This is a genomic window from Methylomicrobium lacus LW14, assembly GCF_000527095.1.
GTDB lineage: Bacteria > Pseudomonadota > Gammaproteobacteria > Methylococcales > Methylomonadaceae > Methylomicrobium > Methylomicrobium lacus.
Genome location: NZ_AZUN01000001.1, coordinates 403,083 through 460,753, shown reverse-complemented (window position 1 = coordinate 460,753; position 57,671 = coordinate 403,083). Strand labels below are relative to the sequence as shown.

Below are 57,671 nucleotides of genomic sequence, written 5' to 3'. Positions count from 1 at the left end.
GCGGCGTCACGCGCAAGACGGTCACGATCGCGGTCTCGACATTGCTCTTATAGGCGATCTGCCAGCGATGATGGTGGCGGGTCGCGCCCATCTGCTTTTTGATCTCGGCAGCGGTGACTTCGAAGATCACGCCATCCACATCGTAATCGACCTTGGCCGGCACCGCATCGATGATGGCCTCGAAGCGCTCCAGAATCTCCTGGGCCGAACCCTGCCAATCCGGCAGTTGCGCGAACGGGAAGAACACCGCGGCCTGGTTTTGTATCGCCGCCAGCGCGTGCTCTTCGAGTTCTTTTTCCTTGATGATGCTGGCCTGGAAATTACGCGCGTTTTCGAAAAAGTCGGCCAGATGCGTATTGAAATAGCGTTGGCTGACCACGATCTCGCCGGCACCCTGCCCGCGCTTGCCGTCGCCGCCGACGACCAGGCCGCGCTCGAACACCCGGCTGATATCGGTGCCCTTGCGGCCGTCGCCGCGGGTGTAGAGCGCGAGTCCGTCGTCATAGGCCGCGTAGCCGTCGAGTTTCGGCGTCGCGCGAAAGATCAGCTTGGAAAATTCCAGGTCCAGTTCCTCGGCCGCTTTTTCGATCCGCTGCAGCCATTTTTCGATGCCGTCTTTCGAATAAGTCTTTTCGGTCGACAGCATCATCTCGGGCAGCGCGACCGTCTTGCCGGTAAACGCTTTTTCGGGCTCGACCGTTTCCAGATAGGGATGATGTGGATGGCGTTTCTTGAGTTCCGCGAGAAACACGAAATCGTACTGAGCATCCGAAATGATCGGCTCGCCGCGCCGGTAAAAGTCGTTGCAGACCGTTAAAAACTCGAGCAATTCGTCGTCGGACAGTTTGGCGGGCTCAGCCTCTTCGGCGATTTTGGCGATGGCGGCGGGAGGGGATTTTTTCGTAATCAAGGCTTACAAACTCTGGCGAATCAACGCTACGGTCCTTTCGCTCAATGGCTTGTGTTCATGATCGAGCACGGTGCCGTCGAGTTCGGTCGCCATGAACACGACCGTCTGCACGAAATCATCGAACACCGATACCGGATCATCCAGTTCGCCGGGCTGCATGAAAAACACGATGCCGGGACAATAATAGGTCTCCAGATCGTGTTCCGGAAAGGTTCCGGGCCGCACCATGCTCGCGACGCCGAAATCGACCAGGCGTTTCGCATCGAGCCGCTCGTAGATTTTCAGGTTGCCATATTCGAGGCCGACGATGTCGAATGCATGCGCAAGATCGAGCCCGTTGAAGCCTTCATCCTGATTCGCGACCAGCGAGAACTGGATGATGCTCGGCGCGACAAAGCGCGGTTCCGGTTCGAAATCCTCATCATCGTCATCTTTATACTCGCTATCCGAGACTTGATAGCGTCCCGCTTTACCGGCCTCGTCCCCATGCGCCGCAGCGGGGGCGAAGTCATCCGAGTAGTCCTCGTCCTCGCCGAACGCAGGGAGAAAATCATCCTCGTCAATCAGCGCTTTCGCGTGGCGGTCGGAGGTCGGCTGGATTTCGTCATCGAAATCCTCCAGACTGCGCCGGTGCTTGGTGTTTCTGACGAACGCCCACGCCAGCATGCCGGTAATGATGATCAGACCGGTTGCAATGATCACAATTCTTAATAATTCTTTATCCATCAGGTTTCCGCCAGGCTGACTGCTTCTTCTAAATCGACCGCGACCATCCGGGACACGCCCGGCTCTTTCATCGTGACGCCGGCCAGTTGGTGCGCGATTTCCATTGTGGCCTTGTTATGCGAAATATATAAAAACTGCACTGCGGACGACATTTCCTCGACCATTTTCGAAAAGCGGCCGACATTCGCATCATCGAGCGGCGCATCGACCTCGTCGAGCAAACAGAAAGGCGCCGGATTCAGATCGAAAATCGAAAACACCAGCGCGACCGCGGTCAGCGCCTTTTCACCGCCGGACAGCAAATGAATCGAGCTGTTGCGCTTGCCGGGCGGGCGCGCGATGATGTTCACTCCCGATTCGAGCAAATCCTGGTCGCTGAGTTCCAGGTAGGCCTGGCCGCCGCCGAACAACTTCGGAAATTTTTCCTGCAAGCCGCCGTTTATTTTATCGAAAGTTTCCTTAAAGCGCAGCCGGCTTTCCTTGTCTATTTTACTGATTGCAAGCTCCAGTGTCTCTAGCGCTTCAATCAGATCGGCATGCTGCGCATTCAGGAAGCTCATCCGTTCGGTCTGCGTCTTGAACTCCTCGATCGCGGTCAGATTGATCGCGCCGAGGCGCTCGATCTGCTGGGTCAGCTCATCGACTTTTTTCTTCCAGACCGGTTCTTCCGCGGCTTCCGGCAAATTTTTCAGCACCTCGGCCGCATCGGCTTCGATCTCGCTCAACTGTTCGTTGACGGTCTGCTGACGCACCCGGCTTTCCTGCAATTCGTAACGAATCTTGTCGAGCATTTCCTTGCGTTTTTCGAGCGCGTGTTGCAGGCGAACTTGCTCCTGTGACGCCCTGGAGATGTCCGCTTCGATCTGCTCCTGCAATTCGCGCTGCGCTTTCAATTGTCTGTCGAGGCGCTCGCGGTCGAGCGTCAACTCCTGCAATTGCAGCTTTTCTTCGTCGAGCGGCTGCAAGGTCTCCTGCTGTTTTTTCTCCAGCTCGGCCTTGCGTTCGAGCAATTGCCGGTATTGCAGTTCCAGGCGCTCGATCTGTTTCGCCGTATGGTTTTCGGAAGCCAGCAACGACTCAATCTGGGATTTGAGCGTAAAGACTTTCTGCCGCGCGTCATGCACCGCCTGTTCGGTGGTCTTTTGCTGGCTGTGCAGATCCTGATTGACGCTTTCGAGACTCTGCTTTTGCTGCGCCTTTTGTTCGAGAATCTGCTCGGCTTCCTGCACCAACTGCGCGGATTCGGCGATCTGCTCCGCATTTTCGCCGATATGCGCGTCGATATCGCCCAATTCACGGCCGAGTTGCTCGATCCGGCGCAGCTGCTGCTCGAAGCGTGCGCTTTTCGCGCTATGTTCGGCGCTGCGCATCGACAGCCGGCTCTGCAAGGTTTTATCTTCCTGCTGCTGGGTGTCGCGGCTGCGTTCGGCCGATTTCAGATCGTCCTCGGCGGCTTCGAGACGCTCCTCGAAGGCGGCGATCTCGGTCTGCAACGCGTCCTGGCGCTGTTTTAACTGGCGCAACTCGCGCTCGCGCTGCAACACCCCGGTCTTGCTGTCTTGCGCGCGGATGATCCTTATCCAGCCCGGCCCGAACCAGGCGCCGTCCGGCGTGATCACCGATTCATAGGGCTTGAGTGAGGATGCCAGATGCCTGGCTTCGGCCAGATCGTCGGCACAGTAAATGCCGGCAAGCATCGCGCTCAAATTCCAGGGCGCCGAGACTTTATTCAGCAAAGGCTCGCCGCTCTGCATCGCCGCAAACGGCGAATTGAAACCGGTCTCGAACAGCGCGAGCGAGTCGCCCTGCAAACGCGGCAACTCCGCCACCACCGCATCGGCATCCTCGACGCAAATCGCATCCAGATAGCCGCCCAGCACCGTTTCGACCGCGGTTTCCCAGCCCGGCTGCACGTCCAGCCCTTCGGCCAGACGCTGACGTCCGCCGAGATGCACCGAGTTCAGCCAGTCGTTCAGCTTCTTGTTGTCCTTGCCCATCGCATGCTGCTGCAGCAATTCGAGTGAGGTAATCTTGCCCCGGACACTGTGCAGTTCCGCGCGCTGTTTGTGCAGGTCGCCGTGAAGGCTTTTGATCTCGTCCCGCCGTTCGCGAATCCTCTGCTGCGCCGCCTCGATCTTTTCCTGCAATTCGGCGCGCTCCGCTTCGAGCAGATCGATCTCTTCGGCCAAGGCTTCGATTTCGTCTTCGAGCTCGCTCTCGGACAATTCCTCGCGCTCGATCTGCAATTGCTCGCGCCGGGCTTGCAGTTGCCGGCTCTGATTTTCCATTTGCCGGGATTTGGCCCGCTCGACTTCGGCCTGCTCCTGGTAGCGCGCGCTTTCGGTCCGGTAGACCTCCCACTCCGCCTGCCAGTCGCGCTGTTGCTGCTGCACGCCTTGCTGCAATTGCAGGCTTTCTTCCAACTGCTGCTCGGCGACAGCCAAAGCCTCCTCGGCCATCAACTCCGCCTGTTTCAGCGTTTCCAGCTGCTGCCGGTCGGCATCGATTTCTTCCTGCGCCTGGTCGGCCTGGCGGCGGGTGCGCTCGATTTCGACCTGGGTTTCCTGGTGCGACTGCTCGTTATGCCGAATCGCCTGCTCGAGGCTGCCGACCTCGGCGACCACGCCGTAATACTCGCCCTGGGTCTTGTTCAAAGCCTGTTGCTGGTTCTTATGGTCGCCGCGTTTATTCTCGAGCGCGCCGTCCAGTTCGCGCAATTCGACAAAGACCCGATTATGCTCACTGGCCGCTTCCTGCATCTGCGTCTCGAGCGCGGCCGCGGCAACCTGATGCGACTGCCAGCGCATCGCCAGCAACTCCAGCTTGAACTGGCGCTCCTGCTTTTTCAGCTCGGTGTATTTCTCGGCTTTTTCGGCCTGCTTTTGCAAATGCTTCAGCTGCTTTTCGACTTCATCGCGCAGATCCTGCAAGCGCTCCAGATTCTCGCGGGTATTCTGCATCCGCGACTCGGTTTCCTGGCGTCTTTCCTTGTATTTGGAAATGCCGGCCGCTTCCTCGATATGCAGGCGCAAATCGTCCGGCTTCGCCTCCACAATTCGTGAAATGGTGCCCTGTTCGATGATCGCATAACTGCGCGCGCCGAGACCGGTGCCCAAAAAGATGTCGGTAATGTCCTTGCGCCGGCACTTCGAACCGTTCAGCAAAAACTGCGACTGGCCGTCGCGGCTGACCTGACGCTTGATCGCAATGGTCGAATAATTCGCGTATTCGCCGCCCAGTTTGCCTTCGCTGTTGTCGAACACCAGTTCGACCGAGGCGGTGCTGATCGGCTTCCGGGTCGAGGAGCCGTTGAAAATCACGTCGGCCATGTTGCCGCCGCGCAGATGCTTGGCCGAACTTTCGCCCATCACCCAGCGCACCGCGTCGATGATGTTCGATTTACCGCAGCCGTTCGGGCCGACGATCGCGGTCAGATTACCGTGGATCGGAATGGTTGTCGGGTCGACGAACGATTTGAAACCCGACAGCTTGATTTTTTCCAGTTTCATTACGGAAATAAGAAGTCTAACGCTTGGCGAAAAAAGCGCTTATTATCGGTGATTATGCCGCGGGCCGCGACTGTTTTCGGCGCAGCCGGACCCGGCAGGCTAAAATCCGGCGGCTTTGTCGCGCGCCGCTTGCGCGCCGTCAAAATCTTTTTGCATTTCGCGCGCATGCGCAATCAACAACCAGCTGTGTTTTTTCAGATGCCTATCGCCTTGGGCCAACAGCGCGGCTTTTTTCGCCAGTTCCTCGGCCAGTTTCGGTTTGCCCTGTTTTATACGCAACAACGCCAGCTTGTAATAGAGGCCGGCATTGTTCGGCTCGATGCTGCGGGCGCGTTCAATCGTCGCGATCGCCGAATCCAGATTGCCCGCTTGACTGTTCTGATTAGCAGCCGTCACTAGGGCGCCGACAGCCGGCGAAGATGAAGCGGAGGGCTCTATCGGCTGAAAGGGAGGCGGCGTAAACGTTTCCGGTGCGGAGACAGGCAATGTCGCCCCTGGAACCACCGGCGTCGGAGCGGCAACCGACGCCTCGGCATCCGGCAACAAAGCCAGGGAATCGCCCGTTTCTCCGGGCATCGGCGCCGGAGCCGGAGCAATCGGCACCACCTGCTGGTTGAATTCTGGGATCGGCGTCGTTTTGACCGTGGGCTCCGGAATCTGAACCGGCGGCGGCAGCGGCACCTGCACCGGCCGCTGCCTGTAAACCGGAGCAGGACCGCCATAAACCGGCGCGGGGGATTGTTGCTCGTAAAGACCCGCGCAGCCCGGCAAAACCACCGGCAGCACACAGAGTAAAATAAAACGTTTTTGCATCATTAATTTCTCATTGGGCGCACAAGGCAGAAAAGCACCGCCTTTCCACATAATTCAGGCCGTCAGGCAAACGGCACGGTCAGGAAACTTTTTCACCATAATAATTGATCTTCCGCAACCGATTCAAATGTGCGCATTGATCTACGAGTTTCAGCCGCTTAAAAATTTCCTGAATGTCCATTGCCCTGATTTCTTCCAGGGTACCGAATCTTATCTTAAACAGGTTGTTTTTCCTACCCTCTGGAAAAAAGCCCATGATTCGTTCGATTTCATCATCGATAATCCGCCGCGCCTGCTGCAATTCGCGCACGACGCCGGCAGGCAGATCCAACGCATGATCCGATTCGGCGACAGATGCGACCTGATGTTCCTGTACGTCGGCGTTTTTGCCTTGCAACATCGCACGCAAACGCCGGCTCTTGCCGGGATCGACAAGCACTTGGCATTCGCTGACTTCCGCCTGGCAGGATACTGGCGTCTTTCGATCTGGGAATCGGGTCATGATTTTCGGCAAAAAGGGTTTCAACTCAGGAACGGACTTTAACCGGACTCGTCAAAACATGACAAGTCTTCCGCTGAAGCCATCGATGACATGGCAGGCAATCGGGCCAAACTGGACTTTTGCGCGGCGCCGTTCAGGCCAAACATGATTTTTTAAAAGACTTACCTTAGGCGAGAAAGCCGCCTGAAGCAAATTTTGAATGGGGGGAGAGGAAAAACTTCGGAAAAAATAATAGGCCGCTCCTGATCGTTAAATGACTTAAGATCAGCGAAGCGGCCTACATACTTAAATTAAGCGGATCGAGACAGAACTTTATTGCTCGTCGTCTGGGTGTGGAGCGAAAACCCATTTTACCAGTGCCAAGACAGCACCGATTACAACCAACAAACCAACGATACCCGCTGGTGTTTTCAATGTCTCAGTCAAATCTAAGATGAACCCCATATTAGTCCTACCTATTATGTTAATATTTTTTTAGAAATTGCCAGGTTAGTAGCAAATGGAAGCTACATGATACTTTAGGCTTCACTAAAGTCAAGGGTTATTGACGGATAAACAGGCGGGCGCCGGCGCGCGGGATTCTTTTTGCGGTACTCGCATGACCTTGGATGGCGAGTGTGGTATAGTTGGAATTCTGTGTATTTGATTTGGACTGAGGGGTAAATTCATGCGCCACTATTTAGTATCATCGGTAGCGTTGTTGGCGTCATTTACGGCAAATGCTGATGTCGAGTTAAAGGATGCCAGCGATGTCATCGGTAAATGGACCGTGTATGCGGAAGCGGCAAAACTCGACGGCGAAAAGAAAGATGTCAATATCGTCTGGGACTTTGGGGATGGCGGCATCCTGCACACGATCGCGACCGACTCGCTCGGCCGTACCAACGAGATGAAAATCGAAGTAAAATATATGGTCGAGGATGGAGTGTTGAAAAAAGAAGTGTCGCCCGGACGCGGCAAGTTTGAATCATGCAAGGCCGTCGAAAAAACTGCCGACCGCATGACGCTCAAATGCTCTTTTAATTACTTTTTCCTAAAAAAATAATAACTAAGAAAATAACGAAGGTGTAACTATGATTGGTGGAATTTTAATGGTGCTTGCCGTAGTCTGGGTCTATCAGTCGGCAATCAAAGCAAAAATCAACAACCCATTGCTGTGGGTCGCTATCGCGGCCGGCGTCTTTTTTGCAGTGCAGACTCTGCTGGTGCAGGGCAACGTCTATATCCTCGAAGCGATCAGAGGCAGCAGCGGCGGCGCTGACTATGAAAGAGACCTGCTCAGCGTCGGCGACAGAAAAAATGAAGGCGGTTTCCAAGGCGCCGGCGGCTATTTATTGTCGGTATTTTTAGAACTGATGCCACCGCTTGCGGGCGTACTCGCAGTTGCCTTTGTGCGGCTGAAATTCGTCACGAAGGAAACTTTTTCCGTCGGCAATCTGTTCAGCGGCATCAAGGAAATGTTTACCAGCATTGGACAAAGCTTCAAGTCTCCGGAATAAGCGCCGCACGGCGTCCGTCTGATTAAAAAGCTCAAGCCTGGCTTGAGCTTTTTAGTTTACGGCATCGGCTCCCGGCCAATGCCTTGAGAAAGCCCCGTTAACCGACGACCATCCGCACCAGGGCGACGATCACGGACACAAAAATGATCGTAAAGATCAGCCCCGCAATCAGGTACATCGGCAGCGAACCCTGCGTAAAATCTTTTTGCCGGTTTTTTTCGCTTTGCACCCCTAGAACTGCGGACAAAACACTTTTTATCACATCGACTATCGACGGCTTGGACATAGACATACCTCCTCTGAAAAATTCCAAATAATATAGATCGAACCCGTCTACCGCAATTTTTCGATGCTCCAGCCCGACCTTTTATCTTCGCCCATGGACAAAATCAGCGTGTTAAAACAGCTCCTCTCCCAGAAAATTTTATTCCTCGACGGCGCGATGGGCACAATGATCCAGAGCTACAAGCTGGAGGAAAAAGATTACCGCGGCACGCGTTTCGCCGACTGGGTTATCGACCTGAAGGGCAATAACGACCTGTTGTCATTGACCCAGCCCGCGATCATCAAGGCGATTCACGGCGCCTATCTCGAAGTCGGCTGCGACATCATCGAGACCAATACCTTCAACTCGACGCGCGTCGCGATGGCCGATTATCGGATGGAGTCCTTGGTTTATGAAATCAATGTCGAATCGGCGCGCCTCGCACGCCAGGCCGCGGATGACTATACACTGAAAACGCCGGGCAAACCCCGTTTCGTCGCGGGCGTATTAGGGCCGACCAACCGGACCGCCTCGATGTCGCCGGACGTGAACGACCCGGGTTTCCGCAATATTTCGTTCGACGCCCTGGTCGACGCCTACACAGAGGCGACCCAAGGCCTGATCGACGGCGGCGCCGACATCATCCTGATCGAAACGGTATTCGACACGCTGAACGCGAAGGCAGCGGCCTTCGCGGTCGACGCCTATTTCGAAAAGATCGGCTACAAGCTGCCGGTGATGATTTCCGGCACGATCACCGACGCCTCCGGCAGAACGCTGTCCGGCCAGACCGTCGCCGCATTCTGGCATTCCCTGAAGCATGTCGAGCCGATCTCGTTCGGTTTCAACTGCGCGCTCGGCGCGAAAGAACTGCGCCAATACATCGACGAACTGTCGACGATCGCGGACACCCATGTCTCCGCGCATCCGAATGCGGGCCTGCCGAACGAATTCGGCCAGTATGACGAATCCCCCGAGGCGATGGCGAAAGAAATCGCCGACTGGGCGCGGCAGGGTTATCTGAACATCATCGGCGGCTGCTGCGGCACCACGCCGGCGCACATCAAGGCGATCATCGAGGCGGTGGCGCCCTTCCCGCCGAGAATCATCCCCGACATCCCGAAAGCCTGCCGACTGTCCGGCCTCGAACCGATGACGATCGGCCCTGACAGCCTGTTCGTGAACGTCGGCGAGCGCACCAATGTGACCGGATCGGCCGCCTTCAAACGACTGATCGTCGCCGGCGATTACGAAGCCGCGCTCGAGGTGGCGCGCCATCAGGTCGAAAACGGTGCGCAGGTGATCGACATCAACATGGACGAAGGCATGCTCGAATCGAAGGATGCGATGGTGCGCTTTCTGATGCTGCTGGCGGCGGAGCCGGACATCGCGAAAGTGCCGATCATGCTCGATTCGTCCAAATGGGAAATCCTCGAAGCCGGCCTCAAATGCATCCAGGGCAAGGGCATCGTCAATTCGATCTCACTGAAGGAAGGCGAGGCGCTCTTTATCGAACACGCGAAAAAGGTCCGGCGCTACGGCGCGGCAGTGATCGTGATGGCCTTCGACGAAGCCGGCCAGGCCGACACCAAGGCCCGCAAGGTCGAAATCTGTACCCGCGCCTATCACATCCTGACCGAACAGCTCGGCTTTCCGCCCGAAGACATCATCTTCGATCCGAATATCTTCGCGATCGCGACCGGCATCGACGAGCATAACAACTATGGCATGGACTTCATCGAAGCGACGCGCGAAATCAAGGAATCCTTGCCGCATGCGTTGATCTCCGGCGGCGTCTCGAACGTATCGTTCTCGTTCCGCGGCAACAATCCGGTCCGCGAGGCGATTCACGCGGTATTTTTGTACCATGCGATCCAGGCCGGCATGGACATGGGCATCGTGAATGCGGGCCAATTGGCGATCTATGAGGACATCCCGGCCGAGTTGCGCGCTGCGGTCGAGGATGTGGTCCTGAATCTGCATCCCGGCGCGACCGAAAAGCTGCTCGAAATCGCCGAACGCTACCGCGGCGACGGCTCGACAGGCGCGGTTAAACCGGAGGAACTGGAATGGCGCAGCTGGCCGGTCAACAAGCGCCTCGAACATGCGCTGGTCAAAGGCATCGCGGACTTTATCGACGAAGACACCGAACAGGCGCGACTGGAAGCCGAAAAACCGCTGCACGTCATCGAAGGCCCGTTGATGGACGGCATGAACGTGGTCGGCGATCTGTTCGGCGCCGGCAAGATGTTCCTGCCGCAGGTCGTCAAGTCGGCGCGGGTGATGAAAAAAGCGGTCGCCTATCTGATGCCGTTCATGGAAGCCGCACAGGCCGGCGAGCGCCAAACCAACGGCAAGATTCTGATGGCGACGGTCAAGGGCGACGTGCATGACATCGGCAAGAACATCGTCGGGGTCGTACTGCAATGCAACAACTATGAAGTGATCGACCTCGGCGTGATGGTGCCGGCCGAGACGATCCTGCAAACCGCACGCAAGGAAAACGTCGACATCATCGGCCTCAGCGGCCTGATCACGCCGTCGCTCGACGAAATGGTGCATATCGCGAAAGAAATGCAGCGCCAGGGCTTTACGATTCCGCTGCTGATCGGCGGCGCAACCACCTCGCGCGCGCATACCGCGGTCAAGATCGAGCCGAATTACGCAGGCGCGACGGTCTATGTGCCGGACGCCTCGCGCGGCGTCGGCGTCGCGGGCAACCTGCTCAGCGCCGATTTTCAGACCGATTATATCGCGGCGGTGCATGCCGAATACCTTGAGGTCCGCGAGCGCCACAAAGGCAAGGAAGCGAAGACCCCACAGCATCCGCTCGCAGACGCGCGCCGCAACAAGCCGGCCTGGGACGGACATGTGCCGGTCAAGCCGTCCTTCCTCGGCGTCCGGGTGATCGACCGCTTCCCGCTCGACACCCTGGTCTGGTACATCGACTGGTCGCCGTTCTTTCAAACTTGGGAACTGGCCGGACGCTATCCGAAAATTCTGGACGACAGCGTGGTCGGCGTGGAGGCGCGCAAACTGTTCGACGATGCGCAGGTGATGCTGCACAAGATCATCAGCGAGGAATGGCTGACCGCGCGCGCGGTGATCGGCTTTTTCCCGGCCAACAGCGACGGCGACGATGTGATCGTCTATCAGGACGAAACCCGCACCGAGGTTCGCGAGGTGCTGCATCATCTGCGCCAGCAGAACGTGAAGGCGCCGGGCCGGCCGAATTATTGCCTGTCCGACTTCATCGCGCCTAAAGACCAGGGCATTGCCGATTATGTCGGCGCCTTCGCGGTCACGACCGGCATCGGCATCGAACGGAAGCTGGCCGAATTCGTAAGCGATCACGACGACTACAGCGCGATCATGCTGAAAGCCCTGGCCGACCGCTTGGCCGAGGCGCTGGCCGAATACATGCATCAGGCGGTCAGAACCGATTATTGGGGCTACGCCAAGGACGAAAAACTCGGCAGCGAGCAGTTGATCGAGGAAGCCTACCAGGGCATCCGCCCTGCCCCCGGCTACCCGGCCTGCCCGGACCATACCGAAAAAGCCAAGCTGTTCGAGTTGCTGAACGCGACCGAAAACGCCGGCATCGTACTGACCGAAAGCTATGCGATGTATCCTGCCTCCGCGGTCAGCGGCTGGTATTTCGCGCATCCGGAGGCGCAATACTTCAACGTCGGCAAGATCGGCAAGGACCAGTTGCAGGACTATGCCAAACGCAAGGGCATTGCCGAAGAAGTCGCCGAACGCTGGCTGTCCGCGCATCTGAATCATTGATAAAAAATTCAGCGTTCAGGGCGCACCATTCAAAACGCCCTGAACTCTGAATCGAATCCTGCCCCTAAACCAACCCCATGCCATTGAAAGAAAAAATCGAACACAACCTCGAACGCGTCATGTATGCCAGCCGGTGGATTCTGGCGCCGGTCTATGTCGGCATGAGTCTGGCCGTCGTCGCGCTGTTTATCAAATTCTTCCAGGAACTCTATCACTTCCTGCCGCATATCCTGGAGATGAACGAATCGGACCTGGTGCTGAAACTGTTGACCTTGATCGACCTGACCATGGTCGGCAGCCTGATCGTGATCGTGATGTTCAGCGGCTACGAAAACTTCGTCTCGCGTCTCGATATCGACGAAACGACCGAAAAACTCGACTGGCTCGGCACGCACGACTACGGCTCCTTGAAAACCAAGGTCGCCTCCTCGATCGTCGCGATCTCGTCGATCCATTTATTGAAAGTGTTCATGAATATCCAGGCGACCGCCAACGACAAGCTCTTATGGTATGTCGTCGTGCATCTGACCCTGGTCGTGTCGGCGCTGCTCCTCAGCATCCAGGATAAAATGAGCAAACATTGATGCGCCTGTTATTGCTCGGCACCGAAGGCTGCCACCTGTGCGAAGAGGCGCAGGAAATCGTCGCGGCGTGCGTTAACGAAATCGCTCCGGAGACCCAGATTGAATTGATTGACATTGCCGAACAGCCGGAATGGCAGCCGGACTATGCAATCAAAATTCCGGTCCTCTTGGAGCCCGAAAGCCGCCGCGAACTCGGCTGGCCGTTTGATTACGCCCAAGCCGCTAGTTTTCTACAACAGTTCGACTAATTAGTCTCGCCCGGGGAGTCGACTAGCCGATTCCACCGATCTCGCCGATTCAAGAGACCGAGCGTTCAGACGATGTCGGCTTACCTGCAATGTTTGGGTAACCTGACCAAGATTATTTTATTTGGCTTAAAAATATTAAGCTATACTTACGGAGTAGCCTGCCTACTGAAATACCTTTCTTATTCAACCTCGGCCAAGCCATCTCACGCAGACCCAATCTATGACCATCAACTTAGTTATAGTAGACGGCTACCCGATCGTATTAAAAGGTTTGCAACTGCTATTCTCGGGCGAACCGGACCTGCATGTGCAGTCTTGCTGCAGCGATGGCGAAATGGCGCTCGAAGCCGTTGCGCGCTGGCAACCGGACATTCTGTTGCTCGATCTGAAAATACCGAAAATGGACGGCCTGCAGGTGCTGCGCGAATTGCGCAAACGCGATCCGCGCCCCAAGGTCGTCATTCTGACCGCCGCGCTGGAGGTCGATGAGGTGCTCGAAGCGATTCAACTCGGTGTTCGCGGCGTGGTGCTGAAGGAAATGCCGCCTGAGCTCCTAATCCAGTGCATCAAAAAGGTTTTTGCCGGCGGCGAATGGATCGAAAAAAACTCGGTCAGCCGCGCCCTCGAAAAACTTCTGCAACGCGAAAGCGCGAGACAGAATTTACAGAAGCTGCCGACTCAACTGACTCCGCGCGAAGTCGACCTAATCCGACTGGTCGCAGGCGGCCACAGCAACAAACAGATCGCCGAGCAGCGCCACATCAGCGAAGGCACGGTCAAGGTGCATCTGCACAACATCTTCGACAAACTGCAAATCAAAAGCCGCGTCGCGTTGACTTTGTATGCACAGGATAATCGACTGATCTAAAGCAGAAAAAATTGCCGGCGGATTCGTCGAAGGCAATCCAAGGTTCGAAGCCCTATCCATCCCTACCCCGAAATCTCCAGGCGAGAATTCTGTTCGCGATTCATTTAAGCCGCATCTTGGCCGCAGGCCTTGCGATTTGCACGGATTTGTCTCCTGTATTGACTGCGAAGCAAGCTGTTTATCACTTTAGATATAGAAAAAATATATCTATGCGATATAGAAAAATATAGCTTTCGCCAAGTCGCTTAAATTTATCTTATCCACAATAATTTAGCCATGGAAATACGTTATAGCCATCAACTCATTGAAAAACGCGCGGCCTCCCGCTATTCAGCCGCGTTATTAGTCGAGTTCGAGCATGGCGGAGGATGGACCCACGATATCAGCATCACAGGCGTCTGTATCGAGACCGACCAACAGTTAGCTTGCGGTTTTGCAATCCGGTTTTTTCTGCATCAACCGGATCCTCAGGGGTGGGGTATAAGAGTGCAGTGCCGCGGCTTGGTGGTCAGAGCAGAGCAAACCCTGGATGGTTGGCGGGTTGGGGTGATGATGGAGGGGATCAGGTTTGAGGGATGAGGTTAATTCAATGTTTATAAATAAGGTTCCTTTCTAATGTGTCTGATTTACAATGCCTAATAGGATTTGATCTATGAAAACCAATTATCAAAAACGAATTTTCTGCCTGCTATCAGCAGCAATATTGGACGCCACTGCTACGTCAACATACGCAGTACCTTCTTGTAATGTACATGCAACCATCACTCCAGGAAACCAATCTGTAGCTGCTATTACCGGAGGTGCTGCTACGGTGGTAACCTTAGATGGCTCAGGTTCAAAAATAACCCCAGGTAACGTCGATCCTACATCATGCGCTTGGGCACAAATCTCAGGTAGTCCAACAGTCACTCTTACAAATGCCAATACATGCACTGCTTCCTTTCCGGCGCCAAATGTGCCGTCGGGTGTGTCATTAGGTTTTAGATTAACCGTTACCGGTACTGGTTGCATCCCTGTAACTGTTACTAATGACACCACTATCGGCATTAGTTATGTCGACGTCAACCAAGCGCCAGAGGCCAAGATCAGTGTGTCGTCGGCTCCCATTCATCAAGATGGTTTTATTCATCAAGATGATTTGGTCACCTTGGATGGCAAGGGGTCTTCCGATCCAGATGGAGATACAATCACCTCCTACTCATGGGAGCAAATCAAAATTAATCCTACAGATCCTGACGTAACTCTTAATGGCGCGAATACTGATACAGCAGCTTTTACGGCCCCAAACCCTTATCCCGCTAATGGTGTTACCCTCAAATTCAAATTAACCGTTTCCGATGGTTCTCTTGCCGGCACAGCGGAAAAAGAGGTCAACGTAGTGTGGGAAAACGAGCCGCCTGTCGCCGCCGCATCATGTCCTTCTTCTGTCGATGAGGGAGCAACTTTCACGTTGGACGGAACCGGATCAACCGATCCGGATGACGGTATTGCCAGTTATCTCTGGAGTCAGACGTCGGGTGGACCTGTACCAACCGACTGGCCAATTGATCCATCGACTGAATCGCTAACCTTAACAGCGCCTTCCTTGACTTCGCCCCTTGATACGATGAGTTTCAAATTGGAAGTAACGGATATTGGGGGGCTAATGAGTTCGGACGAATGTGACGTAAAAGTCAACGATATTACCCCGCCGACAGCGGCGCCCTCACAATCACCGGTTGCCAATGGCGAGGGCTGGAACAACACCGATGTGGTTGTCGACTGGAACTGGATCGATGCTGGGGTAGGCATTGACAACGCTAATTGCATCACAACCACCAATTCATCAATTGTGCCTCCTGGCGAAGGTGCACTGACATTGAATGCAACCTGCAAGGATCTGGCGGGCAACAATGGTTCGGCTTCTAAGGACCTCAAAATCGACAAAACCCAACCGACCATCAGTGCCGCGGCGACATCTGCTCCCAATGTTGCGGGATGGTACAAAAGCAACGTTACAGTGCATTTCACATGTGATGATGCTATTTCTGGTATAGCAGGAAGCTGTCCTGATGATCAAATCTTGAGTAGCGAAGGCGCAGCAGTCGCTTCGACCGCGCAAACAGTTGCTGACAAGGCTGGCAACACTAGCGATCCAAGCAACGTGGTTACCGTCAAAATTGACAAGACCGCACCGGGAATAACTTGGAATGGCGGCATCAGTGATGGGGGTATTTACTACTTTGGATCTGTACCGTCTACGCCGACCTGTGATGCAACCGATACCCTTTCCGGATCAAAAGATTGCGGTGTGACTGGATACAGCGCAGCCCTTGGAACCCACACCTTGAAAGCTACCGCCCACGACTTTGCTGACAATCAAACAGTGGAAACGAGTACTTACACTGTTAATGCTTGGACGCTCAACGGATTCTACCAGCCGGTGGATATGGGTGGCGTCTGGAACACCGTCAAAGGGGGATCGACTGTTCCTCTGAAGTTTGAGGTCTTCGCAGGTACTACCGAACTCACCGATGTCGCAGTGGTGGATTCATTCATCATTAAGGGAGTAACTTGCCCAGGTGGATCCGAACCAACCGCAGATATCGAGTTGACGACTACAGGCGGCACTTCGCTACGCTACGACTCAGTAGCCGGCCAATTCATCCAGAACTGGCAGACACCGAAAAAATCAGGTGCCTGTTATGAAGTTACTATGAAGACCGATGATAGTTCACACATCTCTGCATTATTCAAGTTAAAGTAATCTACGAACGAATACGGCCGTACGGCGGATCAACTGATTGGGCGGAGGTAACGGGATTGCGCCCGTTACCCCTCCCACACCACCGGACGTGCGGTTTTCCGCATCCGGCGGTTGGAATCAACGGTTTTCACCGTTCAGGGTTTTGCTCCCTGTCGATACAGCTTACGTTCGGACGCCCCAACACTCAGCTTGCCATTTGCAGCCTTGGCTTCGACCCGTATCCACCAGGCGTATCCAATCACCACTCGTCGGGAAGCGACCGCAGTTGCCGCTCCTTTCGATTTCAAATGACTACTCGCTTCGTTTGAGAGCCTTGCCGTCGTATCTCGATTCCTTCGGCCCTTCGCTCCAACTTGTTTCCAAGCCTTCTTCGCTACTACGGCCTCTGCTGACTTCTCCCAAACTCTCATACGGGAGACCTCCCCGGGTAAGGTGCTAAAACTTTTCGCCCGTGCCGCCAAGCTCTACCTGATGCGTCTTTCGGTAACGGTTGGATTTCGTGTTCCCTACCACACTCATCGCCCGCACCCGGCCTCACTGCTTGTTCGTGTTCCTACGGTCGTGCTTTTGCTACGCGCTTCTTTCAGGCTGGCCTCACGGCTTCCCCTTTGCGTTTCGCTACGGTTGTCGTTACTACTTCCGGTTATCTCATTTCAGATAACAAGTTTTAGCCCATGCCGGGCACACTAAGGCGGATTCGCCGCTAGGCAATCCGCCATCGTCGGAGCCAACCAAACCTTCCCTCGACCGGAACTTTCCGGTCGAGGGTTTTTCTTTTTCTGATTTTTTTCGCATAATTTCGGTGGAGCGTTCGGCCATAACGGCTTAGCGCGCGAAACCGTAACCCTGATTTTTTCAGTAAATCGTTGAATGATAAAAACACCGACGCATCTTTTGTGTATAATTCCCCACCTTATACGTCATTTAATCACGAAATCTCTTTTTGCAATGTGGACACCGGATGTGCCTCATTTCAATCATTCGCTAACCCATTCAAGTTTAATCAATGGATATCAATAAGTTAAGAAACGTCGCGATCATCGCGCACGTTGACCACGGCAAAACTACGCTGGTCGATAAGTTACTGCAACAATCCGGCACGTTTGCCGCGCACACGAAAGTCACCGAGCGAGTCATGGACTCGAACGACCTCGAAAAAGAACGCGGCATCACGATCCTGGCGAAGAACACCGCGCTGGACTGGAACGGTTATCATATCAATATCGTCGACACCCCGGGCCACGCCGATTTCGGCGGCGAGGTCGAGCGGGTGCTGTCGATGGTCGACTCGGTATTGTTGCTGGTCGACGCGGTGGACGGACCGATGCCGCAGACTCGCTTTGTAACCCAGAAAGCCTTTGCTTTGGGCCTGAAACCGATCGTCGTGATCAACAAGATCGACCGCCCCGGCGCGCGCCCGGACTGGGTCGTCGATCAAACTTTCGATCTGTTCGACCGCCTCGGCGCGACCGACGAACAGCTGGATTTTCCTATCGTTTATGCCTCGGCCTTGAACGGTTTTGCCGGCCTGGAATCGTCGGTCACCGGCGGCGACATGACGCCTTTGTTCGAAACGATCGTCAAACATGTCAGCCCGCCGGCGGTCGATCGGGACGGGCCATTCCAGATGCAGGTATCGAGCCTCGACTACAACACCTATGTCGGCGTGATCGGCATCGGTCGGATTCAGCGCGGTACGGTCAAGACCAACATGCAACTGACCATCGTCAGCCGCGAAGGCGTGGAGCGCAAGGGACGCATTTTGCAGGTCTTCGGTTTTAACGGACTAGAGCGGGTCGAAGTGCCGGAAGCGAACGCCGGCGACATCATCGCGTTCACCGGGATCGAAAAACTCGAAATTTCGGATACGCTTTGCCATCCCGATGCGGTCGAAGCGATGACGCCTCTGACCGTCGACGAACCGACCGTTACGATGACCTTCCAGGTCAATAATTCGCCGTTTGCTGGCAAGGAAGGCAAATTCCTGACTTCGCGGCAAATCCGCGAACGCCTGGAAAAGGAATTGCAGCATAACGTCGCTCTGCGCGTCGAAGACACCGGCGACCCGGACAAATTCAAGGTTTCGGGCCGCGGCGAATTGCATTTGTCGGTCCTGATCGAAAACATGCGCCGGGAAGGCTTCGAACTCGGCGTTTCGCGTCCGGAAGTGATCCTGAAGGAAGTCGACGGCGAAAAGCACGAACCGTTCGAAATGGTCACGATCGAAGTCGAGGAAATTCACCAGGGCACGGTGATGGAAAAACTCGGCGAGCGCAAGGGCGATCTGTTGAACATGGTGCCGGACGGCAAAGGCCGGGTGCGTCTGGAATACATGGTGCCGTCGCGCGGCCTGATCGGCTTCCAGACCGAATTCATGACCTCGACTTCCGGTTCCGGCCTGTTCTATCATGTCTTCGATCATTACGGCCCGATGAAAAAAGGCGAACTGGGCGTCAGAAAACGCGGCGTGCTGGTGTCGATGACGCAAGGTAAGGCGCTGGCCTATGCGCTGTTCGCATTGCAGGAACGCGGCGAGTTGTTTCTGGTGCATGCCGATGAAGTCTATGAAGGCATGTTGGTCGGCATCCATTCGCGTGCGAACGATCTGACCGTGAACCCTTGCAAGGCCAAACAGTTGACCAACATCCGCGCAGCCGGCACCGACGAAAACCTGATTCTGACGCCGATTCAGAAGATGACACTGGAACAAGCGCTCGAATTCATCGACGAGGACGAACTGGTCGAAGTCACGCCGAAATCGATCCGTTTGCGCAAGAGGCTGCTCTTGGAACACGAGCGCAAACGCGCTTCAAAAGGCTAACAACGGTCGACAAAGCAGGCACCGAAATCGAAGGCGACGCCTTCGATTGCATCGTTCCCACGCCCCGGCGTGGGAATGCAGCCGGTGGCGCTGCAGCGTCACACAGCGCAGAAGCTGTGCAAACCCATTTATGCCCTACGGGTACGCCGGAGTTTTTTCCACCCAATTCCCTAATGTCAGGCAGCTAACGCCATGACACGCATGCTACACGCCTTCCATCCTGTCGTTGCGCGTTGGTTTTTAGACCAATTCCAGGCACCGACGGACGTTCAAACTCAGGCCTGGCCGGCGATCCAGGCAGGCCAGGCGACGCTGATCGCCGCACCAACCGGTTCCGGCAAAACGCTGGCGGCTTTTCTCGCGGTGATCGATCAACTGGTCAAACAAGGCGTCGAGGGCTTTCTGCCCGATCAGACCCTGGTATTGTATATTTCCCCGCTGAAAGCGCTGTCGAACGACATCCACAAGAATCTCGAACTGCCGTTGTCCGGCATCGGCATGGCGCTGCTCGAAGCCGCCCTGCCCGGCGTCGTGATCCGCGCCCAGACCCGCACCGGCGATACCCCACAGGCCGAGCGCACCCAGATGAAACGCACCCCGCCGCATATTCTGGTCACCACGCCGGAGTCGCTGTACATCCTCTTGACCTCCGAATCGGGCCGCGAGATGCTGAAAACGGTGCACAGCGTGATCGTCGACGAAATTCATGCCTTGGCCGGCAACAAGCGCGGCGCGCACCTGATGCTGTCGCTGGAACGGCTGACGCAGTTGACCGAGAAGCCGCCGGTGCGTATCGGTTTGTCCGCGACACAAAAGCCTTTGACCACGATCGCGCGCTTCCTGACCGGCGACCGGGGCGACAACTGCACGATCATCGACACCGGCCATGTCCGGCAGCGCGATTTAAAGATCGAGGTGACCGGTTCGCCGCTCGAAGCGGTGATGGCGGCCGAGGTCTGGAGCGAAATCTACGACCGCCTCGTCGAACTGATCAACGATCATCACACCACGCTGATTTTCGTGAATACCCGGCGTCTGGCCGAACGCGCCTCGGCCGCTTTGGCCGAGCGTCTCGGCGAAGAATTCGTGACCGCGCACCACGGCAGTCTGGCTAAGGAACACCGACTCGATGCGGAAACCCGGCTCAAGCAAGGCAGCCTGAAGGCGCTGGTCGCGACCGCCTCGCTCGAACTCGGCATCGACATCGGCGATGTGGACCTGGTCTGCCAGCTCGGCTCGCCGCACGGCATCGCGGCGTTCCTGCAAAGGGTCGGCCGTTCCGGGCATAGGCTCGGCGCGATTCCGAAAGGCCGCCTGTTTCCGCTCTCGCGCGACGATCTGGTCGAGTGCACCGCGCTTTTGCATGCGGTCGCGAGCGATCAGCTCGACACGATTATTATCCCCGATCACCCGCTCGATGTGCTCGCCCAGCAAATCGTCGCCGAAGTCGCCTGCCGCGAATGGCCGGAGCGCGATCTGTACGACGCCCTGCGCAAAGCCTGGCCGTACCGGACGCTAACTACCGATCAATACACCGCAGTCGTCAAGATGCTCGCGGACGGCTACCACACAAGGCGCGGCCGGCGCGGCGCCTATCTGCACCGCGATGTCGTGCACGGCATGCTGCGGCCGCGCAAGGGCGCGCGGCTGACCGCGATCATGAACGGCGGCGCGATTCCGGATCAGTTCGATTACGATGTGATCATGCAGCCGGAAGGGCTTTTCGTCGGCACCCTGAACGAGGATTTCGCGTTCGAAAGTATTCCGGGCGACATCTTCCAGCTCGGCAACAATTCCTACCGGATGCTGACGATCGAGCAAGGCAAGGTCTATGTCGAGGACGCGCACGGCCAGCCGCCGAACATTCCGTTCTGGTTCGGCGAAGCGCCGGGGCGCAGTCGCGAACTGTCCGAGGCGGTGTCCGATTTGTCCGAAACGATCGACCAACTGCTCGAACAAGGCGGCGATGCCGCGCACGACTTTATTTTCAATCGCCTCGGCCTGCCCACGGCCGCCGCCGAACAGCTGCAGCATTATCTTGCGACCGCGAAAGCCGCGCTGACCGTGCTGCCGTCGTTCAAGACCATCATCTTCGAACGCTTTTTCGACGAGACCGGCGACATGCATTTCGTGGTGCATTCGCGCTACGGCTCTCGGGTCAACAAGGCCTGGGGCCTCGCGCTCAGGAAACGTTTTTGCCGACGCTTCAATTTCGAACTGCAGGCGGCCGCGACCGAGGACAATATCGTGCTGTCTCTCGGGCCGACGCACAGTTTTCCCTTAATCGAGCCGGCCGGTTATCTGAAGGCCGCCTCGGTCAAGGACGTGCTAATCCAGGCGCTGATGGCCGCACCGATGTTCCCGACGCGCTGGCGCTGGGTCGCCAATACCGCACTCGCCGTGCCGCGCAACCGCGGCGGCAAGAAAGTGCCGGCGCCGTTCCAGCGCAACGACGCGGAAGATTTGATCGCGGTGATCTTTCCGGACCAGCTCGCCTGTTTCGAGAATATCGCCGGCGAGCGCGAGATTCCCGATCACCCCTTGGTCGATCAAACCCTGTGGGACTGCCTGCACGAACTGATGGACATCGACGGCCTGGAGGCCTTGCTGCAAGGCATCGAAAGCGGCGCGATTCAGATCATCGCCCGCGACCTGACCTCGCCTTCGCCGCTGGCACTGGAAATCATCAATGCCCGCCCTTATGCCTTTCTCGACGACGCGCCGGCCGAAGAGCGCCGCACCTTGGCGATCCAGCAGCGCCGCTTCGGCAGCCCCGAGGATGCGGCCGAGATCGGCCGGCTCAACCCGGAGGCGATAGCCGGCGTGCGGAGCGAAGCCTGGCCGGAAGCGCGCGATCCGGACGAACTGCACGATGCCTTGAACATCCTCGGCTTCATGACCGAACAAGAAGGCTTGCAAAACGATTGGCCCGAACTGTTCGCGGCCTTGCAGCAAAGCCGGCGCGCGACCGTGATGAATCTGCCGCAGAGGCAAAGGCTTTGGGTCGCGGCCGAACGCCTGTCCGAATTGCAGGCGCTGTTTCCGAAGGCCGATCTGGCGCCGGACATCCCGGCGGTACCGCTTGATCGGGAGCTAACCGAAGAGGACATCTTGCGCGATCTGGTCCGCAGCCGCCTCGAAGGACTGGGCCCCGTTACCGTCGAACAACTGGCCCATCCGCTCGGGCTACCGATAGCGCCAATCGATCAAGCGCTGACCGCCCTGGAGCAACAGGGCGTCGTGCTGCAAGGCCGCTTTACGCCCGGAGCCGCGACGACCGAGTGGTGCGAACGCGGCCTGCTCGCGCGCATCCACCGCTATACCCTGAAGCAATTGCGCAAGGAAATCGAGCCGGTCGCGCCGAGCGTCTACATGCGCTTCCTGTTTCACTGGCATGGTCTTAATGAACCGGGCAGCGGCGAAGCCGCGCTCGCGAAAACGTTGCAGCAACTCGAAGGCTGCAATCTGCCCGCCTTCGGCTGGGAACATGACATCCTGACCCGGCGCATCAAACCCTATTTCGCTTCCGAACTGGATCAACTTTGCACCTCGGGCAAGTTCATCTGGCTGCGCCTGAAAGCCCTCGGCGACAGCAGCCCGAAAGCCGCCGGTAAAAACACGCCGGTCGCCTTGGTCGCGCGCGAGCATCTGGATTCCTGGCGCGCCTTCGCGGCACTTCCTGACATCGAAGCGCTCGAACTCTCCGGCAATGCGCTGAAGGTGCATGCCAAGATCAAGGAATGGGGCGCGAGTTTCTTTCAGGAATTGGTCAGCGAAACCGGGCTGTTGAAGACGCAACTGGAGGAAGCGCTCGGCGAACTGGCCGCCGCGGGCCTGATCACCTCGGACAGTTTCCAGGGCCTCCGCACCCTGGTCACGCCGCAAAAGATCCTGCACCGGCGCGGCAAGCGCTATCCGATTTACGATCCTTTCGCCGCGGCCGGACGCTGGTCGCTGCTGCGCCCGTTGCGGGCACCAAAGGCCGAGAATTTTCCGGCCGTCGAGCATATCGCCCGCGTGCTGCTCAAACGCTACGGCGTGGTGTTTCGGAAGGTGCTGGAGCGGGAAGAAAACCTGCCGAGCTGGCGCGAGCTGCTCTATGTTTACCGCCGCCTGGAAGCGCGCGGCGAACTGCGCGGCGGCCGCTTCGTGCAAGGCTTCGCGGGCGAGCAGTTTGCCTTACCCGAAGCGGTCGGCCTGCTCAGGGACATGCGCAAGCCACCGCTGATCCCGGAACTGACCGTGATCAATGCGGCCGACCCTCTGAATCTGACCGGCATCATCACGCCCGGCGACCGGATTCCATCGCTCCACAGCCAGCGCCTCGTTTACCGCGACGGCGTACCGGTAGCCCACGGCACCGGCAAAAACGTGCACACGCTGCAACCGTTCGATGCAGAGCATCAATGGCAGCTGCAGTGGGCATTGCTGAACAAGTAAGCAAGTAAGATTTGCGGAATCGAGGATCCAGGCTTCGACAGTCCTCGATTTCGCTATGCTGCATCGAGGCTACATGAAGCCGGATAGATGCGCCGGGCTGCCCATGGCTGCCCGGCAATTTTTCTTGCGGGATTGTTAGGAAGCCGACGGAACGCCTTTGTAAGAACGCCCCAGGCTTTTGAATTGGAAATTGCAACTATTGGCGCCACCGTATCCCGCAGCCGACGCATTAAAAGTGAAACCGAGACTTTCGGCTACTTTGATTTTACTGCCTTTACCATTGATTGTGCCTGAAACCGTCAGCTTAGTGACATTAAACGCGTCCGTATGGGCGCTGACTCCGTCTTGCGAAAAGTCGAATCCTCCAGGAACCTGTGCAAATGCAAACGCCAATGCTCCCAACGGGGAGTCGTACCAATGATCAAACGACAGTTCCAATTTTCCCTTGTTTTGTTCCCAATGGCCGGTGACTTGTTTTTGTGGAAAATACTCATCCGTCCAGATGAAAGTTCCTTCAGTGTCTCCAGGAATCTCAGCATCATCCTCGAAAGCGATCGTGGCGGGAAGAACCACCTTCTTTGGTGACTTTATAGGCACGGAGAAAGAGGGGCCGACTTGACATTTCACGCCGACTTTACCCTTGAAACTCCCGGCCAGCGTCCAAGTAGTGCCGGCGACGGAAGGAGGTGCGGCCTCGGCCAGTGGCGCGGCCAGGGCATAGCTCAGCCCGGTCAATAAAAGCATTTTCTTTGTTAACGCCATAATCAAAATCTCCAGTTAATGGTAAAAATACAGATGCTGTGTACGCAAAGATATTTTTGCCGTACAAGCGCATAAGGATAGCCTAAAAACTGTCGATTCGCTCTCAGTTCCGGTCAGCGTCCTGCAAATATTCATCCTTCAAATGCATATAATGCGCGGCGGAATATTCGAGAAACTCTTTTTCGGCATCGGTCAACGGACGTTTTTTCTGGGCGGGCGCGCCGACATAGAGATGGCCGCTCTCAAGCCGCTTGCCGGGCGGCACCAGAGCGCCGGCGCCGAGCATCACATAGTCTTCCAGCACCGCATCGTCCATGATGATCGCGCCGATGCCGACCAGGCAATAATTGCCGATCGTGCAGGCATGCGCGACCGCCCGATGCCCGATCGTGACTCCCTTGCCTATCGTCAACGGATAGCCCTGAGACGTGAACTTGCCGTAATGCGTCACATGCAAGACCGAGCCGTCCTGCACATTGGTGCCGTCGCCGATTTTGATGCTTTCGACATCGCCCCGAATCACGACCGCAGGCCAGATCGAAACGTCGTCGCCGATCGTCACATCGCCGATCACGGTCGCATTGTCGTCGATATAGACGCGCTCGCCGATCGCCGGCTGTTTACCTTTAAATCTTCTGACTGTCACCCTGGCTCCTTGATATGATTGTCCCCATTGCTGCGCTTGGGGATACGCTGATAACGTTAGCTGTTTATATTAACCCGTCCCGAAGGTTAAAACCAAATTTGCGGGAGAATTCAACCGGCCGAGAAAAATCCACCAGCAGAAGCGGCGAGGCTTGGCCAAAAAAATACGCCTTAATGTATGGAATATGCAATAATCACGCCCTTTAGTATTCAGGCAGGCAACCCGCAAAGCGTTTCCCCGCCATATTTGGCGGCTGCTTCACGGCTTGTCCGAACTTGACTCTATCTCTGAAATTCAGAGCATTTTTATTGGATTGACTGCCGCGTTCCCCTATACGCTATTCAATACCCGAAGATTCCATATTCCGTGATTGAGCCCTTGTTAACCCAAATCATCGCAATTGCCAAAGCCGCCGGCCAAGGCATCATGACCATCTACAACCAGCCTGCCGGCAAAGTGGTTTTAAAGCCCGATCAATCGCCATTAACCGAAGCCGACCTGCTTTCGAATCAAATCATCGTCAGCGCATTGGCCCGGCTGACGCCGGACATTCCGGTCCTATCAGAAGAGTCCGTGGCAATTCCGTATGAACAGCGCGCCGGCTGGCAACGTTTTTGGCTGGTCGACCCGCTCGACGGCACCAAAGAGTTCATCAAACATAACGATGAATTCACCGTCAACATTGCGCTGATCGAACACGGCCAGCCGGTGCTGGGCGTCGTGCACGCGCCCGCCTTGGACGTTTGCTATGCAGGCGCCGTCGGCCAGGGCGCGTTTGTCGAACGCAAACAGAATCCCGCAGAGCAGATCCACATCAGCCCTCGCAATGCACAAGAACGCTTGAAAATCGTCGCCAGCCGCTCGCATCGCGATGGACGCACGAGCGCCCTGCTTGACCATTTGGGGCCGCACGAATGCATCAGCATGGGCAGTTCGTTAAAATTTTGCCTGGTTGCCGAAAGCAGTGCGCATTTCTATCCGCGCCTCGGCCCGACGATGGAATGGGACACTGCTGCCGCGCATGCGGTCGTCAATGCGGCCGGCGGCAAGGTCTGCGAGTTGTCCGGCGAAGCGCTGCGTTACAATAAAGCCGATTTGCACAATCCGGAGTTTTTCGTGATGGGCAGTTCCGACCATGCCCTGCTCAGCGCCGTCCAGCGCTGCCTATGAATCCTTGAGTCTGTGCGCAACAAATTTTGAGGGCTTGCAGTCCCATCGCCTTATCCGAGCAGCCATTCCCCTTTCACCCATGATCAAATTTACCAATCAATTCATCCTGATCGGCTACAAGGGCGTGCGCCTGTTTATCCGCTGCTATCGCCTGTTCCTGCGCGTATTACGCCGGCTTGACTTGATGCTGGGTAAGTTTTCGCCGTTGGCGCCCGTTCTGGACCGGCTCCCGATACCGCGCGGGATGGGATATTTTCTGCCTGAAAAATTGAGCCTTGCGGATTTTTTCGGCATGCTGGAGCAAAGGAACGTGCGCTATGTCGTCTTGCGATGGCACGAGAAGCTTCCCGAAAATCCGCAGGATGGCGATATTGACCTGCTGATTCACGACGACGATGTGAATCTGCTGCAAGGCCTGTTTACCGCTCGCATCACCGCAGTCGCATTCGACATTTATACGGCCTCGGCCCAATACGGCTTCACCTACAAAAATTTACCGTATTATCCGCCGCATTTGGCCTACGAAGTGTTAGCCAAACGGCAGCGTTCGCAAGCCGGCATCTTCGTGCCCTCCCCGAGGCATTATTTTTTGAGCCTCGCTTACCATACCCTGTATCACAAAATGGATGCGGCCTTGTTTACGGAGCGCAACGACCCGCGCCACGAAAACTCGAAGTATGTCGCTAAGCTCAAGGAACTGGCCGCCGCGGCGGGTTTTAACGGCGAAATCAATTTCACTGCGCTGGATGGCTTTTTGTTCACAAACGGTTGGCGGCCGCCGTTCGATACGCTGCGGAAGCTGTTAGCCGAAAATCCTCAGGCCGGCATCGAGGCGCCTTGCCTGAAGCAAGCCATCGCGCCCGACCTGCTGGTGTTTGTGGTCCGGGAAGCGGCGGCGCAGCGCGGACAAATCGAGGCGATACTCGAAAAAATCAAGCGCTTGCCGCTGGAAATATTCACGGTCGCCGAAATCGGCGAAGCCGACCGGCAACTGATCAAGGAGTCGATTCGAGGCGGCGAATGGGGCAGCGAAGACTTTCCTTACAACTACCCCGGCGGCCTGCCGGTCATGCTGATCGTCGCGGTTGACCATGCGCCGGCGCCGGTTTCCGAGACATATAAAAAACGCTACCCTTTCGTGAACAATGCGCACACCTTGTTGAAGCATCAGATCCGGCAGGATCTGAATGACGACAAGCGCTGCGGACATTGGGCGAATGCGGTGCACTGCAGCGACGATGTGTATGAAGCGCTGGATTACCTCGCCATCGCCTGCCCAGCTCAGGTGCCGGAACTGCTGCACCAACATCCAGAATTCACTCCTTATTGGCAGGCGTTGCAGGCGTTTGGCGGCTCGGTCTCCGGTCCGGAACCCGTACTTGCCGCCAGCGAACTCCGCTAGGAAGCCGATGTCGCTCATCGTATTTGCCGTATCGGAAGAAGGCCTCAATTTGCTGCCGCCGGGATTTTTGACCGCGCTGATGGAGCAATACGGCCTGCATCCGGAATTTGAAAGAGTCCCCGCCCCGCATGAAGCGGAAGAATTGGCGAAGCATCTGGCTCCGGGACTGTGGAACAGCGCATTCTGCACCGATAAGCGCGCCCGCATCGGCCTGATTATCGGCGCCTATGATTTGGCGCTCAACTCGCCGGACTTCACCCAGCGGCATCTATATCCCGGCATCGACAATGCCCGGCTGCTGTTATTTGCCTATCATGGCCAAAGAGCGATCCGCACCATGTTTCCCGGCCGCAAATTAGGCGACATGCTGTGCTCAACCGCGAACGCAAAGGCTGCGCGCCTCTGCCTCGAAAAACTCTGGCCGGAAGCACTGGCAGGGATCGAAAAGCGGATCGCGGAAGGCGAACGTGAAGTGAGCAGCCGGCATACCGTGTTGCAAGAGCTGACCCGGACCGGCATTTACGCGAAGGTTTATCTGATCGATTACCATGGCATTCCCGCCGTCGAAAAAATTTACCGCCCCCGCTATCGCGACAGACTGGAGCGGGAAAAAGTCGCGTACAGCCAACTGGCGGAGACGGTCGATGCGATCCCCAAGGCGCTGTCGATCGACGGCAATTCCCTGATCCTGCCTTTCATCCGGCAAGCGGCGCACTACGATCCGACCGGCTGGAAACTGGTGCCGGTCAAAAAAATCCGGCAGATCATTGCGGCGCTAAGGCAATTGTACGACTCGGGTTATGCGGTGATCGACGCGCATGCGGGCAACTGTATTTTCGATGCCGACGGTAAATTATGGATGATCGATTTTGAATTTCTCCATCGCTATGCCGAGCGTCCCGAAAGTTTTTGGCAAAGCTTTGATATCGCAGGCATTCCGCCTAATTTTGCAGGTGCAACGCCGCCCGGCTCGCCGCCTTATTTAACGCGGCCCTGGCTGGAGAGTTTCGGCTTCCCCCCGCAGGCAATTGACAATGACACGGCCGTCTCGATCCATCTGCGCCGGCTTGTGTACTGGGCCGGGCGCAAAATGCCCGCCTATGGCTACCGCAAAGCCAGAACCGGCGTACGCTTCGCATTGGCTGTCGTTTGTCTGCTGCTAAGGCATTTCTCGCCGTCCTCGGCGAGACCGATCCGGATTGAAATGCGGCCGTGAAAACCAGCGGAATTTTAAAAGCCGGCGGCGTTTACTCGATCGTCGGCATCGCTCAGTCACTGATTTGGGTTATTTTGCTGCCGGTGCATACCCATTTTCTTTCGGCCGCCGATTACGGCTTGATTTCCTTATGTACCGCGATGGTGACGGGATCGGCAACCGTGCTGGAATTTGGTTTTAGCCGGGCGGTCGTACAGTCCATTTTCAGCCACAGAACGCAGGAGCAACCCTGGCAAATCGAGCTGCTGACGCCGATCAAATTTATCCTGATCATTGCGCTGGCAATCATGTCCGCGACCGGCATCCTGGCCTGGCGCGGTTTTTTCGAATTCGATCGGCCGCTGGCGATCGTCATCACGCTGACCGTCGGCGCCGCAGTCACCCTGCCGGTCATCCGCGTGTATGGCGAGGCATTAAAAATGCAGTCGCGACTGTCCGAGTATGCCAAATTGATGTCGGTGGTGCTGGCGGTGACCCTGTTTGGAAATCTAGGCTTCGTCGTCGGCTTAAAACTGGGCATCGTCGGCGTGCTGCTCGCCCTGGCGGCGGCAAACTGGCTGGGCGCGATGTGGGCGGTGTTTGCGTTAACGCGAAAATTTTCCCACCGGCTGGATAAGACCGAGCTCAAACAGGCATTGGCTTACGGACTGCCGCTGGTTCCGCATTTTTCGATCGGCGCGTTTTTACCGGCCATTGAACGCAGCCTCCTGGCTTATTTCGCCGGCATACAGACCACCGGCCTGTATGCGGTCGCCTCTTCGATTGCGAATCTGTTGACGATCATCACGACGTCGTTCACGACCGCATTGCGCCCCCGCATGTTCGCGATGCTCGAAACAGCGCAGGCAAAAGACTTTTCGCTGCTGCGCAAGAAGATGTATTTAGTCACCGCGGCGTTCATGGTCATTGCGGTGATCGGTTCCTTACTGGCCGAACCGGTCATCACTCTGTTTGCGGGCAAAAATTTTTATGACGCCTGGCCGATCGTGCCTCTGCTACTGACGCGTCAGGCCATTTACGGCGTCTACCAGTATGTCGCCACGGTTTATTATTTCATCAAATCCGGCACCAAAAGGCTTTTGTCCGTTTCCTTTCTGGCCGTGCTGACCCTCTTGATCGTCAGCCCATGGGTTGTCCCGCGCTACGGCGTCTTCGGCATGGCTGCCGTCTCCGTGCTTTCCGCCTGCGTGTATTTGTTGTGCGCCTCCGCGATGGCCAAACGTTTACATCCGATGCGCTGGCCGGTGTGGCGGTCATTCCTGATTATCCTGCTCGGCGCCGCAGCGCTCGCGGGAGCCTATCTGCCATGGTACATGCAGGAAACAGCGCTGATCCTGCCGATTAAAGCCGGCGAAATCGCGGTCCTTTTGGCCGTGCTGTTCGCAATTTTGAAAACTTTTCACCGCCTGGATAAACACGGCTGAGCGCATTTTGGGAGATTGAGACGTCATGTACAAGTCACTGCAAGCAGGACGAGCGATCGCAGCCCTATTCGTCGTGCTCTTCCATCTGGGCCCCGCGATCGCAAGCGCTAAATATTTCAGCATCGCCGCCTTCTCGATCCCCTTTGCATTTGGCAAAGCCGGCGTCGAATTCTTTTTCGTGTTGAGCGGATTCATTATCTTTTATGCGCACAGGAACGACATATCGCGGCCCCGGCAATTGCTCGGCTATGTTCGAAAACGCTTTGTGCGCATCTACCCGGCTTACTGGATCATTTTTATCTCGGTATTCTGTCTCGCGCTGGCCTCCGCATCGCTTCGCAACACGGTTCCGCATGATCCGTTACTGCTGCTCAAAGCGCTGCTGTTGATTCCGCTGGACAACGATGTGTCGGGCATCAATGGCGCTCCCGTCCTCAACGTCGCCTGGACGCTGCAGTACGAAATGTTGTTTTATGCGTCATTTGCCTTAGTGATCATTCACAGATTCTTCGGGGTGGCCTTGATCCTTGCCTTTGCGTCTCTGTATTTTTTTTACAGAGACTCCCAGGATCTTGCATTCCCCTTGTCATTCCTGCTGTCGGACTACATGTGGCTGTTCATCATGGGCATGGCGGTGTCGCTAGCGTGCGCTGTCTACAAGATTTCGCTGCCGAAGGCGCTGATCTGCGCCGGCATCGGCGCGGCGTTGTTTGTCTTTGTAGCCGCGCATCACGTGATGGGCAGTGTCTGGCTAACCGATAGGGAAATCTTGCCTTATGGGGCGGCTTGCAGCCTGATCGTTTTCGGGCTCGTGCAGGCGGAAGACAAGGGCTGGACCCTGCTCGGCAACAAGTGGGTGCAATTGCTCGGCAGCGCGTCCTACGCGCTTTATTTGATTCATTACCCCCTCATCAGCGTGTTGTGCAAAGTTGCAGTCTTGCTTAAACTGCCAAAGCTTGGCTTGACCGGGGCGCTGCTGACTTATGTAGCGATCTTGCTTGCGTGCCTTGCCGCCTCGGCGGCGCTTCATGTCTGGATCGAAAAGCCTCTGACCTTGCGCCTCAGGAACCGGCGCACAAGCCGTCTGCCGCCGCGCCAAAGCCGGGCATAATGCATCGAGCTATCATGATATAATCTGCCGCCCGAAGATGTCCGATCCTGTCGAGAGCACGAACTCTCGGCCTACAAAGCCGCAGCAACTTTACTGAGCCCATGCCTTCCGGAAGATTAATCATTCATGCCATCAATGTACACCAAGGAGGAGGACTCACCTTATTATTGCCCTTGCTCGAAGCCTTGCCGGAAGATTTGGAAGTCGTCGCTGCGCTTGACAGCCGTTTGCAGGAACGCAAGCTGGTTCCAGGCAACATCAACACCCGTTGGGTCAAACCGACAATCCAGGAGCGTTTGAAAGCCGAATGGTGGCTGGCGAGAAATGCACGGGCAGACGACCGGGTGCTGTGTTTCGGCAACTTGCCGCCGATCTTTCGCGTGCCGGGAAGCGTGCAGGTGTTTTTGCAAAACCGCTACCTGATAGAACCCTTCAGCCTTGCCGATTTTTCCTGCAAAACACGGCTGAAAATCGGCCTGGAAAGGCTGTGGCTGGCGTCCCGAGCGGAACAAGTGACAGCCTTTATCGTGCAGACGCCATCGATGCAGCGATCCTTGCGCTCATCGGGCATCGCGAAAAATAAACCCATTCGTATCTTCCCCTTCGTGAGCGAGAGCGAAGGTTATCGCCGCACCGGCAAAGATTCGCATCCGCACGCAACGAATCGCTTCGATTTTCTGTATGTCGCTTCGGGAGAGCCGCACAAAAACCACAAGACGCTCGTTCAGGCATGGAGTTTACTGGCTTCGGAAGGGCTATTCCCGACGCTGTGCCTGACTCTGGATGAAAAGACGACGCTGCCGTTAATCCATTGGATCAATCAACAAAAAAGCGCCCATAAATTGCGCATCGAGAACCAGGGCAGCCTGCCCCATCAAGGCGTCAAACGACTTTACCGGGAGACGCAAGCGCTGATCTATCCCTCCTCGTTCGAGTCCCTCGGCTTGCCCCTGATCGAAGCCAGACAGGCCGGCCTGCCGGTGCTGGCCCCGGAATTGGACTATGTGCGCGACGTGCTCGATCCGGAGCAGACGTTCGACCCGCATTCGCCCACCTCGATCGCACGCGCCGTGAAGCGGTTTTTAGGAATCGAGGAAAACCCCTTGCCGCTGCAAAACGCCCGGGAATTCATCCATCGCGCTCTAGTTCAGGCACAATAATAGCCATGACTGAAGCGATGCCCAAGAGCGGCGACCAGCATATGATTTTAAATGGAAACGATTCTTATCCGGCTAAGCCATGAAAATCCTGATTGTTAGTCAGTATTTCGCCCCCGAATCATTTATCATCAACGATCTGGCGCGGCACCTCCATGCCTTGGGCCATCACGTGACCGTGCTGACCGGCAAGCCCAATTATCCGCAGGGCGCGATATACGAAGGTTATCGCTGGTCTGGCATTCAGCGCGAACGCTACGCCGACGCGATCGAGGTGATCCGCATGCCGCTGCTGCCGCGCGGCAAAGGCGGCGGCCTGCGCCTCGCGGCCAATTATCTGTCGTTCGTGTTGTCCGGGATGATTTATGCGCCCTGGCTCCTGCGCGGCAAGTCCTTCGATGCGATCCTGGTGTTTGCGATTTCGCCGATCACCCAGGCGATTCCGGCGCTCGTGTTGAAATGGCTCAAACGCGCGCACTTGGCCATCTGGGTACAGGATCTATGGCCGGAGAGCGTCAGCGCCACCGGCTTTATCCGGAATCCCTTGTTGCTGAAGCTGATCGGCTGGATGGTCAAAGGCATTTATGCGGGCTCGGACACTCTCCTGGTGCAGTCGCGCGCTTTCATCAAAGCGGTCGCGCATTATGCACGAGAAGACAAAATCGTTTATTATCCGAATTCGTTTGAAGATAAAAACGCAACGCCCGGCGACGCCGCGCTTGTGCCTCAAAGCCTGCTCGATACGCTCGATGCGCATTTTTGCCTGGTCTTCGCGGGCAACCTCGGCACCGCGCAGGCGCTCGATACGCTGGCCGGAGCCGCGGAACGGTTACGGCATCTTCCGGACGTGAAGCTGATCGTGGTCGGCAGCGGCAGCATGCAATCCTGGCTGGAACGGCAAAAAGCCGAGAAAGCGCTGGATAATTTGCTGCTGGCGGGCCGCTTCCCGCCGAAAGCGATGCCGCCGATTTTCAGCCGCGCCCAAGGCTTACTGGTGACGCTGAAGCGCGAGGAGATTTTTGCTTTCGTGATCCCGAGCAAGATTCAGGCTTATCTCGCAGCCGGCAAGCCGATCATTGCGTCCCTCGACGGCGAAGGCGCGAAGGTCATCGAGGAAGCCGGCGCCGGGCTCTGCTCCCCGGCCGAAGATGCGGAGGCCTTGGCCGCTTGCATCGAAAAGCTCTATACAATGAGCAAAGCCGAACGTGATGTAATGGGCCGTAAAGGACGCGCCTATTTTCTTGAACATTTCGAAATGACCGCACAAACACAGCGATTGATCGATATTTTGACCGCCAGAATAGGAGAAACCGCAAAATGAGCCTGAAAGTCCTGGTGCTCGGCGCAACCGGCATGCTCGGCAACGCGGTTTTCCGCTACTTGTCGGACGCCCCCGAATTGCAGGTCTGGGGAACTGTGCAGAATGCCGGCGGCAAACGTTTTTTTGCGGACGCATTGCAGCCAAACCTGATCGCCCATATCAATGTGCTCGATTTCGATACGCTGGTCGGCGCCTTTGAAAAAGTCCGCCCCGACGTCGTGATCAACTGCATCGGCCTGATCAAGCAGCTTACGGATGCACAGGACCCGCTGGCGGCGCTGCCGATCAATGCGATGCTGCCGCACCGGCTGGCGAAGCTGTGCGCCTTATCCGGCGCGCGCCTGATTCACGTCAGCACCGACTGCGTCTTCTCCGGCAGCAAGGGGATGTATCTGGAAACCGACCCTTCCGATGCGGAAGACCTGTACGGCAAATCCAAATACATCGGCGAAATCCACGGTGCGCCGAATGCGGTAACCCTGCGCACGTCGATCATCGGCCACGAGTTGTCAAGCCAGGTTGGTCTGGTCGACTGGTTTCTGTCGCAAGAAGGCAGCGTGAAGGGCTATCAAAAAGCCATCTTTTCCGGCTTGCCGACCGTCGAGCTGGCCCGGATAATACGCGCCTTTGTGCTGCCGAATCCGGAGCTTTCGGGCCTGTATCATGTTTCGGCCGCGCCGATCGACAAATGCTCGCTGCTGAAACTCGTTGCCGAAGCCTATCAAAAAACGATAGCGATTATTCCGGACGAACAGGTTGCTATCGACCGTTCGCTGGACTCGACGCGTTTCCGCCAAGCCACCGGCTATGCGCCGCCCTCGTGGCCGGAATTGATTTTGATGATGAAAAATTTTAAATGAAGGAGTTTGCCGAGCGCGCCGATGTTTGATGATAAAGTATTAATGATTACCGGCGGCACCGGCTCGTTCGGGCATACGGTGTTGAAGCGTTTTCTGGACACCGCTGTCCGGGAGATCCGCATATTCAGCCGCGATGAAAAAAAACAGGAAGACATGCGTATCGCGCTGGCGAACGACAAGGTCAAGTTTTACATCGGCGATGTCCGCGACTATGCCAGCGTTTCCGAGGCTATGACCGGCGTCGATTATATTTTTCACGCGGCGGCGCTGAAACAGGTGCCGTCCTGCGAGTTTTATCCGATGGAAGCGGTCAAGACCAACGTGATCGGCACCGAGAACGTGTTGAACGCGGCGATCGCGAACGGCGTGCGCCGGGTGGTCGTGCTGAGCACCGACAAGGCGGTGTATCCGATCAACGCGATGGGCATCTCGAAGGCGATGGCCGAGAAGATCATGGTCGCGCGCTCCAGGATGATTCCAGAAACCGGCACGGTCGTCTGCGCGACCCGCTACGGCAACGTGATGGCCTCGCGCGGCTCGGTGATCCCGCTGTTCATCAGCCAGATCAAAAAAAATGAGCCGATCACCGTGACCGACCCGAACATGACCCGTTTCCTGATGTCGCTGGAAGACTCGGTCGATCTGGTCCTGCATGCGTTCGAGCATGCTGAGCAGGGCGACATTTTCGTACAGAAAGCGCCGGCATCGACCGTCGCGGATTTGGCCGAGGCCCTGAAAGAACTGTTCAACAGTTCCTCGCCGGTCAAGGTGATCGGCACCCGCCACGGCGAAAAACTGTACGAATCGCTGATCTCGCGCGAGGAAATGGCCAAGGCCGAGGACATGGAGCGCTACTATCGCATTCCGGCGGACAACCGCGACCTGAACTACAACAAATATTTCGTCGAAGGCGAGACGCATATCTCGGAGGTGGACGACTATACCTCGCACAATACCCATCGTCTTAACGTCGCCCAGATCAAAAACCTGCTGTTGACGCTCGATTACATCAGGAACGAACTCCATGCTTAAAGTGATGACCCTGATCGGCACGCGCCCGGAGCTGATCAAGATGAGCCGGGTGATTGCCGAACTCGACCTCTACACGCAGCATATCCTGGTGCATTCCGGGCAGAATTACGACTATGAGTTGAATCAGGTGTTTTTCGACGACCTCGAAATTCGGAAGCCCGATTATTTCCTCGGCGTTACCGGCGAAACCGCTGCGCAAGCGATCGCCGACGTGATCGCGAAGGCCGATGAGGTGTTCGCGAAGGAAATGCCCGACGCCCTGTTGCTGTACGGCGACACCAACACCTGCCTGGCCGTGATCGCGGCGAAACGGCGCAAGATACCGGTCTTCCACATGGAAGCGGGCAACCGCTGCTTCGATCAGCGCGTACCGGAGGAACTGAACCGCAAGGTACTCGATCATCTGAGCGACATCAATATGGTATTGACCGAGCATGCCCGCCGCTATCTGATCGCCGAGGGCATCCGTCCCGAGACGATCATCAAGACCGGCTCGCACATGCAGGAAGTGCTGGATTATTACCAGCCGAAGATACTCGCATCCGACGTGCTGGCCAGGGAGCACTTGCAGGAAGGCCGCTTCTTCATCGTCAGCGCGCACCGGGAAGAAAACGTCGACAGCCCGGAAAATTTACGCGACCTTCTGGAAACCCTGCGCGCCTTGGCCGAGCAGTATCAATTTCCGGTGATCGTCTCGACACATCCGCGTACCCGGAAACGCCTCGAAGCGCTCGGCGAATCCCTCTCGCATCCGTTGATCCGCTATCTGAAGCCGTTCGGCTTTCTAGACTACATCCGTCTGCAAATGGCCGCATTTTGCGTGGTGTCCGACAGCGGCACGATCACCGAGGAAGCATCCTTGCTGAATCTGCCCGCGGTCACGATACGTCATACCCATGAACGGCCGGAAGGCATGGATGTCGGCACGCTGGTGATGTGCGGCCTGAAGCAGGATAACGTGCTGGATGCGGTCCGTGTCGTGACCGGCCAGCATGACAGGACGCGCCGAGTGATTCCGGAGATTCCCGACTATCAGGCCGGCGAAGTCTCCAAGCAAATTGTCCGGGTCGTGCTGAGCTACACCGGCTATGTCAATCGCACGGTCTGGTCGAAGGCATGAGCTTGTCCGATAACCGCCACTTGAATATTCTGGTCACCGGCGCCAACGGCTTCGTCGGCAGCGCCTTGGTCGAGCGTTTAAAGGCCGAACAAAAATTTTCCGTCCGCGCCGCGGTGCGGCGTTTGGCGGGACTCGGCCGGCCGCAAGGCGCCGACTGGATCGAAACCGGCGATCTTGCCGCGCTTGCCGACTGGAGCACCGCCTTGCAGGGCATCGACGCGGTCGTGCATCTCGCCGCGCGGGTTCATGTGATGCAGGACACCGCGGCCGACCCGCTCGCCGAATTCCGCAAGGCCAATGTCGAAGGCTCGCTGAATCTGGCCAGGCAGGCGCTAGAGGCCGGCGTCAAACGCTTCATTTTTATCAGCTCGATCAAGGTGAACGGCGAGGCGACAGCCCCCGGACGGCCTTACCGCGCAGACGACACACCTGTCCCCGAAGACGCCTACGGCATTTCCAAACGCGAAGCCGAAGACGGCTTGCGCGAACTCTGTTTGAATTCCACGATGGAATTTGTGATCATCCGCCCTCCCCTGGTTTACGGCCCTGGAGTGAAAGGCAATTTTTTCAGCATGATGCGCTGGCTCGACAAAGGCATTCCGCTGCCCTTGGCTTCGATTCAAAACCGGCGCAGCCTGGTCGCGGTCGATAACCTGGTCGACCTGATCCTCGCCTGCATCGATCACCCCGGCGCCGCGAATCAGACTTTTCTGGCCAGCGATGGCGAGGACCTCTCGACGCCTGAACTCTTGAGCAAAACCGCGGCCGCGCTCGGCAAACGTGCGCGTCTTTTGCCGGTGCCGCCGGGCGTATTGAATTTCGCCGCGCGCTGCCTCGGCAAAACCGCGGCGATCCAAAAGCTTTGCGGTTCATTGCAGGTGGATATTGGCAAAACTCGTGAGCGGCTTGCCTGGCAGCCTCCGGTCGGTGTCGATCAGGCCTTGCGCAGAGCCGCTCAATATTATTTGGAAACCCGAAAGTGATGCAGACTGGCGGTTTACTCCTGGCGGCTTTGGCGGCCGCGTGCCTGTTCACCGGCCTGATCCGCCGTTATGCGCTGATCTCGAATATGATCGACGTACCGAACCAGCGCAGTTCGCATACGCTGCCAACCCCGCGCGGCGGCGGCATGGCGATCGTGGTAGTGTTCTTGGTCAGCCTGGGGGCGCTGTTCGCGCTCGGCTTGTTGACGCCAAAACAGGGTTTGGCGCTGTTCGGCGCCGGCGCCTGGGTCGCCGTGGTCGGCTTCCTGGACGATCACCGCCATATCCCCGCCGGCTGGCGGCTATTGGCGCATTTCATCGGCGCCGGCTGGGGCCTGTATTGGCTCGGCGGCTTTCCGCCCCTGCCCCTGTTCGGCCAGGCCGTCGATCTCGGCTGGATCGGCCATATTTTCGGCCTCTTCTATCTGGTCTGGCTGCTGAATCTTTATAACTTCATGGACGGCATCGACGGCATCGCCGGCATCGAAGCGATCACGACTTGTCTGGGCGGCGTTCTATTGTTCCTGTTGTTCGGCAATGAGAGTGTATGGTTGGAGCCGGCATTGCTCGCGGCCGCCGTCGCCGGCTTTTTGATCTGGAACTTTCCGCCCGCGAAGATTTTCATGGGCGATGCGGGTAGCGGTTTTTTGGGGATCATTTTAGGCTTGATCTCGATCCAGGCCGCCTGGCTTAACCCGAATCTGTTCTGGAGCTGGCTATGCCTGCTCGGCGTGTTCATCGTCGATGCGACCTTGACTTTGCTGCAACGCTTTCGGCGCGGCGAAAAACTGCACGAAGCGCACCGGAGCCATGCCTACCAGTTCGCCGCGCGCCGTTTCGGTTCGCACAGGCCGGTGACGCTGTTCGTCGGCGCGGTCAATCTGTTCTGGCTGTTGCCGCTGGCGGTCTCGATCGGCCTCGGCTTGCTGAACGGCATCCTGGGCCTCGCCCTGGCCTATCTGCCGCTGCTTTTGACCGCGATCAAGTTCAACGCGGGCGGCACGGAAGATCGCGCATGAAACCACGGCTGGCGCGTTGGTTTATCGGGCAGTCCAGGCCCCGAAAAGCCCTGATTCTAATCGGGGCGGACATCGTATTTACGATGCTCGCCTTATGGTCCGCCTTCTCGCTGCGCTGGGGCGCCCTGTTCGTGCCGAGGAACATCGAATGGGCCTTGATCGCGGTCGCGCCGGCCCTGGCCGTGCCGATTTTCATCCGCCTAGGCCTGTACCGGGCCATCATCCGCTATATCGAAATCAAGGCGTTATGGACGATCATGCAGGCGGTCACGCTCTATGCCTGTGCGTTTGCGGTGATTTATTTTCTGCCCTTTATTTTTTATGAGAGCGGCATCCGTAATCTGCCGCGCACCGTACCGTTCCTGAACTGGCTGATCATGATGCTGCTGGTCGGCGGCAGCCGTTTTTTTGCGCGTTGGTGGCTCGGCGACACGTATATCCGGCTCAGCGGCGGCCACAATCCTGCCACGCATCCGAAGAAAAAAGTGCTCATTTACGGCGCCGGCAGCGGCGGCGTGCAATTGGCCTCGGCCTTGGCGCTCGGCCGCGAGTTTCAGCCGGTCGCTTTCATCGATGACGATCCTGCGCTGAACAAACACAAGATCAACGGCCTCAGGATCTATCCGTTTTCGTCCCTGAGTTATCTGATCGATCGCTATGAGGTTGCGAGTGTCCTGCTGGCGATCCCGTCCGCCAAGCACGCGCGCAAAAGCGAGCTGATCCGCTTGCTCGAGCCTTATGCGGTACAGGTATTGTCGATGCCGAACCTTTCCGAAATCGCCGGAGGCAAGATCACTTTCGACACGCTCCGGGAAGTCGAGATTGAAGACCTGCTGGGCCGCGATCCGGTCGCGCCCGATCCGGCCCTGCTGCATGCGAATATCACCGGCAAGGCGGTGATGGTGACCGGCGCGGGCGGCTCGATCGGCTCCGAATTGTGCCGGCAGATCGTCGCTTTGAGGCCGTCCGCGCTGGTCCTGTTCGAATTGAGCGAATATGCCTTGTATGCGATCGAACAGGAATTGCAGTTATGGGCCTCCCGTTTGCCTTCGGCGGAAAAACCGGCGATTTACGCGATTCTAGGTTCGGTGACCGACGCGCCGCGTCTACGCAAAGTCTGCGAGACCTTCAAGGTGCAGACGATCTACCATGCGGCGGCCTACAAGCATGTGCCGATCGTCGAACACAATCCGGTCGCGGCGATCCGCAACAATGTGTTCGGCACCCTGCGCACTGCGGAAGCCGCCATCCAGGCCGAAGTCGAAACCTTCGTGCTGATATCGACCGACAAGGCCGTCCGCCCGACCAACACGATGGGCGCCAGCAAACGCTTTGCGGAGCTGATCCTGCAGGCCTTCAGCGCCATACCTGAACACCGGCGCCGCACCCGTTTCACGATGGTGCGCTTCGGCAATGTGCTCGGCTCGTCCGGTTCGGTCGTGCCGTTGTTCAGGGAACAGATCAAACGCGGCGGTCCGGTCACGGTGACCGATCCGAATATCATCCGCTATTTCATGACCATTCCGGAAGCCGCGCAACTGGTGATCCAAGCCGGCGCGATGGGCAGCGGCGGCGATGTCTTCGTGCTGGATATGGGCGATCCGGTCCGCATCCTCGACCTGGCCAAACGGATGATTCATCTGAGCGGCCTCGAAATCCAGGACCCGGAACATCCTGACGGCGAAATCGAAATCCGTTTTAGCGGCCTCAGGCCCGGCGAGAAGCTTTACGAAGAATTGCTGATCGGCGATCATGTGAGCGAAACCAGTCACCCCCGCATCATGCGCGCCGAGGAACACGTGATTCCGTGGCCCGATTTATCCCTGCGCCTGGAACGCCTGGACCAGGCGGCGCAGCTTGACGATCCCGAACACATCCGGGAGATTTTGCTCGGCACGGTCTCGGGCTTTGCGCCCCAGTGCGGGATCGAGGACTTGCTCTGGAAACAGGCCCAGGCCGAAAACACGGCGCCGGATTCGGTCTAGCAGGCAAAAAAAACCCCTCCCCGACTCTATTATGTCGGGGAGGGGTTCAAAGATCGGGCAGCGAATAAATTTGAGGAGGCACTGCCCAATGAAACAGAGAAAAAATCTGTGACGGTGCTACTATAGTAGGCTTTAAAATTGCTTACAATAGCGCAATTATTAAATTTATTGTTTCTTATTTGGAAATAATATAGAGTGTCAAGAATTTCACGCTTTTGTCCGGCCGGCAGCTCTAATTTCTAATGCCCAAAGAAGAGAGAGTAACCCTGTCGCTCGCGATCCCCCGATTCTTAAATCCGCCAAATCCATGTTGATTGCAGGAGACCCCCGTGGATAAATTGACCAGCATGAACGTGTTCGTCCGCGTCGCGAAAGCGGGAAGCTTTGCCGGCGGCGCGCGCGATCTGGATATTTCGCGCGCGATGGCGACCAAGCATATCATGCATCTGGAGAGCTGCCTCGGCACCCGCCTGTTCAACCGCACCACCAGAAGCCTGAGTTTGACCGAAGTCGGCGCCTCCTATTTCGAGCGCTGCCAGACGGTGCTGCTCGACATCGAGGAGATGGAATCGGAAGTCACCCACTTGCAGACCGAACCGCGCGGCGCCTTGCGGGTCAGCGCTCCGCCGGTGATCGGCGCGACGCATATCGCGCGCGCCATCTCCGAGTTTCTAAAACTGCATCCCGATCTGAACGTCGAACTGATCATTCAAAGCAGTCCCGGCGACATGATCGAGGACGGCATCGACCTCGCAATCTACCTCGGCGCGCTGAACGACACCAGCATGGTCGCGCGCAAACTGGCCAGTTCGTCGCTGGTCGTCTGCGGCTCGCCGGATTATTTAGCCAAATACGGCACGCCGCAAACCCCGCAAGATTTGGCCCAGCATAGCTGTCTGATCAATTGGTCGATTTCGCCGAAAAACAAATGGCCGTTTAAAAGCGAATCGGGCTATCAGGTCATCAATGTCACGGGCCGCCTGCAGGCGAACGTCGCGGATGCGATCCGTATCGCCGCGATCAACGGCATGGGTCTTGTAATGCTGCCGATCTATATCGTCGGCTGGGATATTGAACGCGGCAGGCTGATTCCTGTCCTGCAAGACTATCCCTCCCCGCCGCTCGAAGTCCATGCGGTCTATCCGCACCGTAAATATCTGTCCGCGAAAGTCCGCGTGTTCATGGAGTTTCTGCAAACCTGGCTGGAACCGCACGTCAGCAAACTCGAAGGGCCGGAGACATGAAGGAACTTCGCGAAAAATGGAACCGCATCTACGGCCAGGACGAGCCCGGCAAGCAAGCGCCGGCACCGGTGTTGAGCGAGAATGCGTTTCTGCTGCCGCCAGAAGGTACGGCCCTCGATCTCGCCTCGGGGCTCGGCGCGAACGCGATTTTTCTTGCCGAGCATGGCATGCAGGTCACCGCGCTCGACATTTCCGGGGTAGCGATCGAAAAATTGCACGCCTATGCCGGCCGCCATCGACTTCCGATCGAGGCCGGACAGGAAACCATCAGCCCTGCTTCGCTGCCTCCCTCCGCCTTTGATGTGATCGTGATCGGCCGCTTTCTTGACCGCTCGCTCACGGATGCGATAATAAACGCCTTGAAACCCGGCGGCCTGCTGTTCTATCAAACCTTCACGCGCCTGAAAGTGAACGCCGAAGGCCCGAGCAATCCGGCTTACCTATTGGACACGCATGAACTGCTGGATTTGTTTGCGCCGCTGCGGACCGTGTTTTACCGGGATAACGCCGCGATCGGCGACATACACCGGGGCCTTCGTAATGAAGCCCAATTTATCGGCCAAAAACCTGACCCAGAGCCCCTACCATGATCGAAAACCTAAGCCCTGAGCAATGCTGGGAGCTATTGCAAAATAATAACGCCGCGGTCCTCGTCGATGTCCGCACCAAGATGGAACACACTTTCATCGGCCACCCGCCGGGCGCGGTGCTGATCCCCTGGAAGGAAGCGCCGGACTGGCAACTGAATCCGAATTTTGCCGCCGAAGTACAGGCCGCGGTCCCGAACAAGGAGGCGCCGATCCTGTTGCTCTGCCGCAGCGGCCAGCGCTCTCTGGATGCGGCCAAACTGCTCGAACAGCTCGGCTACAAACGCCTGATCAACATACTGGAAGGCTTCGAAGGCCCGCTCGATCAAAACAAGCACCGCGGCAACCTCGGCGGCTGGCGGTTTCACGGCTTGCCTTGGGAGCAAAGTTAAAATTGGCGATTTCCGGTTCCCGCGCGCCGTACCACTGCCATTAAGTTAAGGCGGTTATCTCCCTCTCCCTTCGGGCATAGGTATCTACACAAGTGCACTATGCTCCTTCTCCAGGGGGAGAAGGCTGGGATGAGGAGAATGTAAATGCTTGATTTCAATCTTCTCACTCTAACCCTCTCCAGCAGCAGAAGAGGAGGTTAGACTATTTTACAAGCTATTGTTTTTATTGAGCTGAAATGTTGTGTAGATACCTATGCCCTTCGGGAGAGGGTCGGGGTGAGGGGAATAAAATAAGGAAAATACTTTATTTGATCCCCTCGGCAATAGCTCCTGCATTGCTCTAACTCCTGCATCCTTGCAGTCGTCATCCTAGCCTTCTCCCGGAGGGAGAATGGACCGGCCATCCTTAACTTAATGGCAGTGGCGCGCCGTCCGGGAACCCCCAGGGCCAAGACGAGCCAGCGTCCCGTCTCGTGATGCAGCCTGGGAACGATATATCATTTTTTCGCGGGGAACATAACAATGGCTAAAAAAACTCCCGAGTCCCAACAAAACACCGAAAAATCGGCGTTCGACTTACTGGCGCAAAACGGATTGGATCTGCCGCCTCCGGAGGAGCTGGATGACGCGCAAGTGACCGCCAAGCTTTGGGAAACGATCCGTGGCCTTGCGATGCTGCGCATGTTTCTTTACAGCACCAACCATCTCAGCGACCGCGAGTTGTATGAAGAACTCTGGCATGAGGTGTTGCGCGAAGAAGGCCCGGTCATGCCGCTCAGCAACGACTCGGCCTGGCACATCGACTTGCTGGGCAGCGGCAGCGAAGAAGATAACTTGCTTTACCTGCGCTACTATGCCGACGAGGAAACCCGCCAGCGATGGGCGAAAGACTGGCCCGGCGACAACATACCGGCATCCGAAACGCCGCCCTACGACCGCGACCGGCATTTGCCCGCCCGGGATCAGGCGGAATGGCGGCTCCACGATCGACCCTCCTGACATTGCATCCGTAAAAGCGACGGACTCTGCAAAAATAGCGTCCTCTTTTTCTTCGCTGAACTCTTAATAAATTACTTGAAGCAACATTAACTAACGCCTTTAAGTTACTTTAACAAGTTATCTCAAGCATTTGTTTATAATAAAAATCATCCGTAGGAGCGACGCCTACGTCGCGACTTGAGGCTTTAATCGCGACGTAGGCGTCGCTCCCACCACACCACTCACCTATCGATTTTCATGGTAATGGGAGGTCCGGACGCCTGCCCATTCCATGCTCCTGACCCGGCAACACCCGAAACACCGCCCGATACGCGAACCGGAATTTATCCGTCGGCGCGAAACGGCCTCACGACCCACCCTCCCGACAATGCATGCGAAAAAACAACGACATGCTGCTGTAAAGAGTCGCGTTGTTTTTTGCTGTTTCACCTTGAATTCAATGACAAGTCCGTCGAACTGTCGAAACGTTTACTGAAAGAGGAAATGAATCGCCAAGCGCAGCAGCCTGCCGAGACGAGGAAAAGGAAAAAACGGCCGCAGTTAAGAAGAAATCGCCCTGTTTGTTCCACGCGAAACTCTTGACAAATTACTTGAGGCAACATTAACTATCACATCTAAGTCACATTAATAATCTTCAATAAGGTATTGTTTATAATAATTAATTTACGTAAATATTCTCAGATTTACAGGCGTCGATTCGAAAAGGATGGCGTTCGCGCACCCGTTTTACCGTTTCGCGTAACAAGCCAATTTCGCGAATAAGCAAATCGTTGTTATGCCGTTGCAGTAGATTCACGGTAAAGAACCAAGTGCCCCCAGGTATGAATGCGCGTCGATAGTTGGGCATATCTTTTTCCTGTCTTGGGAATTAGCATTGGGTCGCAATAAAATGCGTCCGATTACGCTGCGCTAATCAGTATCTACGGGCTCTACCCTGGCCACAGCTGCTATGTATTACGCTGGAGGACCAACAAAATAAAGTATTGACCATAATACTGCACAGGTTAGACAAAAAAGACCATATGTGAGAGCAGTAAGCTGCATGCCACCACGCCATCCAAGTAGCTTGCCTTCATGGTTGGAAATGCGCTTTCTGAAGAACCAACCGCCTAGGCCCAAATGTAAAGCAAAGCTATAAACCAAACTAAGACCGATAGGTAAAGAAATATCCGAAATGCTTGATGCCACACGTCCGAGCAAGATTAGAAAAACTATTAGCAAGGAAAATAAAAATGAGTGTATCCAGCTAACAATAGAGCCATGCAACATCCTGGCTGACAGCTTGAGATAAACTGAATATAAGAGGCTAAACAAAACGATTGATACCAAAGGGAATATTAGCTGCATGTGGCTCCTATTTGCCTAACTCTGACCATAACCGGACGCAAAAAGCAGAGCGAAGCGATGCTTTTTGCGTCCGAGTTTATGGCACTGTTAGCTTTCAACCCCAAAATTTCCACCATGGCTTCTTAGCCAAACCTGGTTCTGGCTCAGCATTTCCTCGAAGTTCCTGCCAATTTGATTGACCTTTTGAGTCATAAATTTCACCCTCATCACCTTGGACTTTTGCCCCAAGCGCTGATGCTATTGCATACATTTTGATGAGTATTTCTTCATCGGGGTTTTTAACTGTGATCCTATCTTCAAAGTGATCGAACCACGCCATGTTTCCGTTTTTCTCATGTCCTGAGTAAGCAAGCCATACTGAAAGACCAGGACTTTCTACTCTCAATACGCTGCCGTCAGGTGTGGTGGCTTCGGCAAAACCATCCAACCGCATTTCAGGGTCGGTTGCAACATAGTTTTTCCATTCTTCAATGGTTATTTCTGGGCCGTCTTCCTCGGACCACTCGTCCTTTCGAGTTATATGAACTTCGTAACCCATGGAAATTCTCCTTGAAAGCTAACTATAATTAGACATCCTAACAGCCCGCGTAGGTCCGATTAGCGCAGCGTAATCGGATGCATGTTATTCATCGCCAGCAACCGAATCATTTAAATTGCCACACCAATCCGTAGGATAAATGTCGTTCACGACATATCGATGAAAGGTGGAATACGGCCAATCCGCCACACGTTTGACGTATCCGTGTTTCAAGGGATTCACGTGTACATAATCCACATGGCGCTGATAATCGGCATCATCGCGAATGAAATGCTCCCAATAATGCCGTTGCCTACAGGGATGTAGGCAAGGAGCGAGAGCAGGAGCGGAAGCTTTGCCATATGCCACGTTCGCCGGCCGCTTTACGTACGCTCGACCGACGTTCCGTTTTGGCTAACTCACGCGAAAAAGCACTTTTGATCAAACGCCATCGCATACTGAAATCGGCATCGCCGGGCGGCAGGGTCCACACAGAGTGCATAGGGTCCGGTAAAACCACCCAGGCGTCGATTCGAAAAGGATGGCGTTCGCGCACCCGTTTTACCGTTTCGCGTAGCGAGCCAATTTCGCGAATAAGCAAATCGTTGTTATGCCGTTGCAATAGATTCACGGTAAAGAACCAAGTGCCCCCAGGTATGAATGCGCGTCGATAGTTGGGCATATCTTTTTCCTGTCTTGGGAATTAGTATTGGGTCGCAATAAAATGCGTCCGATTACGCTGCGCTAATCGGACCTACGGGCTAACGTTTAGGTAAGGGGCGCGCCGCTAACGAAAGCCAAACGAAGCCGCCGAGCCTTGATAAAAAACGAAACTTCAAAACCACCAACGGGCGGCGCGTCCCTTGACCGGATTGTTAGCTATTTTCAAGATTTGAATCCAAATGTTCGAACATCCTTATAGTTTGTAATACGGTGTTCTGTAAATTAACTCTTTGAGTTTCATCGGAAATCAAAATATTACCAGAGTCAAATACCAGAAAACGGATTACATCCATGCAATGCAAACAGAGTCTTGGCATACTTGTAGTTTCCAATGACCAAACATCTAATTCAAAATGAATAAACCGATTTCTAATACTATTTAGTTTTTTTACTGATTCTGTATTCTTTTGTTTTGGCACATAAGCTTTGCTATAAACATAACACTCCATGATGCATTTTTTCTTAATTCTCTTATAAAGCTCTAAAAATTTAGCGAGTTTTGTTGACGGCAGTGGCTGGCTATTTCTATAAGCTTCAATCCATTTCTTATAGGAGCCGTTTTCCATCGAATGAAAACCATTACCTTGGTTTAATACGAAAACCATTATATTTTGCATTGAGTTATGCAGCGCAATCACTACCCATTTCCACCGATAAACATCCTTTTCAATAAGCTCTAGGTTTTCCATTACAAGCTCAAGCGAGGAAACCGCCTCATTTAATATATTTGTAGATAAATATCCTGTCATCGCTTTAACTTAACAACTAATAATCAGCTCGGCAATAGGTGTTAGAGCAAAAAGCCTATTGTATGGCTAGTCAATTAAACAATTCCTTTACTAATCAAATCCCGCAACATAGCGTTGTATGACGAGTAATTTTTAAGCAAGTTTTGTTGCTCAATTTTAGTAGTCTTTGTTTGCCAACGAGCTACACGCGTGAAAAACTCAATATACATATCCGCATCATCTGATGAATATCCGTTATTTGCAGGCAAATTAGGATTCCATTGATCGGGTTCACCCCAGCGAGGGTCTGTTTTTCTCCAATCATGCGACCATTTAGCCATTAAATCGTCAATTTCATTCTGACTTTTTCCCATCTCTTTAAGTTTTGTTAATTCCATGAAAATAGGCATTTCAAGGAAATTGAACCAGAGTTCACGCATCAAGAAAGTCTGGTTCCAATAGTTTCGTATATCTTCGATAGATAATCCTGAGGCTAGTCTTTTTTCAATGAAATCTTTTTTTGTAGCTATCAGTTTGTCACCAATATCCTCTGCATACATCGCAGCACCGTATTTAGGTAACAATTCCGCTTTTGCAGAATCGAACATTTGGCGGGCCAGCTTTTTCGCCTCTTTCTGCCCAACAGTTATAGCATATGGCTGCATCATTACCTCAGCTTGCTCTAAATGCCATTTATCTCTGGCAGACATTCCAAAACCAAACATTATATTTTCTCCGTTAAATCACGACATAGAATTGTGGAGGCAGAAACAAGTAGGTTTCGATAAACCAAAAACCTGTCAACAACAAGCTAACTGCAATTAAACATCCCAACAGACGTAAAAAATTGCGTCATAAGGCTATCTAAATATTTTTAAAATCATAAAACTGATTTATATTCAATAATGTGCAAAAAGTTATCATATCCCAATCAAAATGCAATACCCTTCATAAAATTTATCTGGTAAGCCGCCCAAGTTGCTCGATCAGGTTAAGGACATAATCCGCCAAGCATTACTGCATCTGCACCGAGCAGGCATACCGACTGGATCAAACGCTTTATCAGAAACATCACCAAGATGCTGCATCCCGAAGGGTGCGGACGGCATGAATATGCAGACTTAATCACCCGCATGCAAAGTCATAAACCCCTCGTCAAACATCACTACGCATCAGGCTCAGCAAATCATCCGCCGACATCCTGCCGCTGACATCCGCCCCGTCGAGCAGGCTGTCGGCGAGGTCGCGCTTGTGGCTGTGCAGCGCGACGATTTTTTCTTCGATGGTCTGTTTCGCGATCATCCGGTAGATCGTGACCGGGCGCTGCTGGCCCATGCGGTGGGCGCGGTCGGAGGCCTGGTCTTCGACCGCCGGATTCCACCACGGGTCCATGTGGATCACATAATCGGCCGCGGTCAGGTTCAGGCCGACGCCGCCGGCTTTCAGGCTGATCAGGAACAGTTCGCCGTCGCCGCGCTGGAACGCATCGACGCGCTGCTGGCGCTCCTTCGCCGGCGTCGAGCCGTCCAGGTATTGGTAGGCGATGCCGCGCTGTTCGACATAGTCCTTGATGATCTGCAAATGATCGACGAACTGGCTGAACACCAGCGCCTTGTGTTTGTTGTCGAGCAGTTCCTCGACGATCTCGCCGAAGGCGGACAGCTTGCTGCTCGGCAGACTGATCTCGGCGTTGGCCAGACGGCTGTTGCAGCAGCTGCGGCGCAGTTTGCTGATCGCGGCCAGGATTTGCAGGTGCTTTTGGCCGGGAGGTCCGTCCGTGCCGGCCAATGCGTTTAGACTTTCGCGGCGGATCGCTTCGTAAAACGCCATTTCATCGGGACTGAGTTCGACATAGACCGGAATTTCGGTGCGCGGCGGCAATTCCTGCAGGACCTGGGTCTTGGTGCGGCGCAGGATGAAGGGCTGGATCAGCTTCTTCAATTGCTGGCGCGCGGCGCTGCTGCGGTCGCGTTCGATCGGTCCTGCAAAGCGTTTATTGAATTGTTCCTGCGAGCCCAAGAGTCCCGGATTGATGAAGCGGAACAGGTTCCAGAGTTCGCCGAGATGATTTCCCAGGGGCGTTCCGGTCATGATGATCCTGAAATCGCCTTGCAGATTCATCGCGCCTTGCGAGCGGCGGGTCGCGGTGTTTTTGATCGCCTGCGCCTCGTCGAGAATCACCGTTTGAAAGCGGATTTTCGCGAGCATCTCGGCGACCTGCTCCTGCTGCAACAGGCCGTAGCTGCAAATCAACAGATCGTAAGGCCCGAGGCTGTCCAGCTGTCCCTGGCGGTCGCCGCCGCCCAATTGCTGAGGATTCAGAGTCGGCGCGAAGCGGTTCGCTTCCTTTTCCCAGTTCATGCACACCGAGGTCGGCGCGACGATCATCGACGGACCGTTCGGCGCGCGTTCGACCAAGAGGGCGAGGCCCTGTATCGTTTTGCCGAGCCCCATGTCGTCGGCCAGACAGGCGCCGACGCCCCACTCGGCCAGCCGCGCCAGCCAGGCGTAGCCGTCCATCTGATAGTCGCGCAGCTCCGCCTGAAAGGTCGAAGGCAGGACCGGCTGAAACTCGCGCGCGGACTTCAGCCGCCGCACCTGCTCCTGCCAATGCTTGTCGGCCTTGAAGGTGCCGCCGTCCTCGCCCCAGTCTTCCAGGGCCAGGGCCGCGAGCGGATTGATCCTGACTTTCTTGCCGCTGATGTCGGCATAGGCTTGCAAATCTTCCAGACGGCGGCGGAACGCATCGGTCAAGGCGACGAACTGGCCGTCCTGCAATCGCAGGAAGCGGCCCTTGCTGTTGCCGAGCAATGCCAGCAACTCCTGCATTTCGATTACCGTCGCGTCATTGATCTTCAACTCGCCTTGCAGCGCAAACCAGTCGTTGTCGCGCTTGATGTGCATGCTGAAGGCCGAAGCCCCGGCCTGGCCGAGCAGCCGGAATCTGACACCTTCCGGCCATTCGACGATCACCTGCCCCTCAGGCAGCGCCTGTAATTGCAGCAACAGTTCGAGGCAGTGCTCCGGCTCTTCGAGCAGCCATTCGCCGGCTTCGTCCTGTTCCGCCTCTGCCAGCGCCGGACAGGCCGCGAAGAGTTCGTCAGCGCTCTGCCTTTCGCGCTTCAGGTCACGTTTAGCCTGTAAGCGCCTGCCGTCGATCTCGGCCAGCACGCTTTCGCCGCCCTGCCCCGGAGGATAATACGCGCCGTCGGTCGCAAACGGGCGGATCAGCAGCGCGGCCTTCAGGCCTTCGCCGAGCGGCAACAGATGCAGCCGCGGCGTGGCGTCGGCGGCGATCTGTTCGGCGGTGCTGGAACTGCCGCCGATGTCCGAATGCACAGTCAACAGCCCCGAGATGCCGGTCAGGGTTTGCAGCACGCGCTCCTGCGCGGATAACGGCACTTCCAGGCCCTTGGCCCCCAGTACCGAATAAATCTTTTGATGGGCGGCGGTGAATTCGATGACGCGCAGACGGGTCGGCGTTTCCTTGCTGACATGGACAGATTGCTCTAACCCCGGCACCGGGTTGAGTTCGATCCGAATTTTGTCGCTGTTATCCTGCCGGCTGACCCGCAATTCGGCCTCGCCCTTGACCACTTCGACCCGGACCTCGGGCGAGGCCGCCCAAAACAACAACGGGTGACCGGCCAGTTCCAGAGGCATTTTGCTGTTGAATTCGTAATAGGTCGAACCGTACCAACTGGTGTCGCGGTATTCACTGATCGTTCTGCAGAGCTTCAGGTCATGTTCGCTCAGATAATCGAAACTGTCGAGTTCCGTATGCAGGCGCTTCAAGGCCACGGCCCGCCCCTTGCTCCAGCCGCCCTTGACCTGCTGTTTCTGTTCGCGCGGCTCGATCCGGAGCGAATGGCTGGCTTCGTGATAGGAGACCAGCCAGATCAGGCGAATCGGCTTGTCCGCGGCAGCCGAGGGTTCGGCGCTTCTGGCATCCTGCGGCGTGATATTCAGCAAGGCATCCAGCGCCAGATCCCAATCGGGGCGGCTGGCGAACAACTCGGCCAAGGCCAAAGGGCGCCCCGCCAGAAAGCCCGCATCCCAAAGTTTAGCCTCGTAAGGATTGATCTTGGCGAATACCTTGGCCAATTCCGCCGCCGGCCAGCGGTAGCCGTTGTCGTGCAAATGCCGGTACAGGCGTTTCTGGTCGCCTGTTACTTTGGCGACATGATCGGCTTTGACCCAGAATTTGATCAGCAATAAAAAAATATGCTGTAGCAAATTCGGCATCAGCATCATCGTTTCCGGCTCGCCGTCTTCGGTAAAACCGGAACTGATTTTATAGGGAATCGCGATCGCCAGCATTTCGTCGCGCCGCTGCAATTCGCCCTGTTCTAATTTCTGAAACAGCGCGAGATAACGGTAAACCTCGGTCCAAAGGCCGTTGGCCTTGACTGCTTGCGTGAGCAGCGCGGGCAATTTGGCCAGCCGCTGGCTGTCCTTTTGCTGCAAAATGGCGAGCGGATAAATCACGCCGGCCATGCCCATGAAATAGGCCGTGCGTTTGCCGGTTTGTTTTCTTAGTGCCGCCAGCGCCTGATCGAATTGAACTATCGCTTGCGCGGTATCGCCGTGCAGAAAGGTCCGCGCGGCGGCAACGGCCTGCAAATCGGGCTCGCCGCGGCCGGCAATCCAGCCTGCCAGCTCCTCCCAATCGCCGCGCAGCAATTGCAGCTCCGCGAAGGCCCGAATCGCCAAAGGCGACTGCACAAAGCCCGGCTCCAGCGCGCATTGGCGTAAAAAATCGCCCACGGACGGATCGTTATGCAGATACAGCAACTGGTGCAGGCCGATATAGCCGGCAATCTGCTGTAAAATGACCGGGTGCCGGTTCTTGAGCCAGGCCGCATCGAGAGGATTCAGAACCCACGCCAGATAAATATCGAAATCATCCGGCAAGCGTAAAACATAACGGCCGATTTTGAGGCATTCATTCGCCTGCGCATAGTCGCGGAGATGAAATAGAATGCGCGCATCCCGCAAACATTCATCAGCGTTTTGGTAACGGTAATAGCCGCCGCGCGTCGGTGCATGCCTGCCGATGCTGGCCGCGACTTTCTCGAACGCGCGCTTGTCTTCCGCCAGTTTCCGGGTCAAGGGTTCGACAATCCGCCTGGGACAACGGTAAACCGACTGTTTGGGGTGTTTCTCGACCAGTTGCAAGGATTGCAGCGCTTCGAGATAGGGTGTGACCGTATCCCCTTTAGGCTCCTTGCCTTTCTTGTCCTTAAAACCGAGATCGTACAGGCATTTGCCGATCAACGCGGGCGAGGCATAGCCGTAATACACGACCAGCACGTTCAGCGCGGCTTCTTGTTCGGGAGGTAGCTGTTCGGCGGCATTTAACAGGGGGGCGAGCGAATCTGGCGTCATCGTGTTCAGGTCGTGATGCCGCTTAACAAACGGCATGATGATTTGGACAATTGCGCTGCCGGAGGACTCTCCCGCGGCGGCTTGAAAGGAATTTTATTCGGCCGTGCCGAGGATCGCAGCTGTCCGGGCCTTGGCGAAATTGCGGTCGAAAATGACCGGCTGTTCGAGCGGCATCGGCGCTTCTTCGGTCGCCCCGCCGCGCTGCAAGCCGGCGAAATCGAACAAAGCGGCATCGGCCAACTGCGAAGGCGCGATATTTTGCAGGCTGGTGAAGATCGTTTCGAGACGGCCAGGGAACTGCTTGTCCCAACCCGTTAGCATCTGTTTCATCGCCTTGCGTTGCAGATTTTCCTGCGAGCCGCAGAGGTTGCATGGAATGATCGGAAAATTCTTGAAGGCGGAGAAACGCTCGATGTCCTTCTCGCGGCAATAGGCGAGCGGGCGGATCACGATGTTGCGCTTGTCGTCGCTCAAAAGCTTCGGCGGCATCGCTTTCAGTTTGCCGCCGTAGAAAATGTTCAGGAAGAACGTTTCCAGGATGTCGTCGCGGTGATGGCCGAGCGCGATCTTGGTCACCCCGTGCTCTTCGGCAAAACCGTACAGAATGCCGCGCCTGAGCCGCGAGCACAGCCCGCAGGTGGTGGCGCCTTCCGGGATCACCCGCTTGACCACGCTATAGGTGTCGCGTTCGATGATATGGTAAGGCACGCCGATCGATTCGAGGTATTCCGGCAGCACATGCTCCGGAAAACCGGGCTGCTTCTGGTCCAGGTTCACCGCGATGATCTCGAACTCGACCGGCGCGGTCTTTTGCAGATTCAACAGAATGTCGAGCAGCGTGAACGAATCCTTGCCGCCGGACAGGCAGACCATCACCTTGTCGCCGTCCTCGATCATGTTGTAATCGGCGATCGCGTCGCCGACATTGTGGCGCAGGCGTTTTTGCAGTTTGTTGAATTGGGTGCGGGTTTTCGAGTGGGTATCCGACATTGCGCGGCAAAAATAAAAAACAGGCTAAAGAAAAAGGGCCTTACGGCCCGTACGTAGATGGGTTTTGCAACCTTGTCCCTAACGTTTTCACATTGAAAGGTACGAAACTATGCGGACGGGGCAATATGCCCCGTCCGGCCGGAGAAGCCTTGCGGTCCCTCGCGAAAATGGTTTAACCGGTGTAGCGTTCGAATACCAGGGTGGCGTTGGTGCCGCCGAAACCGAAGCTGTTCGACATGATCGTGTTCAAAGTCACGTTGTCCTCGCGCTCGCGCACGATCGGAATGCCTTCCGCGCCCGGATCGAGATGGGTGATGTTCGCCGACGCGCTGAGGAAGTTTTCTTCCATCATCAACAACGAATAGATCGCCTCGTTCACGCCAGCCGCGCCCAAGGCATGGCCGGTCAGGGACTTGGTCGAACTGACTTTTGGCACGTTGCCGTCGCCGAAGACCGCGCGCAAGGCTTCGAGTTCGCGGGTGTCGCCGACCGGCGTACTGGTGCCGTGCGCGTTGATGTAATCAACCTTGTTCTTCACGGTCGCCAACGCCTGACGCATGCAGCGCACCGCGCCCTCGCCGGACGGCTGCACCATGTCGTAACCGTCGGAGGTCGCGCCGTAGCCGGTCAATTCGGCATAAATCTTCGCGCCGCGCGCCTTCGCGTGTTCGAGTTCCTCGATCACCAACACGCCGCCGCCGCCCGAAATCACGAAACCGTCGCGGGTCTCGTCATAAGGACGCGATGCGGTTTCCGGGGTGTCGTTATATTTGGACGACAGCGCGCCCATCGCATCGAACAGCACCGACATGGTCCAGTGCACTTCCTCGCCGCCGCCGGCGAAGACGATGTCCTGTTTGCCCATCTGGATCAGCTCCATCGCGTGGCCGATGCAGTGCGCGCTGGTCGCGCAGGCGGAACTGATCGAATAGTTGACGCCCTTGATCTTGAACGGGGTCGCAAGACAGGCGGTATTGGTGCTCGACATCGTGCGCGGCACCATATACGGGCCGACTTTTTTGACGCCTTTTTCACGCAGAATGTCCGCCGCCTCGACCAGGTTGGACGTCGAAGGTCCGCCCGAGCCCATCACCAGGCCGGTTCTCTCATTCGAAACATCGCTTTCGGCCAGGCCGGAATCGTCGATCGCCTGCTGCATCGCGATATAGTTGAACGCCGCGCCGTCGCCCATGAAGCGTTTGATTTTACGGTCGATATGCGCTTCCAGATCGATCTTGATCGCGCCATGGATATGGCTGCGAAAACCGAGCTCCTGATAAATATCCGCAAAGCTAATGCCGGAGCGTCCGAGTTTTAACGATTCGACGACTTCATCCCGATTATTGCCGATACTCGAAACGATGCCCAAACCGGTTACCACAACTCTTTTCATTACCATAAACCTTAAAAATCTGCAGTAGAAGTAAACAAGCCGACCCGCAGATCGGTTGCTTCGTATATCACCTTGCCATCCACTTCCATCGTCGCGTCTGCAATGCCCATCACCAGCTTACGCATGATCAAGCGTTTCATGTTGATCCGATATATCACTTTTTTTGCGGTAGGCAATACCTGTCCGGTAAACTTGACCTCGCCGACGCCGAGCGCGCGCCCTTTACCGGGACCGCCCATCCAGCAAAGAAAAAAACCGACCAACTGCCACATCGCATCGAGGCCCAGACAGCCCGGCATCACCGGGTCGCCCTGAAAATGACAGTCGAAAAACCAAAGATCGGGCTTGATATCGAGTTCGGCGATGATTTCGCCCTTGCCGTACAAACCGCCCTCATCGGTGATCAGAGTAATGCGATCCATCATCAGCATAGGCGGTAACGGCAATTGTGCATTATTCGGTCCGTACAGCTCGCCCCTCCCGGACATCAACAATTCCTCGCGCGTTAAGCTATGCTTTTTCTCCATCCTGTGTTTACCTTGGCAAAATTTTATTGAGTTAGACGCATATTATCTTACAGGCACTGAAAAAAATCAGCTCATTTTTACCCGGAAGGAACCGGCGGCATCAGGTCCTTCAACTTCAAGCCGTTTTTATTGAGCCGGTGTTGATAAATGATCGCATAGGATAAAACCGAAGCGACATATTTTCGGGTTTCCTTAAAAGGAATCGTTTCGACCCAGATATCGGCGGGCATGTTCCCGGCAAGCGGCAACCATTTTACGACTCTGGCGGGACCCGCGTTATAGGCCGCGACCGCTAAAGCCATATTGCCGTCGAAGCGTTGCAGCAGCTTTCTGACGTAGTAAGCGCCCAGGCGAATATTCAGATCCGGATCGAACAGGCTATAGTCCGCCGCCAGTTCCTGCTGTATCTCCTTGGCAAGCTGCCTGCCGGTTTTCGGCATCACCTGCATCAGCCCCTTCGCGCCGACGGGCGATTCGGCCCGGCTGTCGAGCATGCTTTCCTGCCGCATCACGCCGAAGATCACCGCAGGATCGAGAGCATGCCGTAACGCATTGCTTTGCACCTGTTCCTGGTAATGCAGCGGAAAGCGCAGCGCCAGATCGTCCCAATAATCGGCCTTGACCAGGGTCTGGATCGCGACGGGCGCCCACTCCCAGGATTCGGCGAGTTTGGCGGCCTGCGCTCGCTTCTCCCGGCTCAATTTGCCGACCGTAAACCACCATTGCCGTTGGGCTTCCATGTTGCGGTTTAAAGCCCTGAGTTCGCTCACAGCCTGAAAATCGGCTTCGGACGCCAAATCGCCGAGTTCATTAAAATGAAGCGGCACCGGATTATCCGCCAGACGGTAAGGCTGCGAGAGCGCGTCGGCGGCCAGGAAGCCGTAAAAGCTCCGGTCCAGGGCAGCTTCTGAGTAAAGCGCACGCGCGGCCTCGTGATTGCCGGCGGACGCCTGCACGCGCGCCTGCCAATATTGCCAGCGCGCTTCTTTCAGCTCGTCGAGCGTCAGTCCCGACAAAGCCGCCGCAATGTGCTGCCAGTTTTGTTCGAACAAAGCCGATCTGACCCGCCATTCCCTAACCTCGCCGTCATGGGCAGTCAGCCCGGTCAGCCGGTCATAGGCGCCCGCCTTTCTTTGAAACGCCAAGGCCAGCGCCAGCCGGCGCTCGATCATCTGCTTGCCGGGCTCTTTGAACTGCAGCCCGTTTTTTTCGGCATCCCAAAGCCGCGCCGCGCTATCCGGGGCCGACTTGGCCATACGGTCAATGCCGTGCGCAAAGATTCGGGCGGCAAACCGCCCCTCCGGCAAACGCGTTTTCTCTTCCCGGATCAGCTCGGGATTTTGATCCACTTTGAGCCATGCCTCCGCCGCCTCGCGGTCCAAACCGGTCAACTTGCGCGCAAGATACTCGGCCAGTTGCCGATTGTTCCCCTCCAACGCCAGCTCGAAACGCTGCCAGATCATCTCGCGGGTGATGAGCGCGGCGTCCGCCAACGCGGTGAACAAGGGCTCGCATTCGCCCGGCTGCGAACCGCCGCTCATCCAGAGCCGTTTCGCCTGCGTCAACGCCAGCCCCCGAAAACCGATTTGATATGCCGCCCGGTGATACAGGCATTCGAGCGCCACATCGCCGCCGGCCCGATACTGGTCGACATAGTCCAGCCACTGATTTTGCTCGGCCATCGCCTTGAGCCATCTTCCACGCAACAGCGACGCATAGCGCGAGTCCTTATAGGTCGACAGAAAGGCGCGAATGCTATCGGTCTGCGTCAGGTCTTTCTTAAGCCACTGGTATTGCAGATAGGGATACAGCGGATACGCGGTCAAGGTGCCGGCAAGCGCCTGAAACACGGCGGCATTGCCCTGCTCGACGGCTTGTTCGGCCAGCACGAAATCGCGGCGCTCGCGC

43 protein-coding genes and 1 pseudogene (2 of these 44 cut by a window edge) are annotated in these 57,671 nt (G+C 56.1%); 27 read left to right on the top strand and 17 right to left on the bottom strand.

What is annotated here, in order from left to right:
- The 5 genes from METLA_RS0102030 to METLA_RS0102010 form a co-directional block, all read right to left on the bottom strand.
- A protein-coding gene (locus METLA_RS0102030) for a helix-hairpin-helix domain-containing protein (protein ID WP_024296967.1) crosses the window boundary here: on the bottom strand, positions 1–910 show its 5' end (the start). Its footprint begins 995 nt before the window's first position; 910 of the gene's 1,905 nt are visible here — the first part of the coding sequence; the start codon lies at positions 908–910; its stop codon lies off the left edge, out of view.
- A 3-nt stretch (positions 911–913) separates the two neighbouring features.
- A complete protein-coding gene (locus METLA_RS0102025) occupies positions 914–1,636 on the bottom strand; it encodes a cell division protein ZipA C-terminal FtsZ-binding domain-containing protein (protein ID WP_024296966.1) in 723 nt (240 codons plus the stop codon).
- A complete protein-coding gene (smc, locus tag METLA_RS0102020) occupies positions 1,636–5,145 on the bottom strand; it encodes a chromosome segregation protein SMC (RefSeq protein ID WP_024296965.1) in 3,510 nt (1,169 codons plus the stop codon). The genes METLA_RS0102025 and smc overlap by 1 nt, the downstream gene beginning before the upstream one ends.
- 99 nt (positions 5,146–5,244) lie before the next feature.
- Complete coding sequence (locus tag METLA_RS0102015) at positions 5,245–5,958, bottom strand: tetratricopeptide repeat protein (protein WP_029646326.1); 714 nt, start codon at positions 5,956–5,958, stop codon at positions 5,245–5,247.
- Between the two features lie 79 nt (positions 5,959–6,037).
- Positions 6,038–6,460, bottom strand: a complete 423-nt coding sequence (locus tag METLA_RS0102010; protein WP_152539349.1) for a hypothetical protein — start codon at positions 6,458–6,460, stop codon at positions 6,038–6,040.
- A 667-nt stretch (positions 6,461–7,127) separates the two neighbouring features.
- On the opposite strand from METLA_RS0102010, the gene METLA_RS0102005 reads away from it, so the two are divergent.
- Together METLA_RS0102005 and METLA_RS0102000 are read left to right on the top strand one after the other, a co-directional pair.
- Positions 7,128–7,505 carry a hypothetical protein gene (locus METLA_RS0102005; protein ID WP_024296962.1) on the top strand — a complete coding sequence of 126 codons (378 nt, stop codon included), beginning with the start codon at positions 7,128–7,130 and terminating at the stop codon, positions 7,503–7,505.
- 28 nt (positions 7,506–7,533) lie between these two features.
- Positions 7,534–7,959, top strand: a complete 426-nt coding sequence (locus tag METLA_RS0102000; RefSeq protein ID WP_024296961.1) for a hypothetical protein — start codon at positions 7,534–7,536, stop codon at positions 7,957–7,959.
- A 97-nt stretch (positions 7,960–8,056) separates the two neighbouring features.
- Here METLA_RS0102000 and METLA_RS0101995 read toward each other — a convergent pair whose 3' ends face one another.
- Entirely contained in the window at positions 8,057–8,245 is a 189-nt protein-coding gene (locus METLA_RS0101995) for a DUF2970 domain-containing protein (protein ID WP_024296960.1), read from the bottom strand.
- Between the two features lie 93 nt (positions 8,246–8,338).
- Between METLA_RS0101995 and metH the strand changes: the two genes are divergently transcribed.
- The 8 genes from metH (at position 8,339) to METLA_RS0101945 (ending at position 23,720) form a co-directional block, all read left to right on the top strand.
- A complete protein-coding gene (metH, locus tag METLA_RS0101990; protein ID WP_024296959.1) occupies positions 8,339–12,013 on the top strand; it encodes a methionine synthase in 3,675 nt (1,224 codons plus the stop codon).
- Between the two features lie 77 nt (positions 12,014–12,090).
- Positions 12,091–12,597 carry a TIGR00645 family protein gene (locus tag METLA_RS0101985; protein ID WP_198408437.1) on the top strand — a complete coding sequence of 169 codons (507 nt, stop codon included), beginning with the start codon at positions 12,091–12,093 and terminating at the stop codon, positions 12,595–12,597.
- Positions 12,597–12,845: a glutaredoxin family protein gene (locus METLA_RS0101980; protein WP_029646325.1), complete on the top strand. Its 249-nt coding sequence runs from the start codon at positions 12,597–12,599 to the stop codon at positions 12,843–12,845. Before METLA_RS0101985 ends, METLA_RS0101980 begins: the two co-directional genes overlap by 1 nt.
- Positions 12,846–13,065: 220 nt before the next feature.
- The gene (locus METLA_RS0101975; protein ID WP_024296956.1) at positions 13,066–13,713 is read left to right on the top strand and encodes a response regulator; all 648 of its coding nucleotides are present in this window, start codon (positions 13,066–13,068) and stop codon (positions 13,711–13,713) included.
- 276 nt (positions 13,714–13,989) lie between these two features.
- On the top strand, positions 13,990–14,292 hold the full coding sequence (locus METLA_RS0101970) for a PilZ domain-containing protein (protein WP_024296955.1): 303 nt from the start codon (positions 13,990–13,992) through the stop codon (positions 14,290–14,292).
- A gap of 73 nt (positions 14,293–14,365) precedes the next feature.
- Positions 14,366–16,459, top strand: a complete 2,094-nt coding sequence (locus METLA_RS0101965) for a PxKF domain-containing protein (RefSeq protein ID WP_152539348.1) — start codon at positions 14,366–14,368, stop codon at positions 16,457–16,459.
- A 1,006-nt stretch (positions 16,460–17,465) separates the two neighbouring features.
- Entirely contained in the window at positions 17,466–19,280 is a 1,815-nt protein-coding gene (typA, locus tag METLA_RS0101950; RefSeq protein WP_024296952.1) for a translational GTPase TypA, read from the top strand.
- A 192-nt stretch (positions 19,281–19,472) separates the two neighbouring features.
- Positions 19,473–23,720: a DNA glycosylase AlkZ-like family protein gene (locus METLA_RS0101945; protein ID WP_024296951.1), complete on the top strand. Its 4,248-nt coding sequence runs from the start codon at positions 19,473–19,475 to the stop codon at positions 23,718–23,720.
- 135 nt (positions 23,721–23,855) lie between these two features.
- Here METLA_RS0101945 and METLA_RS0101940 read toward each other — a convergent pair whose 3' ends face one another.
- Together METLA_RS0101940 and METLA_RS0101935 are read right to left on the bottom strand one after the other, a co-directional pair.
- On the bottom strand, positions 23,856–24,482 hold the full coding sequence (locus METLA_RS0101940; protein WP_024296950.1) for a hypothetical protein: 627 nt from the start codon (positions 24,480–24,482) through the stop codon (positions 23,856–23,858).
- 103 nt (positions 24,483–24,585) lie between these two features.
- Positions 24,586–25,128, bottom strand: a complete 543-nt coding sequence (locus METLA_RS0101935) for a gamma carbonic anhydrase family protein (RefSeq protein WP_024296949.1) — start codon at positions 25,126–25,128, stop codon at positions 24,586–24,588.
- Between the two features lie 366 nt (positions 25,129–25,494).
- Between METLA_RS0101935 and cysQ the strand changes: the two genes are divergently transcribed.
- From cysQ to METLA_RS0101850, 17 genes are all read left to right on the top strand, one after another.
- Positions 25,495–26,298: a 3'(2'),5'-bisphosphate nucleotidase CysQ gene (gene cysQ, locus METLA_RS0101930; protein ID WP_024296948.1), complete on the top strand. Its 804-nt coding sequence runs from the start codon at positions 25,495–25,497 to the stop codon at positions 26,296–26,298.
- A gap of 79 nt (positions 26,299–26,377) precedes the next feature.
- A complete protein-coding gene (locus METLA_RS0101925) occupies positions 26,378–27,700 on the top strand; it encodes a hypothetical protein (RefSeq protein WP_024296947.1) in 1,323 nt (440 codons plus the stop codon).
- A 7-nt stretch (positions 27,701–27,707) separates the two neighbouring features.
- Positions 27,708–28,916 carry a protein kinase family protein gene (locus METLA_RS0101920; protein ID WP_024296946.1) on the top strand — a complete coding sequence of 403 codons (1,209 nt, stop codon included), beginning with the start codon at positions 27,708–27,710 and terminating at the stop codon, positions 28,914–28,916.
- On the top strand, positions 28,913–30,340 hold the full coding sequence (locus tag METLA_RS0101915) for a lipopolysaccharide biosynthesis protein (RefSeq protein WP_024296945.1): 1,428 nt from the start codon (positions 28,913–28,915) through the stop codon (positions 30,338–30,340). Before METLA_RS0101920 ends, METLA_RS0101915 begins: the two co-directional genes overlap by 4 nt.
- A gap of 25 nt (positions 30,341–30,365) precedes the next feature.
- The gene (locus tag METLA_RS0101910) at positions 30,366–31,451 is read left to right on the top strand and encodes an acyltransferase family protein (RefSeq protein ID WP_024296944.1); all 1,086 of its coding nucleotides are present in this window, start codon (positions 30,366–30,368) and stop codon (positions 31,449–31,451) included.
- 101 nt (positions 31,452–31,552) lie between these two features.
- The gene (locus tag METLA_RS0101905) at positions 31,553–32,611 is read left to right on the top strand and encodes a glycosyltransferase (RefSeq protein ID WP_024296943.1); all 1,059 of its coding nucleotides are present in this window, start codon (positions 31,553–31,555) and stop codon (positions 32,609–32,611) included.
- 79 nt (positions 32,612–32,690) lie between these two features.
- Positions 32,691–33,929: a glycosyltransferase family 4 protein gene (locus METLA_RS0101900; protein WP_024296942.1), complete on the top strand. Its 1,239-nt coding sequence runs from the start codon at positions 32,691–32,693 to the stop codon at positions 33,927–33,929.
- The gene (locus METLA_RS0101895) at positions 33,926–34,789 is read left to right on the top strand and encodes a dTDP-4-dehydrorhamnose reductase family protein (protein WP_198408436.1); all 864 of its coding nucleotides are present in this window, start codon (positions 33,926–33,928) and stop codon (positions 34,787–34,789) included. Before METLA_RS0101900 ends, METLA_RS0101895 begins: the two co-directional genes overlap by 4 nt.
- Before the next feature lie 21 nt (positions 34,790–34,810).
- Entirely contained in the window at positions 34,811–35,821 is a 1,011-nt protein-coding gene (locus METLA_RS0101890) for a polysaccharide biosynthesis protein (RefSeq protein WP_024296940.1), read from the top strand.
- Positions 35,814–36,941 carry a non-hydrolyzing UDP-N-acetylglucosamine 2-epimerase gene (gene wecB, locus METLA_RS0101885; RefSeq protein WP_024296939.1) on the top strand — a complete coding sequence of 376 codons (1,128 nt, stop codon included), beginning with the start codon at positions 35,814–35,816 and terminating at the stop codon, positions 36,939–36,941. Before METLA_RS0101890 ends, wecB begins: the two co-directional genes overlap by 8 nt.
- Entirely contained in the window at positions 36,938–37,924 is a 987-nt protein-coding gene (locus METLA_RS0101880; RefSeq protein ID WP_029646324.1) for a UDP-glucose 4-epimerase family protein, read from the top strand. The genes wecB and METLA_RS0101880 overlap by 4 nt, the downstream gene beginning before the upstream one ends.
- Complete coding sequence (locus METLA_RS0101875) at positions 37,924–38,943, top strand: MraY family glycosyltransferase (RefSeq protein WP_024296937.1); 1,020 nt, start codon at positions 37,924–37,926, stop codon at positions 38,941–38,943. Before METLA_RS0101880 ends, METLA_RS0101875 begins: the two co-directional genes overlap by 1 nt.
- On the top strand, positions 38,940–40,928 hold the full coding sequence (locus METLA_RS0101870; RefSeq protein WP_024296936.1) for a polysaccharide biosynthesis protein: 1,989 nt from the start codon (positions 38,940–38,942) through the stop codon (positions 40,926–40,928). The genes METLA_RS0101875 and METLA_RS0101870 overlap by 4 nt, the downstream gene beginning before the upstream one ends.
- Before the next feature lie 329 nt (positions 40,929–41,257).
- Positions 41,258–42,172 (top strand): LysR family transcriptional regulator, encoded by a 915-nt coding sequence (locus METLA_RS0101865; RefSeq protein WP_024296935.1) that lies wholly within the window; start codon positions 41,258–41,260, stop codon positions 42,170–42,172.
- On the top strand, positions 42,169–42,762 hold the full coding sequence (locus tag METLA_RS0101860; RefSeq protein WP_024296934.1) for a class I SAM-dependent methyltransferase: 594 nt from the start codon (positions 42,169–42,171) through the stop codon (positions 42,760–42,762). Before METLA_RS0101865 ends, METLA_RS0101860 begins: the two co-directional genes overlap by 4 nt.
- A complete protein-coding gene (locus METLA_RS0101855; protein WP_024296933.1) occupies positions 42,759–43,151 on the top strand; it encodes a rhodanese-like domain-containing protein in 393 nt (130 codons plus the stop codon). Before METLA_RS0101860 ends, METLA_RS0101855 begins: the two co-directional genes overlap by 4 nt.
- Positions 43,152–43,673: 522 nt before the next feature.
- Positions 43,674–44,150, top strand: coding sequence for a hypothetical protein (locus METLA_RS0101850; protein ID WP_024296932.1), 477 nt, complete (start codon positions 43,674–43,676; stop codon positions 44,148–44,150).
- A gap of 1,441 nt (positions 44,151–45,591) precedes the next feature.
- Here the strand turns inward: METLA_RS0101850 and METLA_RS0101845 are convergent.
- The 9 genes and pseudogenes from METLA_RS0101845 to METLA_RS0101805 form a co-directional block, all read right to left on the bottom strand.
- Entirely contained in the window at positions 45,592–46,035 is a 444-nt protein-coding gene (locus tag METLA_RS0101845; RefSeq protein ID WP_024296931.1) for a hypothetical protein, read from the bottom strand.
- An 84-nt stretch (positions 46,036–46,119) separates the two neighbouring features.
- Positions 46,120–46,696: pseudogene (locus METLA_RS23890) on the bottom strand (REP-associated tyrosine transposase).
- Positions 46,697–46,889: 193 nt separating this feature from the next.
- Entirely contained in the window at positions 46,890–47,486 is a 597-nt protein-coding gene (locus tag METLA_RS0101835) for a hypothetical protein (RefSeq protein ID WP_152539347.1), read from the bottom strand.
- A gap of 74 nt (positions 47,487–47,560) precedes the next feature.
- Positions 47,561–48,190, bottom strand: coding sequence for a hypothetical protein (locus METLA_RS0101830; protein WP_024296929.1), 630 nt, complete (start codon positions 48,188–48,190; stop codon positions 47,561–47,563).
- 430 nt (positions 48,191–48,620) lie between these two features.
- Complete coding sequence (locus tag METLA_RS0101825; protein ID WP_245598715.1) at positions 48,621–52,889, bottom strand: DEAD/DEAH box helicase; 4,269 nt, start codon at positions 52,887–52,889, stop codon at positions 48,621–48,623.
- A gap of 57 nt (positions 52,890–52,946) precedes the next feature.
- Entirely contained in the window at positions 52,947–53,843 is an 897-nt protein-coding gene (gene ttcA / locus METLA_RS0101820; protein ID WP_024296927.1) for a tRNA 2-thiocytidine(32) synthetase TtcA, read from the bottom strand.
- Between the two features lie 172 nt (positions 53,844–54,015).
- Positions 54,016–55,236 (bottom strand): beta-ketoacyl-ACP synthase I, encoded by a 1,221-nt coding sequence (gene fabB / locus METLA_RS0101815; protein ID WP_024296926.1) that lies wholly within the window; start codon positions 55,234–55,236, stop codon positions 54,016–54,018.
- Positions 55,237–55,247: 11 nt separating this feature from the next.
- The gene (gene fabA / locus METLA_RS0101810) at positions 55,248–55,763 is read right to left on the bottom strand and encodes a 3-hydroxyacyl-[acyl-carrier-protein] dehydratase FabA (protein WP_024296925.1); all 516 of its coding nucleotides are present in this window, start codon (positions 55,761–55,763) and stop codon (positions 55,248–55,250) included.
- Between the two features lie 77 nt (positions 55,764–55,840).
- Positions 55,841–57,671: the 3' portion of a transglycosylase SLT domain-containing protein gene (locus METLA_RS0101805; protein ID WP_024296924.1), read on the bottom strand. 77 nt of this gene lie beyond the right edge of the window; only the last 1,831 of its 1,908 coding nucleotides appear in the window; its start codon lies off the right edge, out of view — the gene reads right to left on this strand; its stop codon occupies positions 55,841–55,843.

What these genes read in the sequence shown, in the direction of transcription:
- METLA_RS0102000 (WP_024296961.1), top strand. Translation starts at nt 7,534, where the DNA reads ATGATTGGTGGAATTTTAATGGTGCTTGCCGTAGTCTGGGTCTATCAG.
- METLA_RS0101905 (WP_024296943.1), top strand. Translation starts at nt 31,553, where the DNA reads ATGCCTTCCGGAAGATTAATCATTCATGCCATCAATGTACACCAAGGA.
- METLA_RS0101835 (WP_152539347.1), bottom strand. Translation starts at nt 47,486, where the DNA reads ATGACAGGATATTTATCTACAAATATATTAAATGAGGCGGTTTCCTCG.
- METLA_RS0102005 (WP_024296962.1), top strand. Translation starts at nt 7,128, where the DNA reads ATGCGCCACTATTTAGTATCATCGGTAGCGTTGTTGGCGTCATTTACG.
- METLA_RS0101965 (WP_152539348.1), top strand. Translation starts at nt 14,366, where the DNA reads ATGAAAACCAATTATCAAAAACGAATTTTCTGCCTGCTATCAGCAGCA.
- METLA_RS0101945 (WP_024296951.1), top strand. Translation starts at nt 19,473, where the DNA reads ATGACACGCATGCTACACGCCTTCCATCCTGTCGTTGCGCGTTGGTTT.
- METLA_RS0101940 (WP_024296950.1), bottom strand. Translation starts at nt 24,482, where the DNA reads ATGGCGTTAACAAAGAAAATGCTTTTATTGACCGGGCTGAGCTATGCC.
- METLA_RS0101970 (WP_024296955.1), top strand. Translation starts at nt 13,990, where the DNA reads ATGGAAATACGTTATAGCCATCAACTCATTGAAAAACGCGCGGCCTCC.
- METLA_RS0101975 (WP_024296956.1), top strand. Translation starts at nt 13,066, where the DNA reads ATGACCATCAACTTAGTTATAGTAGACGGCTACCCGATCGTATTAAAA.
- METLA_RS0102025 (WP_024296966.1), bottom strand. Translation starts at nt 1,636, where the DNA reads ATGGATAAAGAATTATTAAGAATTGTGATCATTGCAACCGGTCTGATC.
- METLA_RS0101880 (WP_029646324.1), top strand. Translation starts at nt 36,938, where the DNA reads ATGAGCTTGTCCGATAACCGCCACTTGAATATTCTGGTCACCGGCGCC.
- METLA_RS0101900 (WP_024296942.1), top strand. Translation starts at nt 32,691, where the DNA reads ATGAAAATCCTGATTGTTAGTCAGTATTTCGCCCCCGAATCATTTATC.
- METLA_RS0101855 (WP_024296933.1), top strand. Translation starts at nt 42,759, where the DNA reads ATGATCGAAAACCTAAGCCCTGAGCAATGCTGGGAGCTATTGCAAAAT.
- METLA_RS0101845 (WP_024296931.1), bottom strand. Translation starts at nt 46,035, where the DNA reads ATGGGTTACGAAGTTCATATAACTCGAAAGGACGAGTGGTCCGAGGAA.
- METLA_RS0101860 (WP_024296934.1), top strand. Translation starts at nt 42,169, where the DNA reads ATGAAGGAACTTCGCGAAAAATGGAACCGCATCTACGGCCAGGACGAG.
- wecB (WP_024296939.1), top strand. Translation starts at nt 35,814, where the DNA reads ATGCTTAAAGTGATGACCCTGATCGGCACGCGCCCGGAGCTGATCAAG.
- METLA_RS0101995 (WP_024296960.1), bottom strand. Translation starts at nt 8,245, where the DNA reads ATGTCCAAGCCGTCGATAGTCGATGTGATAAAAAGTGTTTTGTCCGCA.
- METLA_RS0101985 (WP_198408437.1), top strand. Translation starts at nt 12,091, where the DNA reads ATGCCATTGAAAGAAAAAATCGAACACAACCTCGAACGCGTCATGTAT.
- fabA (WP_024296925.1), bottom strand. Translation starts at nt 55,763, where the DNA reads ATGGAGAAAAAGCATAGCTTAACGCGCGAGGAATTGTTGATGTCCGGG.
- metH (WP_024296959.1), top strand. Translation starts at nt 8,339, where the DNA reads ATGGACAAAATCAGCGTGTTAAAACAGCTCCTCTCCCAGAAAATTTTA.
- METLA_RS0101875 (WP_024296937.1), top strand. Translation starts at nt 37,924, where the DNA reads ATGCAGACTGGCGGTTTACTCCTGGCGGCTTTGGCGGCCGCGTGCCTG.
- METLA_RS0101925 (WP_024296947.1), top strand. Translation starts at nt 26,378, where the DNA reads ATGATCAAATTTACCAATCAATTCATCCTGATCGGCTACAAGGGCGTG.
- METLA_RS0101895 (WP_198408436.1), top strand. Translation starts at nt 33,926, where the DNA reads ATGAGCCTGAAAGTCCTGGTGCTCGGCGCAACCGGCATGCTCGGCAAC.
- METLA_RS0101890 (WP_024296940.1), top strand. Translation starts at nt 34,811, where the DNA reads ATGTTTGATGATAAAGTATTAATGATTACCGGCGGCACCGGCTCGTTC.
- METLA_RS0102015 (WP_029646326.1), bottom strand. Translation starts at nt 5,958, where the DNA reads ATGCAAAAACGTTTTATTTTACTCTGTGTGCTGCCGGTGGTTTTGCCG.
- smc (WP_024296965.1), bottom strand. Translation starts at nt 5,145, where the DNA reads ATGAAACTGGAAAAAATCAAGCTGTCGGGTTTCAAATCGTTCGTCGAC.
- ttcA (WP_024296927.1), bottom strand. Translation starts at nt 53,843, where the DNA reads ATGTCGGATACCCACTCGAAAACCCGCACCCAATTCAACAAACTGCAA.
- METLA_RS0101850 (WP_024296932.1), top strand. Translation starts at nt 43,674, where the DNA reads ATGGCTAAAAAAACTCCCGAGTCCCAACAAAACACCGAAAAATCGGCG.
- METLA_RS0102010 (WP_152539349.1), bottom strand. Translation starts at nt 6,460, where the DNA reads ATGACCCGATTCCCAGATCGAAAGACGCCAGTATCCTGCCAGGCGGAA.
- METLA_RS0101825 (WP_245598715.1), bottom strand. Translation starts at nt 52,889, where the DNA reads ATGCCGTTTGTTAAGCGGCATCACGACCTGAACACGATGACGCCAGAT.
- METLA_RS0101920 (WP_024296946.1), top strand. Translation starts at nt 27,708, where the DNA reads ATGTCGCTCATCGTATTTGCCGTATCGGAAGAAGGCCTCAATTTGCTG.
- METLA_RS0101830 (WP_024296929.1), bottom strand. Translation starts at nt 48,190, where the DNA reads ATGTTTGGTTTTGGAATGTCTGCCAGAGATAAATGGCATTTAGAGCAA.
- METLA_RS0101980 (WP_029646325.1), top strand. Translation starts at nt 12,597, where the DNA reads ATGCGCCTGTTATTGCTCGGCACCGAAGGCTGCCACCTGTGCGAAGAG.
- METLA_RS0101910 (WP_024296944.1), top strand. Translation starts at nt 30,366, where the DNA reads ATGTACAAGTCACTGCAAGCAGGACGAGCGATCGCAGCCCTATTCGTC.
- typA (WP_024296952.1), top strand. Translation starts at nt 17,466, where the DNA reads ATGGATATCAATAAGTTAAGAAACGTCGCGATCATCGCGCACGTTGAC.
- fabB (WP_024296926.1), bottom strand. Translation starts at nt 55,236, where the DNA reads ATGAAAAGAGTTGTGGTAACCGGTTTGGGCATCGTTTCGAGTATCGGC.
- METLA_RS0101870 (WP_024296936.1), top strand. Translation starts at nt 38,940, where the DNA reads ATGAAACCACGGCTGGCGCGTTGGTTTATCGGGCAGTCCAGGCCCCGA.